The sequence below is a fragment of the Paraburkholderia sp. BGA-UO-ETr-F12 genome (assembly GCF_059567945.1).
Genome location: NZ_JCAQOZ010000031.1, coordinates 1 through 57,671, shown reverse-complemented (window position 1 = coordinate 57,671; position 57,671 = coordinate 1). Strand labels below are relative to the sequence as shown.

The 57,671-nt window shown below is 59.8% G+C and carries 48 protein-coding genes, 2 tRNA genes, 1 rRNA gene and 3 pseudogenes; 29 read left to right on the top strand and 25 right to left on the bottom strand.

The features are described from left to right. Nucleotides 1–213 precede the first annotated feature (213 nt). The 3 genes from AC57B6_RS14875 to AC57B6_RS14865 all read left to right on the top strand — a co-directional run bounded on the left by AC57B6_RS14875 (nucleotide 214) and on the right by AC57B6_RS14865 (nucleotide 3,917). Nucleotides 214–1,152: a GGDEF domain-containing protein gene (locus tag AC57B6_RS14875; protein WP_496421617.1), complete on the top strand. Its 939-nt coding sequence runs from the start codon at nucleotides 214–216 to the stop codon at nucleotides 1,150–1,152. Between the two features lie 257 nt (nucleotides 1,153–1,409). Beyond that, nucleotides 1,410–3,203 (top strand): hybrid sensor histidine kinase/response regulator, encoded by a 1,794-nt coding sequence (locus tag AC57B6_RS14870; RefSeq protein ID WP_496421616.1) that lies wholly within the window; start codon nucleotides 1,410–1,412, stop codon nucleotides 3,201–3,203. Nucleotides 3,204–3,479: 276 nt separating this feature from the next. Next, nucleotides 3,480–3,917 (top strand): response regulator, encoded by a 438-nt coding sequence (locus AC57B6_RS14865; RefSeq protein ID WP_454805383.1) that lies wholly within the window; start codon nucleotides 3,480–3,482, stop codon nucleotides 3,915–3,917. Nucleotides 3,918–3,996: 79 nt separating this feature from the next. Here AC57B6_RS14865 and AC57B6_RS14860 read toward each other — a convergent pair whose 3' ends face one another. The 5 genes from AC57B6_RS14860 to imuA all read right to left on the bottom strand — a co-directional run bounded on the left by AC57B6_RS14860 (nucleotide 3,997) and on the right by imuA (nucleotide 12,063). After that, the gene (locus AC57B6_RS14860; RefSeq protein WP_496421615.1) at nucleotides 3,997–4,959 is read right to left on the bottom strand and encodes an SOS response-associated peptidase family protein; all 963 of its coding nucleotides are present in this window, start codon (nucleotides 4,957–4,959) and stop codon (nucleotides 3,997–3,999) included. Nucleotides 4,960–5,602: 643 nt separating this feature from the next. Further along, nucleotides 5,603–5,809, bottom strand: coding sequence for an H-NS histone family protein (locus AC57B6_RS14855; RefSeq protein ID WP_496421640.1), 207 nt, complete (start codon nucleotides 5,807–5,809; stop codon nucleotides 5,603–5,605). A 991-nt stretch (nucleotides 5,810–6,800) separates the two neighbouring features. Then, complete coding sequence (locus tag AC57B6_RS14850) at nucleotides 6,801–9,950, bottom strand: error-prone DNA polymerase (RefSeq protein WP_496421614.1); 3,150 nt, start codon at nucleotides 9,948–9,950, stop codon at nucleotides 6,801–6,803. 6 nt (nucleotides 9,951–9,956) lie between these two features. Continuing rightward, entirely contained in the window at nucleotides 9,957–11,426 is a 1,470-nt protein-coding gene (locus AC57B6_RS14845) for a Y-family DNA polymerase (RefSeq protein WP_496421613.1), read from the bottom strand. Next, on the bottom strand, nucleotides 11,356–12,063 hold the full coding sequence (imuA, locus tag AC57B6_RS14840; protein WP_496421612.1) for a translesion DNA synthesis-associated protein ImuA: 708 nt from the start codon (nucleotides 12,061–12,063) through the stop codon (nucleotides 11,356–11,358). Before imuA ends, AC57B6_RS14845 begins: the two co-directional genes overlap by 71 nt. A gap of 148 nt (nucleotides 12,064–12,211) precedes the next feature. Here imuA and AC57B6_RS14835 point away from each other — a divergent pair, with 148 nt between their 5' ends. The 4 genes from AC57B6_RS14835 to AC57B6_RS14820 all read left to right on the top strand — a co-directional run bounded on the left by AC57B6_RS14835 (nucleotide 12,212) and on the right by AC57B6_RS14820 (nucleotide 14,507). Further along, nucleotides 12,212–12,421, top strand: a complete 210-nt coding sequence (locus AC57B6_RS14835; RefSeq protein ID WP_252889593.1) for a hypothetical protein — start codon at nucleotides 12,212–12,214, stop codon at nucleotides 12,419–12,421. Between the two features lie 233 nt (nucleotides 12,422–12,654). Further along, on the top strand, nucleotides 12,655–12,870 hold the full coding sequence (locus tag AC57B6_RS14830) for a hypothetical protein (RefSeq protein ID WP_496421611.1): 216 nt from the start codon (nucleotides 12,655–12,657) through the stop codon (nucleotides 12,868–12,870). Nucleotides 12,871–13,148: 278 nt separating this feature from the next. Further along, entirely contained in the window at nucleotides 13,149–13,349 is a 201-nt protein-coding gene (locus tag AC57B6_RS14825; RefSeq protein WP_496421610.1) for a ParB-like protein, read from the top strand. Between the two features lie 1,002 nt (nucleotides 13,350–14,351). Further along, nucleotides 14,352–14,507 (top strand): hypothetical protein, encoded by a 156-nt coding sequence (locus tag AC57B6_RS14820; RefSeq protein ID WP_496421609.1) that lies wholly within the window; start codon nucleotides 14,352–14,354, stop codon nucleotides 14,505–14,507. A 38-nt stretch (nucleotides 14,508–14,545) separates the two neighbouring features. On the opposite strand, the gene AC57B6_RS14815 is transcribed toward AC57B6_RS14820, so the two are convergent. The 4 genes from AC57B6_RS14815 to AC57B6_RS14800 form a co-directional block, all read right to left on the bottom strand. Next, entirely contained in the window at nucleotides 14,546–15,049 is a 504-nt protein-coding gene (locus AC57B6_RS14815) for a cupin domain-containing protein (protein ID WP_496421608.1), read from the bottom strand. Nucleotides 15,050–15,066: 17 nt separating this feature from the next. After that, a complete protein-coding gene (locus AC57B6_RS14810) occupies nucleotides 15,067–16,248 on the bottom strand; it encodes a M20 aminoacylase family protein (protein WP_496421607.1) in 1,182 nt (393 codons plus the stop codon). Next, nucleotides 16,239–17,330: an aminotransferase class I/II-fold pyridoxal phosphate-dependent enzyme gene (locus AC57B6_RS14805; RefSeq protein ID WP_496421639.1), complete on the bottom strand. Its 1,092-nt coding sequence runs from the start codon at nucleotides 17,328–17,330 to the stop codon at nucleotides 16,239–16,241. The genes AC57B6_RS14810 and AC57B6_RS14805 overlap by 10 nt, the downstream gene beginning before the upstream one ends. 82 nt (nucleotides 17,331–17,412) lie before the next feature. Beyond that, nucleotides 17,413–18,597 (bottom strand): M20 aminoacylase family protein, encoded by a 1,185-nt coding sequence (locus tag AC57B6_RS14800; RefSeq protein ID WP_496421606.1) that lies wholly within the window; start codon nucleotides 18,595–18,597, stop codon nucleotides 17,413–17,415. Nucleotides 18,598–18,657: 60 nt separating this feature from the next. Here AC57B6_RS14800 and AC57B6_RS14795 point away from each other — a divergent pair, with 60 nt between their 5' ends. The 6 genes and pseudogenes from AC57B6_RS14795 to AC57B6_RS14770 all read left to right on the top strand — a co-directional run bounded on the left by AC57B6_RS14795 (nucleotide 18,658) and on the right by AC57B6_RS14770 (nucleotide 24,938). Further along, a complete protein-coding gene (locus tag AC57B6_RS14795; RefSeq protein ID WP_496421605.1) occupies nucleotides 18,658–19,545 on the top strand; it encodes an AraC family transcriptional regulator in 888 nt (295 codons plus the stop codon). A gap of 418 nt (nucleotides 19,546–19,963) precedes the next feature. Continuing rightward, complete coding sequence (locus AC57B6_RS14790) at nucleotides 19,964–21,274, top strand: MFS transporter (RefSeq protein WP_496421604.1); 1,311 nt, start codon at nucleotides 19,964–19,966, stop codon at nucleotides 21,272–21,274. A gap of 145 nt (nucleotides 21,275–21,419) precedes the next feature. After that, the gene (locus AC57B6_RS14785) at nucleotides 21,420–22,589 is read left to right on the top strand and encodes a porin (protein ID WP_496421603.1); all 1,170 of its coding nucleotides are present in this window, start codon (nucleotides 21,420–21,422) and stop codon (nucleotides 22,587–22,589) included. Nucleotides 22,590–22,923: 334 nt separating this feature from the next. After that, nucleotides 22,924–23,469, top strand: coding sequence for a GNAT family N-acetyltransferase (locus tag AC57B6_RS14780; RefSeq protein ID WP_496421602.1), 546 nt, complete (start codon nucleotides 22,924–22,926; stop codon nucleotides 23,467–23,469). Nucleotides 23,470–23,727: 258 nt separating this feature from the next. Continuing rightward, nucleotides 23,728–24,403 (top strand): annotated as a pseudogene (locus tag AC57B6_RS14775) (IS6 family transposase). Nucleotides 24,404–24,461: 58 nt separating this feature from the next. After that, complete coding sequence (locus AC57B6_RS14770) at nucleotides 24,462–24,938, top strand: aminotransferase class I/II-fold pyridoxal phosphate-dependent enzyme (protein WP_496421601.1); 477 nt, start codon at nucleotides 24,462–24,464, stop codon at nucleotides 24,936–24,938. 289 nt (nucleotides 24,939–25,227) lie between these two features. Here the strand turns inward: AC57B6_RS14770 and AC57B6_RS14765 are convergent, their stop codons facing one another. The 8 genes from AC57B6_RS14765 to fdnG all read right to left on the bottom strand — a co-directional run bounded on the left by AC57B6_RS14765 (nucleotide 25,228) and on the right by fdnG (nucleotide 35,936). Beyond that, complete coding sequence (locus AC57B6_RS14765; RefSeq protein WP_496421600.1) at nucleotides 25,228–26,481, bottom strand: tyrosine-type recombinase/integrase; 1,254 nt, start codon at nucleotides 26,479–26,481, stop codon at nucleotides 25,228–25,230. 173 nt (nucleotides 26,482–26,654) lie between these two features. Further along, nucleotides 26,655–26,747: transfer RNA gene (locus AC57B6_RS14760), tRNA-Sec, on the bottom strand. Between the two features lie 48 nt (nucleotides 26,748–26,795). After that, on the bottom strand, nucleotides 26,796–28,709 hold the full coding sequence (selB, locus tag AC57B6_RS14755) for a selenocysteine-specific translation elongation factor (protein ID WP_496421599.1): 1,914 nt from the start codon (nucleotides 28,707–28,709) through the stop codon (nucleotides 26,796–26,798). Next, nucleotides 28,706–30,136, bottom strand: a complete 1,431-nt coding sequence (gene selA, locus AC57B6_RS14750; RefSeq protein ID WP_144195720.1) for an L-seryl-tRNA(Sec) selenium transferase — start codon at nucleotides 30,134–30,136, stop codon at nucleotides 28,706–28,708. The genes selB and selA overlap by 4 nt, the downstream gene beginning before the upstream one ends. A 39-nt stretch (nucleotides 30,137–30,175) precedes the next feature. After that, nucleotides 30,176–31,171 (bottom strand): formate dehydrogenase accessory protein FdhE, encoded by a 996-nt coding sequence (gene fdhE / locus AC57B6_RS14745; protein ID WP_496421598.1) that lies wholly within the window; start codon nucleotides 31,169–31,171, stop codon nucleotides 30,176–30,178. A gap of 102 nt (nucleotides 31,172–31,273) precedes the next feature. Beyond that, the gene (locus tag AC57B6_RS14740; RefSeq protein WP_025647526.1) at nucleotides 31,274–31,939 is read right to left on the bottom strand and encodes a formate dehydrogenase subunit gamma; all 666 of its coding nucleotides are present in this window, start codon (nucleotides 31,937–31,939) and stop codon (nucleotides 31,274–31,276) included. Next, entirely contained in the window at nucleotides 31,926–32,858 is a 933-nt protein-coding gene (gene fdxH, locus AC57B6_RS14735; RefSeq protein WP_046571929.1) for a formate dehydrogenase subunit beta, read from the bottom strand. The genes AC57B6_RS14740 and fdxH overlap by 14 nt, the downstream gene beginning before the upstream one ends. A gap of 9 nt (nucleotides 32,859–32,867) precedes the next feature. Continuing rightward, entirely contained in the window at nucleotides 32,868–35,936 is a 3,069-nt protein-coding gene (gene fdnG / locus AC57B6_RS14730) for a formate dehydrogenase-N subunit alpha (RefSeq protein ID WP_281664484.1), read from the bottom strand. Between the two features lie 223 nt (nucleotides 35,937–36,159). On the opposite strand from fdnG, the gene AC57B6_RS14725 reads away from it, so the two are divergent. The 5 genes from AC57B6_RS14725 to AC57B6_RS14705 all read left to right on the top strand — a co-directional run bounded on the left by AC57B6_RS14725 (nucleotide 36,160) and on the right by AC57B6_RS14705 (nucleotide 40,171). Then, nucleotides 36,160–36,564: a beta-xylosidase gene (locus tag AC57B6_RS14725; protein ID WP_496421597.1), complete on the top strand. Its 405-nt coding sequence runs from the start codon at nucleotides 36,160–36,162 to the stop codon at nucleotides 36,562–36,564. Nucleotides 36,565–36,690: 126 nt separating this feature from the next. Continuing rightward, the gene (gene selD / locus AC57B6_RS14720; protein ID WP_025496711.1) at nucleotides 36,691–37,755 is read left to right on the top strand and encodes a selenide, water dikinase SelD; all 1,065 of its coding nucleotides are present in this window, start codon (nucleotides 36,691–36,693) and stop codon (nucleotides 37,753–37,755) included. Nucleotides 37,756–37,884: 129 nt separating this feature from the next. Next, complete coding sequence (mnmH, locus tag AC57B6_RS14715) at nucleotides 37,885–38,952, top strand: tRNA 2-selenouridine(34) synthase MnmH (protein ID WP_496421596.1); 1,068 nt, start codon at nucleotides 37,885–37,887, stop codon at nucleotides 38,950–38,952. A gap of 25 nt (nucleotides 38,953–38,977) precedes the next feature. Next, on the top strand, nucleotides 38,978–40,033 hold the full coding sequence (locus AC57B6_RS14710; RefSeq protein WP_496421595.1) for a permease: 1,056 nt from the start codon (nucleotides 38,978–38,980) through the stop codon (nucleotides 40,031–40,033). A gap of 3 nt (nucleotides 40,034–40,036) precedes the next feature. Beyond that, complete coding sequence (locus AC57B6_RS14705; RefSeq protein WP_025496059.1) at nucleotides 40,037–40,171, top strand: hypothetical protein; 135 nt, start codon at nucleotides 40,037–40,039, stop codon at nucleotides 40,169–40,171. 55 nt (nucleotides 40,172–40,226) lie between these two features. Here the strand turns inward: AC57B6_RS14705 and AC57B6_RS14700 are convergent, their stop codons facing one another. Continuing rightward, the gene (locus tag AC57B6_RS14700) at nucleotides 40,227–41,537 is read right to left on the bottom strand and encodes an MFS transporter (RefSeq protein WP_496421594.1); all 1,311 of its coding nucleotides are present in this window, start codon (nucleotides 41,535–41,537) and stop codon (nucleotides 40,227–40,229) included. Between the two features lie 219 nt (nucleotides 41,538–41,756). After that, nucleotides 41,757–42,500, bottom strand: a complete 744-nt coding sequence (locus AC57B6_RS14695; protein ID WP_496421638.1) for a GntR family transcriptional regulator — start codon at nucleotides 42,498–42,500, stop codon at nucleotides 41,757–41,759. 155 nt (nucleotides 42,501–42,655) lie between these two features. Between AC57B6_RS14695 and AC57B6_RS14690 the strand changes: the two genes are divergently transcribed. Continuing rightward, nucleotides 42,656–43,954 (top strand): MFS transporter, encoded by a 1,299-nt coding sequence (locus AC57B6_RS14690; RefSeq protein ID WP_028194368.1) that lies wholly within the window; start codon nucleotides 42,656–42,658, stop codon nucleotides 43,952–43,954. A 2-nt stretch (nucleotides 43,955–43,956) separates the two neighbouring features. Then, nucleotides 43,957–44,844 carry an amidohydrolase family protein gene (locus AC57B6_RS14685; protein WP_496421593.1) on the top strand — a complete coding sequence of 296 codons (888 nt, stop codon included), beginning with the start codon at nucleotides 43,957–43,959 and terminating at the stop codon, nucleotides 44,842–44,844. Nucleotides 44,845–44,948: 104 nt separating this feature from the next. Here the strand turns inward: AC57B6_RS14685 and AC57B6_RS14680 are convergent, their stop codons facing one another. Next, complete coding sequence (locus tag AC57B6_RS14680; RefSeq protein WP_496421592.1) at nucleotides 44,949–46,271, bottom strand: MFS transporter; 1,323 nt, start codon at nucleotides 46,269–46,271, stop codon at nucleotides 44,949–44,951. A 241-nt stretch (nucleotides 46,272–46,512) separates the two neighbouring features. On the opposite strand from AC57B6_RS14680, the gene AC57B6_RS14675 reads away from it, so the two are divergent. The 7 genes from AC57B6_RS14675 (at nucleotide 46,513) to AC57B6_RS14645 (ending at nucleotide 52,121) form a co-directional block, all read left to right on the top strand. Then, complete coding sequence (locus tag AC57B6_RS14675; protein ID WP_025496065.1) at nucleotides 46,513–47,256, top strand: IclR family transcriptional regulator; 744 nt, start codon at nucleotides 46,513–46,515, stop codon at nucleotides 47,254–47,256. 74 nt (nucleotides 47,257–47,330) lie between these two features. After that, nucleotides 47,331–48,383 (top strand): cyclase family protein, encoded by a 1,053-nt coding sequence (locus AC57B6_RS14670; RefSeq protein WP_183796936.1) that lies wholly within the window; start codon nucleotides 47,331–47,333, stop codon nucleotides 48,381–48,383. Nucleotides 48,384–48,416: 33 nt separating this feature from the next. Further along, nucleotides 48,417–49,118, top strand: coding sequence for an SDR family oxidoreductase (locus tag AC57B6_RS14665; RefSeq protein ID WP_030099342.1), 702 nt, complete (start codon nucleotides 48,417–48,419; stop codon nucleotides 49,116–49,118). A 2-nt stretch (nucleotides 49,119–49,120) separates the two neighbouring features. Then, nucleotides 49,121–50,080 carry a 3-hydroxyacyl-CoA dehydrogenase gene (locus tag AC57B6_RS14660; RefSeq protein ID WP_028194373.1) on the top strand — a complete coding sequence of 320 codons (960 nt, stop codon included), beginning with the start codon at nucleotides 49,121–49,123 and terminating at the stop codon, nucleotides 50,078–50,080. Between the two features lie 68 nt (nucleotides 50,081–50,148). After that, a complete protein-coding gene (locus AC57B6_RS14655; RefSeq protein ID WP_025496069.1) occupies nucleotides 50,149–51,477 on the top strand; it encodes a short-chain fatty acid transporter in 1,329 nt (442 codons plus the stop codon). A gap of 52 nt (nucleotides 51,478–51,529) precedes the next feature. Next, complete coding sequence (catC, locus tag AC57B6_RS14650; RefSeq protein ID WP_025496070.1) at nucleotides 51,530–51,814, top strand: muconolactone Delta-isomerase; 285 nt, start codon at nucleotides 51,530–51,532, stop codon at nucleotides 51,812–51,814. 10 nt (nucleotides 51,815–51,824) lie between these two features. Then, nucleotides 51,825–52,121, top strand: coding sequence for a YciI family protein (locus AC57B6_RS14645; protein ID WP_025496071.1), 297 nt, complete (start codon nucleotides 51,825–51,827; stop codon nucleotides 52,119–52,121). A gap of 102 nt (nucleotides 52,122–52,223) precedes the next feature. Here the strand turns inward: AC57B6_RS14645 and dhaK are convergent, their stop codons facing one another. The 4 genes and pseudogenes from dhaK to AC57B6_RS14625 all read right to left on the bottom strand — a co-directional run. After that, nucleotides 52,224–53,933 carry a dihydroxyacetone kinase subunit DhaK gene (gene dhaK, locus AC57B6_RS14640; protein WP_496421591.1) on the bottom strand — a complete coding sequence of 570 codons (1,710 nt, stop codon included), beginning with the start codon at nucleotides 53,931–53,933 and terminating at the stop codon, nucleotides 52,224–52,226. Nucleotides 53,934–54,209: 276 nt separating this feature from the next. Next, nucleotides 54,210–54,286: transfer RNA gene (locus AC57B6_RS14635), tRNA-Val, on the bottom strand. 111 nt (nucleotides 54,287–54,397) lie between these two features. After that, nucleotides 54,398–55,888, bottom strand: coding sequence for a M81 family metallopeptidase (locus AC57B6_RS14630; RefSeq protein WP_496421590.1), 1,491 nt, complete (start codon nucleotides 55,886–55,888; stop codon nucleotides 54,398–54,400). Continuing rightward, a pseudogene (locus AC57B6_RS14625) lies at nucleotides 55,885–56,151 on the bottom strand (M20/M25/M40 family metallo-hydrolase); the annotation flags it as partial. The gene AC57B6_RS14630 and the pseudogene AC57B6_RS14625, both read right to left, overlap by 4 nt. A 210-nt stretch (nucleotides 56,152–56,361) precedes the next feature. Here AC57B6_RS14625 and AC57B6_RS14620 point away from each other — a divergent pair. Both AC57B6_RS14620 and AC57B6_RS14615 read left to right on the top strand, forming a co-directional pair. Further along, a pseudogene (locus tag AC57B6_RS14620) lies at nucleotides 56,362–56,641 on the top strand (GntR family transcriptional regulator); the annotation flags it as partial. A 251-nt stretch (nucleotides 56,642–56,892) separates the two neighbouring features. Beyond that, nucleotides 56,893–57,357, top strand: a complete 465-nt coding sequence (locus AC57B6_RS14615; protein ID WP_025496076.1) for a hypothetical protein — start codon at nucleotides 56,893–56,895, stop codon at nucleotides 57,355–57,357. 221 nt (nucleotides 57,358–57,578) lie between these two features. Here AC57B6_RS14615 and rrf read toward each other — a convergent pair. After that, a 5S ribosomal RNA gene (gene rrf, locus AC57B6_RS14610) occupies nucleotides 57,579–57,671 on the bottom strand; the annotation flags it as partial.

Genomic DNA, 57,671 nt, shown 5'->3' with positions numbered 1-57,671 from the left:
GTCTTCACCAAAGCATCGGACATCTACGGTCCTCGGCTTCGAGCATCGCGTTCCGCGAACGCTAAGACCTGCCGCGATGGCGTGACAGCACCGTCCTTCCGGTGGGTGGCACAGAACTCGGACAGACGTACTACGACTCAACATCTCGCAGTAGAATGCAATCAGAAAAAACAAGGCCCGTTCCGAGGGAACCTACTGAGAGACAACGTCATAATGAACCCGACAGGCGCTGTGCCGTTTGGTTCCGGGCCGGCCGACGCGCTCCATCGCGCGTTTGCAGACGGGTCGTTAATTGTGGCGACGTACGACCCGGAAGATGTTCTGCGCTATGCGAGTGCTGCCTTCAAAAGGGCGTTTAAACTCGACGCGGTCGAGGGAACGATGACGTTTCCCGACCTGATGGTGCGAGCTGTGGGAAACGGTGTCGGCCCGAAAATAAATTGTGAGGATGCCCGGATATTTATTGCTGAAACGCAACGGCGACGGCGCGGTCAGCCGGGGGAGCGTTTTTTCGCGACAGACATGGTTGATGGCAGCTGGTACTGGATGACCGAGACGCTGCTGGATGACGGGTGGCTTGTCCTCGTGGGCAGTGAGATTTCCCCTCTTAAAGAGAATGAGCGCTCGTTAGTCCGTGCTCATGAGCGAGCCCTGCACGAAGCAAGAACAGACGCGTTGACAGGGCTACCAAACCGCAGACAGGTCCTCGACTATCTCGACACAGCGATTGTGACGATGTCGGCTCGGGAAACGCCGATTGCAATCGCACTCTTTGACCTGGACCGCTTCAAGAACATCAACGACGAGCACGGACACCTTGCGGGAGATGCTGTCCTCTGCGATTTTGCCTCCCTCGCCCGAAGCCTGGTCCGACGCTCCGACGTTATCGGGCGAATCGGAGGTGAGGAATTCCTGCTAGTGATGCCTGGGACGACAGCAGCACAGGCACTGCGGGTGGTCGAACGGGTGCGCCATGCGGCGTTAGGCCGGATTGTCCTATGCCTTGCCGGAAAAGAGGTGCGATATTCGGTATCGGCTGGCATTACGCAGGTGTCTCGCGGGGACAGGCTGGACGAGACGTTCTATCGCGCCGACTGCGCGCTCTACAAAGCTAAACGCCTCGGCCGAAATCGGGTTTTGATACAGCTATAGTCCGAGCCTAACCGCTGTCTTGGAACCTGCGCTCCTCGACGAGGTATTCACAAGGCGCGTTCGCCCAGCCCTGTCCGGGGGCACGCAACACCAGGTCGGTTGCCGCATTGCCGCATTTACGCTGAGCAGAGTCGATGAGCGAACCGGTAGAACATTCATCCGGGGTGGCCTAAAAAATCAATATACGGGGCGCAAGCGGCTATGATTGTTGGTGGGCCCATCGAATCCGGACCGGCGGCTCACCGAGGTGGAACACATTGCTGAAAACCCTTTCACAGCTTATGACCATCCAGAAGCCGGACAGCATCCGCGAGACCCATCGCCAGTCGCTCATAACTTCTGAACTGTATTCGAGGCCAAGTCGGCATCCGGATTATGAGGCAGAGGCAAAGGTGTTGGGCGAACTCGCCCATGCATTGGCCACGTCGGACACAGAGATGTTTGATACGCTTGCACGCGAAGCTGCGCGGCTGTGCCGTGCAGACAGCGCAGGCATCAGCGTACTCGAGTCGCCGCCCGACCGGCCTGCCAGCTTCCGGTGGGCTGCTCTCGCCGGGCAGGCTGTGCCTTTTCTCAACACTCACCGGCCCTTCGACGACAGCCTGTGCGGCGTTACGCTGGCCATGGGTAAACCGGAGCTTTTCGGAACGCCACAGCGCTTCTTTCCATCCATCGAGATGCTGTCCCCGCCCGTGGTCGAGGCGTTGCTCGTGCCAATTCCTGTCAGGGACGACGCGTGGGGCGCCATCTGGGTGATGTCGCAACGTCCTGAAGTTCGCTTCGACGCCGAGGACCTGCGATTGCTCACTAGCCTCGCAGATTTCACCGGCGCGACGATGCATGTGGCGCGCATGAAGGCGCTAGCCGAAAGTCGGGCCATTCAGGCCGAAACGGCCCAGTCCGCCCTGCGCGAAGCGGAGGCGCGTAAGGACGAATTCATAGCGACACTAAGCCACGAGTTGCGTAGCCCAATTGCCCCAATCGACAGCGCCATCAAAAGTCTGGGACCTCTGAAGCTCCAATCACAAGAGGCGCAGCAGGCGCTTGATATTGCCGAACGTCAGCTCCACAGGTTGCAGCGCCTTGTCGACGACCTGTTCGACGCGTCCAGAATCCGGCAGGGCAAGGTCACGGTCAGGCCAGAGAACAGCCTCCTGGCCGACATTCTGAATGACGCAATTGCCGCTGTCCGGCCGCAAATGGAGGCGCGTAAGCACATGCTTAAAGTCACGGCGCCGTCTGATGCGGTGCTGGTTTACGTCGATGCCGGCCGCATGACCCAAGTGCTCGTCAACCTGTTGAGCAATGCCGCGAAGTATTCACCAGATGGCAGCCAAATAGCTTTGACTGCGGCTGTAGACGTTCCGGCGCCCCCCTCCGGAACGTCGGTTGAGCCTGCCTTGGTGATGACCGTCGCCGACGAAGGCTATGGCATATCCGCGCCAGCGTTGCCTCACATCTTTGACCTCTTCAACCAGCGCGGTAGCCGCTCTCCTTCGACGGAAGCCGGCCTCGGAATCGGGCTTGCCCTGGTAAAATATCTGGTAGAGGCGCACGGTGGCACCGTAGCTGTCCAAAGCGGGGAGTCGTCTTCGGGAACCACAGTGACCATTCGTCTGCCGCTGTCGCGCAGCCCCGACTTGTCCGGTACGCAGCCTCATGGGATGGCACCTTGCGCGGCGCCCTGCCGCGTTCTCGTGGTAGATGACGACAGGGATACGGTGGAGTCGCTGGCGCTTCTCCTCGGGCTTGACGCACATGTTGTCCGCACCGCGACGAGCGCGGGTGAGGCACTTGCCGCCCTTGAAGAATTTACCCCCGACGTAGCATTCATCGACGTCAATATGCCCCGTGTGGATGGATTTGCTTTGGCGGCAGAGCTACGAACTCGACCAGCGCTTATACATCTGAAGCTCGTCGCACTGACGGGAGACGTATCGGAGCAGGGCCGCGTGGCAGCGCTTGCAGCCGGCTTTGACCGTCACCTGGCGAAACCCGTCGATATGCACGCACTTACTTCTATCCTCGCGACCGTGGGGAAACCCCCGTGAAGAAACACGACTTCGAGTCGTAGTGTCGGACAGCTCGGGCGGAAAACCATGGTGCCCAAACGGGTAAGAAAAGAGGAGGCGGGCTGCTGCCGACCCGACCGCGTGCCGGCGTCTATGCGGTTGCGATTCGTCAGGTCTTTGCATAGGCATCCTGCCGTCGCTGCCGTGTAGGCAAGTGCGCACTCTCAGCCAGGTAATGCTAGGTCGCGTAGTGGGCTCCCTTCAGGTACAGCGTTTGCGCCAGATATGGATAATGCTGCGACGCGTGGCGTGCAAATGTCTACCATACTCCTTGTAGACGATGACCTTGAGAACCGATGGGCTTTACAACTTGCCCTGGAAAGCGGCGGCCATCACGTGGAGCTTGCCGAGAATGGATACGACGCATTGCAGAAGGCGGCCCGTCGTATTCCACAACTCGTCATCACTGACTGGCAAATGCCTGAAATGGACGGCGCAGAGCTATGCCGCCGTCTCAAATGTCAGCCGTCCTTCGCCGGGATACCGGTCGTCATGGTGTCCGCAACGCCGGAGCCATCGGATGAGCCACGCTGCTGGGCTGCGTTCCTCCGCAAGCCGGCTCCTTTAGACCTGTTGATGCAAACAGTCGATTTGTTCATTGCACAACGGCTGACGGCGAAGCGCAGCGAAGCTGCCGGTGAAGAGCGCAGCCCGTCTCGTTGGCGCCCCGTCGATTCCCGTTGTTGGCCCTGACTCCCGCGAGCCGCCCGGCACGAGCTTGCCTGCCATGCACACACTCGCGCGCTCCTCGAAAGCAAACTGCGATTAGTGCTCATGCAGCAAGTCGATGCTCGTAGTATGGGCGGTCCCTGTCATCAAGAATTGCGCACAACGACGCGAGGTTAGACGCATCCGGATTGAGCCAGGCATCTATGTTTCGCGGCTTAATAGGAATAATGCAGCGGTCGTGCCCCGCCGCTGCGACTTCCGGTGGAGGCTCATCTGTGATGGCAGCAAAGGACAACAGGTCCGGCTCGCCCGGCGCGGTCCAACGAGACCATAGACACGCCACATGCATCAGTTCGCCGTTTCTAGGTCGGAATTCGAGAACGACGTTTTCGTCCCGGGCGTGCGTCTCAGAAAGCGTGCCTTCAAATTTGGCCTTGCTCACATTTTCATAGAAAACATCAACCAGCATTATTCCGTGGGTGTAGCCAAAGCAGGGTTTCCAGAAACCCTCGAGATTGTCGCGCCGCGCATTGTAGGTGCCTGGATATTTGACGTCATATGACGCTGGCTTACCAGCAACACGGCACTGATATCGCATGGGCTTCACGACGCGCTGGCCATTCTCCATGACCATCACAGGCGCATAGCTGCCAGGAAAGATACGAGAGTCACGCGGCTTGAGGTCGATGCGCTCAAGGCCTGCAAGTCGTCGCATGGTCGCGTCAATCTTGTCGCTCGCGATTCGCCTGTCTTCAGTGGCTGCCTTGGTCGTCTTTGTAAGCAGTGTTCGCTCAGCGTCCGCCAGCCGCTTTTTCTGCTTGAAAAGCTCCTGTTCGAGCTTCGTGCTCTGCTCGGCGTTAAACCGGTCGATAAGGGTCTTGATTTCCCTTTCGGCGTCATTCTGCGGCGACGCGAATGCAGCTTCCATTGCTTTTGGAATTTTCGCTTTGCTGACACCCTCGGCACGCTCAAAGAAAAGGCGGGCGAACTCGTGGATATCCATCGTCGCGCCAAACATCCGTACAAACTTGCGATAGTCAGCTTGAATCTGGGCCGAGTAGCACATCACTGCCTCCGTTTGGTCTTCCAATGATACCCACTGTGCGAGACGACTCGACTGGCGTGCGGGTTCGACGAGGTTTCGTGTGAACTTTGGGCAGCATCAGATTGCCAAGCAATCATGTGGCGGCTTGGACAACTGGGTATAACAAGCGTATTGCTGGTAGACGATGATGAGGAAGCTTTGGCCGGATGGAGTGCCAGCTGTGCCGCGGATGGGTTTGGGCCTGGGAGCGCGAACAACGGCAAGTCAGTATTGCAATGTTCGTCGAATCCCCCGTAGGTATCGTGTCGCCGACTGGCGCACATTCAGGTGATGTCGAGGAGCGAAATCTGTCACCAATTGCGGGCTCTCCTCGGCCTAGCTGACGTAGTTTTCGTACTGGTTGCGGGGAGCCCAGCCCACCGGCTTTCGTCAGCTACGACGGCTTCCTTCGCAAGCCCGTAGATGGGCAAATTTTACTGCCCACAATGCGACGACTTTTGGCAGAACAGGCAACCCATCGAGAGCAAAGGCGCGGCGGAACTACGTAGTCATACGACCGTTTGCTTCTATGAATGAAAAATACCCAGCCGCCGCATTCTCGGACGAGCAAGCCGTCGCCATATGCGCGCAGCGTTGATGCCGGTACGAACCAGTTAGGATTAGCCTATTCGTTTTCTTCAGCAGCGGAGTGTTGCTGCTCCGGCCGCACGACAAGGAACTTTTTCGAGTTCTTCCCTTTGAGCCACTGGGGGCGAGGTCCTCGGCCGGTCCATGTCTGACCCGTCTCTGGATTCAGGTATCGCGTCGGAGCAGGAGGGCGCCCACGCTTACGTCCAACGAGCTCGCTTGGCGTGATGCCGTACTCTCGCATCTGCGAGCGAATCTCTTCTATCACTCCCCTTCGTTCGCCGCGACGGACGCGTTCTATTTCGCTATCGAGTACGGCCAGTTGCTTTACAAGCTTCGCGTAGGTGTTCTTTTCCATCGGTTACTGAACAGCGCTAGTTCCATGTTGTATTCTCCGGGACGATTTTTCGAATGCGGTAGCCGCAGTCGTATGAAGTCTCTGCAATGCGTTGCGCATTGCGTAAAGCTTGTCCCTTACGGCACCGGGAGCGTCAATCATGTCAACGCATCCGGCCACAGCCCGCGAACAATCCACAGCGATTACACGGGCAGCATCGAACCGTTCAGCGGCCGAGTTTTGTTCATCGTTGCCCATGTGCTGACCTCCGGCCTTTGAGCGTTGCAGTCGGGGATATGCCATTTTGCCTATCCACTAAAGCCTGCACAAGATTGACCGCTTTCCTGGAACCGCTTTAAAGCATCCTTACAGAAACTGGATGCTTCTCACGCGACCGTTCAAGATGCTTTCTCAGAATACATGACCAATAGGGAGGAGAAAACCAGGGAGTTGACGGGTCCGGCGACTGCTATTGTCTTCGGTGCTCCCATGCGTTGCTCCCATGGCAGTTTTTTTGAAAAGCTGCCCACGCAAAGTTGACGCTATCTGTTCCCGGACGTCAGGCAGCAAAGCTTGCGCATTGAGTAGTCCTACGACGTAGTATCCTGAGCGCCCTTCGCCACCGATGACAACGACCGCAGCGAACCGGGCACCGGTCGTCTGCCGAACGTCGTTACATGCCCCATCGAACTTGTCTGTTTCGCCGCCGCCTTTTACAGCTCTCGCGCCCGGCTTGTCCGTCATGTCGGTCCCTCGGAGTGTTGAATGGCTCAGAGCATTCGCCGGCAGCCTTGTGTGCCAAATTCAATGAAATGAAGGCTCGAGGATTCTTGCAGGCGAATGGGCAGCGCTTAGCGCAAATGCCGATGTTGCTAGAAAAAGTGCCCGGTGTCGGCGGTCAGCAGAAGTTCCGGCTCGCAGTAATCAAGCCACCAAGCAGATGCGACATGTCAACGAGCCGCTGGGCGACCAGATGTCGAACCTCTCCTTGACACTGCCAGGTTCCGTACACCGCAAGTAGAGATGCGCCCAGCGCCTCTTTGCGCTGTTTCTCAAAGAGGCTCGGCCAGATGATTACATTCACATTGCCTGTCTCGTCTTCCAGCGTCACGAAAAGCACGCCCTTTGCTGTGCCCGGACGCTGACGCACGGTAACAAGCCCGCAGCCTCGGGCGAGCCGCCCGTCGCGATATGTGCGCAGCGTTGATGCTGGCATGAGGCGGTTTGCAAGCAACTGCGGCCGTAGTAATTCAAGCGGATGTCGACCGAGCGTCAGACCAATCGACCGATAGTCGGACACGATGTCGTGCGCTTCTGTCGGTGCCCCAAGCTCGGGCGTCTCGTCCTCAACCGCCGCAACGGCGAGCATGTCCCTGTCGGGCACAGCGGCAACAGACTGCCATAGCGCCTCTCGACGATTGCCGGCAAGCGAAGCCAGTGCGTTGGCGTCCGCGAGGACGTGAAGGTCTTTGCGGTCAAGCTGCGCTCGGCGAGCGAGGTCCTTCACGCTTACGAACGGTCGAACCGCCCGCGCATTCTCAATGCGTTCTGCGGCACCGTCCTTCATGCCGCGCACTAACGATAGTCCGAGACGCACGGCCGGCCGCTCGGAGTTTGGGATTTGCATGAACACTGAGTCCCAACCGCTCACGGTCACATCAACTGGCAGGACCTTAACTCCGTGTCGCTGTGCATCCTGCACGAGCTGTGATGGTGAATAGAAGCCCATGGGCTGACTGTTGAGCATCGCGGCAAGAAACGCCTCGGGCTCGTGGCACTTCAGCCAGCTGCTTGCATACACCAGCAGCGCGAAACTGGCAGCATGGCTTTCCGGGAAGCCGTACTCACCAAACCCTTTGATTTGCTCAAATATGCCTTCAGCGAATGCCTGGTCGTAACCGCGTTCGAGCATTCCGTTGACGATACGGTCATAATATTTCTCAAGTCCACCTTTACGTTTCCACGCGGCCATCGCGCGCCTCAACTGGTCGGCCTCGCCGGCGGTGAATCCCGCAGCCAGGATGGCCACTTGCATCACTTGTTCCTGAAAAATCGGCACGCCAAGTGTGCGGCCTAATGCGGTTTTGAGTGCATCACTCGGGTATGTGACTGGCTCGAAACCCTGCCGGCGCTGCAGATAGGGATGCACAGCGCCACCCTGAATCGGACCGGGCCGGACAATGGCGACTTCGATGACGAGGTCGTAAAACGTACGAGGTTGCATCCGCGGCAACATCGACATCTGGGCACGCGATTCAATCTGAAAAACGCCGACAGTATCCGCAGCTGAAATCATCTCGTATGTCTGCGAGTCTTCTGCGGGGATGTCCTGCATTTCGAATCGCTCGCCGCGCTGCTCCGACACGATGTCCAGCACTCGACGGATAGCCGAAAGCATGCCGAGAGCTAGCACGTCGATTTTGAGCAGGCCGAGCGCCTCGAGGTCGTCCTTGTCCCATTCGATAACGGACCGGTCTTGCATCGCAGCGTTTTCGACTGGTACGAGTCGCGTGAGCTTGCCGCGACTGATAACAAAGCCGCCGGAGTGCTGCGACAAATGACGCGGGAAGCCAAGGAGCTGGGATGCGAGTCGCGCCCACGCCTGGATAAGCGGCTTCTCCGGGTCGAGCCCAGACTCGGCGAAGCGTTTGAGCAAATCCTGGCTGTTATCGAACCAATGATGCGATTTGGCGACCAGGTCGACTATCTGCGGGTCGACTCCGAGCGCTTTGCCGGTTTCCCGGAGCGCTCCGCGGGGCCGGTATGTTGAGACTGCTGCGGCAATTGCTGCGCGGTCGCGACCGTACTTGCGGTAGATATATTGAATCACCTCTTCGCGCCGCTGATGTTCGAAGTCGACGTCAATGTCCGGCGGCTCACCGCGCTCCTTGCTGATGAACCGCTCGAACAGCATGTTGCCGCGCGCGGGGTCGACCTCGGTAACACCCAGGCAATAACAGACTGCCGAATTGGCGGCCGAACCACGACCCTGACAAAGGATATGCTGACTGCGTGCGAAGCGAACGATGTCGTACACAGTGAGAAAGTACGGCTCGTACTGTAGGTCGGCTATGAGCTCAAGCTCGTGCTCAATCTGCCCCTGTACGTTGTGCGGAATGCCAGACGGAAAGCGTCGCTGCGCGCCGATGTACGTTTCCTGCCGAAGATAGGCTTTTGGGGTGATGCCCGCGGGTACCAGTTCGTCCGGATATTCATAGCGCAGCTCGTCGAGCGAGAACGTGCAGCGGCTCGCAATATCGACGGTCGCTGCGAGTGCTTCGGCGGGATACAGGTTTGCAAGCCGGAGCCGCGAACGCAGATGCTGCTCGGCGTTTGGCGCGAGGTCGTAGCCACATTCGTGTACCGGCCTGCCGACCCGGATGGCGGTCATCGTATCCTGAAGGGGCTTGCGCGAGCGAACGTGCATGACGACATGCCCCAGCGCCACCACGGGGACGTCCTGACTACGCGCGATGAATTCGACCGAGCCACGGTGAATGTCATCCATGGCGCGCTGGTGAAGTACCAACCCTACCCAGGCGCGGCCAGTAAATGTGTCGTCGAGCCACTCGACCTGTGCAGCGAGGACATCCTCGTTGGCCGGTAAATCCGGCACAAGAATGGCGAGGCAGTCCGGCATCCCGCGAAGGTGCCGGTATTCCTTCTCGGGGCGCGAGAGGTCCTGTGGCGTCAGGCGATATTCGCCCTTGGCGGCCCGGGTACGGGCAAGCGTAATCAGCTCGGACAGGTTGCCGTACCCCTCGCGGTTTTTGGCAAGCAGGATAATTCCGAATGCAGGCGAGCCATCGGCATTGACCAGTCGGAAAAACGAACCGACGATAAACGGCAGCTTTGCTTCCTTCGCCGCGACATGCGCGCGCACAACACCAGCCAGCGAACATTCGTCCGTGACCGCGAGTGCTGAATAGCCCAGCTGTGCCGCGCGCTCAGACAGTTCCTCGGCATGGGAAGCGCCATGCAGGAAGCTGAAATTCGAGAGGCAGAAAAGCTCGGCGTATGCCGGCAGCACGTTGAACGTTGTGTCCATGGTGCATCAGCCGAACAATCCGTGAAGGAACCACCGCTGCTCTTCCTCCGCGTCGCGGCTGCTGACACGCTCGCGGTATATCCAGTAGCAGCTCTGGTCGTCCGCCTGCGCCACGAAATAGTCGCGCGTTGCGAGTTCGCCATCGAACCAGCCAGCTTCGATACGTTCACCGGGCGACACCATCCGCAGCGGAGACCCATAGAAGGGACGATGCTGACGCATAAGCAGCCGCACCGGACTGTCCAGCATCCAGGTGGGTCTTGGCAGACCGAGCGGAAGTGGTTCCTGCTTCGACCTGAGCGTCACCGGCACCCAGCGGTTGGCGACCTCCGGGCGATGGTCAGCGCTCGGCGCGGGACGCAGAACGTTGTCTTCGCCGAGCCGCGCAACGAGCAGCTCAAGAAGACGTGCGTGGTCTTCCTTTGAACCTCCCGGTTCCGGGAACAGCGTGTCGGAAGCCGGCGCCGCAGACTCCACTTTTGACGCATCGAGCCGCAGCGCGATTACCGGAGCAGACAGCTCAATCCGGTGCAACCGCTCCTTCAGTAGCCTGACGAGATGCTCCTCCTTCCATGTCGGCTCGCCCAATGCGATGTCGATGGCCGTCGGCTCCACAGCGTCGCGCCCACGTTCATGTTCGAGCAGCAGCCTTATAGCCGTGACCGCCAACTGCTTGGCGCAAAGCCAGCCGCACAGTTGCACAATGAGTCGATGGGCACCGAAGGCTGCGCCGTCCGCATCCTCAAGGCGGTCAGGCATTTCGATACGTGCGGAAAAAGTCGGTGGCAATTCTAGCCAATCAAAGATTTCGGGCGCGGTGCCAAATGCACGGTCGAGCGAGTCGAGCAGATGTTCACCACATCGACGCTGCAAGCCGGCGCGTGGCAAACGCCTGATGTCAGCGATGGTCTCGCAGCCAAGTCCGGAGAACCAGTCTCCGAACGGACGAACTTCTGGAACGGCCATCATCGGTAGTGCGGCCAGTCGTTGCTCGAGCGATGAGAGCTTGAGCGCGCGGCGGTTCCCGAACTTTGCAAGTAGCCATGCACCCTGGCCGGTCGGCGCAGCGCTGATGCGCGCGGTAAGCCCAAGTGTTCCGAGAACAGTCTTCGCTTCCCGGCACAACGCGAGCAACCCGCCAAAGAGACGCAGACTCGCGCCGACCTCCACCACGACCGTCGCTTCGTCAAGCAATGCGACCTCAGGTGAAAAGCGCATCAGGGCGATACCCACCTCGCGCTGTGCCGCCGCCTCCCTGGCGGCGTCGCGTTCATGCATCTCCGTTTCCGGCGACAGTGTCAGCACGCCACCGCGCTTCATTCCGAGGCGCACGCCTGCTGCACGTGCCGTGCTGTCGGTAATGACCACTTTGTCTTTCTCCAGGACTGCACTTCCGTGGGCAGGCTCAGACGACCACTTCGGTCGAAACACCTCGAGCGGCAACTTCGGCAAGTGGACGGCGAGAAAGACGCGCATGTCGGGAAAGCAATACAGGTGTGGGTTGAAGGGGAATCGACAGAGGCTCTGCGCGTGCTGGCCCTCGTCGTTTCACGATGTCGACGGTCAAACCGTCGGCCGATGGTCTTAAAGCGAGCCGCAACACGGCGGGCGATGAATCCTGTGCCGCTGCCAGAGGCCTGACCATCACGAAGAGTGTTTCGGATGACTGCGCCGCCAAATGCAGGCGGCGCAGCGATGAGGCCTGCGCATATTGCGCCCAGAAGATGAGCGCACCGCAACTGCCTGCCCGCAGAATCTGCTCCGCCGACCAGAGCGCATCGGCGGTCTTCTGCGCTTTCACCCGCAATACCTGGTCAATGGGAAGCCCGATGTAGCTGAGTCCGAGTCCGTCCGGGGTATGCGGCGGCTGAACGAAGGCGACAGGCCGATTGCCCGCGGCACTCAGCGCCGGCCGCAGCAGCCGCAATTCGCCCACGCCGGCTTGCTGCAGCATCAGGTCGACAAGGGCACCGACCGGCCACCCCCCACCGGGAAGCTCGGCGGACAGCACGGGATAGCCGGTCTCAACGACCCGCCCACGGCCACGCGCGAGCTGGGACGCACGCCACAAGGACGGGTGTATCTCTTCGGCCGTGACGGTAGCGCTGGACATGGGGCGTCAAAAAACCTGTATATTTATACAGTATCGTACACGCAAATTCGTAGGCGTGAACTGTCACTTTTATTTGAGAAACGACGGCCGTGCGTCATCTATCGCTCGGCCTCATGTCCTGCTTCCATTGCTCAGAGGAGGTTCCACCATGAGAGCAGATGAATGGGTTCGGGAGGCCGAACGCGAATCGAAGCTTGTTGATGCCCTGTATAAGGCGCGTCATCTTATTTCGATGCACAACGGCATGACCGTCCGATGCGACGGCGAAGAATGGGCACTTGATTTTGGCCAGGAGTTGATGACGATTGATGCTGCGTTGAAGGCCGCTGGAATTAACATTCCGCGTCTACGGCAGTAGGCTAGTTTTCGGGCGCACTCTGTCGCTTGCCAGCGCGGGTAAGTTCAGAGTTTTCTCGGCCCTTTAAACAATCTCGCTCAACTCACTAGCGCAGGTGTCGCGGTCGAGCTGTCAAAGGCTCGACTCGTGTGACTCAAGGATATCAACCCCAGTATCCGTCACCACCTGTCGAAACCGTCACAGTCTCAATGAAGAGCGGCATTTGGCTCTTACCGCATTACTGGAGACTCGACATGGCTGAGAATTCGCATAAACCCGGTGAAATCGTGAAGACTTCTGGCATCTATGCGGTCGTTCACGAGGACGGCAAGGACACCTTCGAAGTTACCTGCGTCGAGAGCGAGCATTTTCCGCCCACTCGCCGGGGGAAAGGGGTGCATTATGAATTAAAGTACGCGGCAACTCATTCTCACAAGCATAGCGAACTGCAAGGGACAGAGGCGCGCTAGTTATCGATGCCGTGGGAGCGCGTGCCCGCCGCAAGGCGCCGCAGGCTCCCCTCGCCGGGAGAAGGCTCCTGTCTGCGATAACTCATCCCGGGTACCTTAGCGACGGCGCGTGGGGCAGACGAAGCAAGCAGCGCGGAGGGATGCATGAAAACTTCTGCAATCGACTGTCTTAGACCCACCCAGCTGACCCACGGTATGCGCGAGATACCCGCCAAGACAAAAATCTACAGGTCGCTCTCAACCTGTCGGCGCTGTCTGAGACCGACTGCTGGCTCACCATGGAAAACAATCGCTGGGCCTATCCCTGTGACACCCGTGGTCAGCGGGTGCCGTCCGACGAAATGTGCCAGCATATCTGGGAATTGGACGCTGACGAGTTTCGCAGTCTATCTACGGCAGTACGGGATGCGGGCGGCTATAACAAGACGTCGGTTCCGCTGGAAGAATTTCTTGGGCCGACTTCTCCCGACACCCGATAGCGACGCTGCTTTCGACAAGCTGGTAAAGGAAGGCCCAAGCTATAGCCAAGAGTAAGCGCGGACCGCCCGGCTTTAAGGGGTTCAGGTCGAGATGGCGATAGTCGAAGCCAACTACACGCGCTGTTGGGTTAAATGTGATGTGCACCCGACAATTGGATTAGTTGGGTTTTGTCTTTCGGTCCAAGCTGCGTCGGGTTGTCTGCTCGCTTGCGTTCAGACCGCCTTCGGATGTAACGCGGACATCCTATTCCGCCGAATTGCGGCTGTCGTTTCGGCGCCCAGCAGAAATACGAACGTGCTGGGTATGGGGCGCGCAACGGTCTATCAACACATCAGGGATTTACGGGGCACCGCCGCGTAGACATTGACCGCGCCAGCTATCGCGGCTGACCGACGCAAATAAGATGCGAATGCACTTCTTGGAAAAGCCGATGGGATTCTAGGACACAGCAACCGTCAGGCTGACGTGTACCGCTGCAGTTTGTTGTGCTGCCGCCCCGGGATCAGGTCTGTTCTGCGCGATTATCGGTCGAGATGTCAGCGCAGTCACTCAGCGACAATCAGACGAGCCGATCGTGGCAACGAATGCAATTGCGGCAAAGTTAAATGAAACCACGGCGACTGCTGGCTTGAAACTTGAGCTACTCCGTGCATAAGTCGCTCCCCAAGCTGAGGATTCACCCCAAGCATCGCCCGTGTTTGAGACCATCGACGAGAGAACGACATTCTAGGAAATCCAATCATCTTGACGCTCGGCAGTCGAATCGCACTTCGACCGGCAATGTTCAAGGTCGAGCTGAAGAACTCGGGCGCAGAGCGTAGTTTGAAGCTCTCCCGCAGACGCCTCGCTCGATGACTATCTTCTTCAGCTCTGGCTACACGAATGCACCAGTTTAAGCGCGTTATGTCTTACACTGGGGATTGGGACATAACTGTCGATATCCTAAATTCGCCGAAGGCGAGCAAGATTTCGGCGTGTTACTGGAGCGCCTCAGGCAACCGTTGACAGAAAATATCAACGCAGCGTCGGCGGATTCCTCCAGCATCTTTATCCGCTACGAGGCTGCACCGAGCGAAAATATTCAAGGCAACCGCCGCCCGCCGAAAATGCTGATGCTGTACAACCGTGGCAAACGTCTCGAGTTGTTGACGGTTTAGCAAGACTTCCTCTTCTTCAACGGCGGGCAAATGGCACATTACTCGGATGTATGAGGCCGATCCAGATAGGTGATGCCGTAACTCTTTGCTCCATCAATCATGCGGGTAATGTCTTCGGAAGTAGGCACCTGAACGTCTTGTGCGCTGGCTTCCGGCGAGCCCACCTCGGCGAGAAACCGTTCGAGACCCGATGGAACGAGCACCACCAGCATTCGGACGGCTTCCTCCCCCTCGTTGACGAAACTATAGGCCAATCCGGGCGGGAAGTGGATGAAGTCACCCTGCTCAAGATAATGGGACTGTTCGCCGACCTGAACGCGAAGCTTGCCCGACTGCATGATAAAAGACTCACACTCCCGCGAATGCACGTGCGTGGCGGCGCCGTGCGTCGGCGGGATAATGTTCTCGTAGACGGCAAACTTGCCGTCGGTCTCTTCCGTTGAGGCGACAAACGTGTAACGGTCTCCGCCTACCCAATACACAGGGCGCCCCGAAGCTCGTGTGATGGATACCTGCTTGCCCTTCTCGCTCTTTTGCGACATACACGTTCTCCTGAGAATCATATCCGTTCAAAACTTTGCAGAGGACAAGCCTGCTCTGCGAGCGTCGCGAAGAAGCTCGCACCGATGGTCAAAATATCGTCTTCAAAGTCATAGTGCGGACTATGTAGAGCGGCGTGGTCGACGCCACAACCTATCCAGGCATAGGCTCCCGGTTTCGAATTGAGCATGTAGGCGAAGTCCTCCGCCGCCATGCTTGGTGCGATATTCGTGTGAACATGACCCTCACCCACAACCTTTGCCGCCGAGGCCGCGGCGAAGTGCGCAGCCTCGGCCGAATTGACGGTGGGCGGAACTCGGCGTTCGTAGTGAACGCTGATGGTCACATCGAAGGCCGCACCGACGCCCGCGGCAATATCTCGCATGGCCTGCTCGACGCGATCCTGGACATCCACACTCATTGCCCTGACTGTACCGCGTACACGGGCGTTATCCGGCAGGACGTTCCACGTGGTCCCTGCCTCCACCTGCGTTATGCTCAGCACTGCGGGGTCCACCGGATCGATACGGCGCGAAACGACAGTCTGCAGCGCGTCGACCAATCGGGCAGCTGCGATGACTACGTCGCGAGCGCGATGCGGCATGCCTGCATGGCCGCCCCTTCCGTGAATATCGATCGAGAAGACGTCAAAGGACGCCATCATAGGGCCCGGTTGCACCGCGATCTCTCCGGAAGGAAGCCCCGGCCAATTGTGCATGCCGTAGACCGCGTCGGCCGGAAACTTCCGGAATAATCCTTCCTCGACCATCACTCTTCCGCCCCCCTCGTTCTCTTCGGCGGGCTGGAACACGAAATAAACCGTTCCGCTGAAATTGCGTGTTGCCGCAAGGTGTTGAGCAGCGCCAAGCAGCATGACTGTATGGCCATCGTGGCCGCACGCATGCATGACCCCGGGATGACAGGAAGCATGAGCGAAATTGTTTTGTTCGTGAATCGGAAGCGCGTCCATGTCGGCGCGCAGTGCTACTGAGCGCGCGGCGCCCGCTCCCGCCTTTAGCGTGCCGACTACGCCGGTTCCGGCCAATCCACGATCTACCTCGATGCCGAATTCGGTCAGCTTGCCTGAGACAAAATCTGCGGTTCTCGCTTCCTTGAATGCCAACTCAGGATGCGCGTGGATGTCGCGTCGCCACTCGATCATGTCATCTTTAAACGTTGCGATCCGTTCAATTACCGGCATTTGGATACCCCTAGGAAAGCTCCAATCTCTTCAAGTGTGCCAAGTGCGTCATCCATGTCCTGGGACGTCAGAGCGGCGCTTGGCTGGGCCCGAAGGCGCGCATCCCCATGAGCGACAATCGGGTAGGTCATCGACGGTATAAAGACTCCATCAGCCCGTAGATCCTCGGAGAATCGAACTGCCAGTTCTTCGTCTCCAATCAGAATCGGCGTGATTGGACTATCACCGAACGCGACTTGCAGGCCAATCTTTTCAAGTCCGTTTCGCAGACGTCCGGTGTTTTCCCATAGTCTCTGATGATGCTCGGGCTCCCTGAGATGAATCTCAATTGCGGTCTTTGCTGCTGCTGCAACGGCTGGACTCATTCCAGTCGTGAAAATGAACGCCCGGCCCCGTCGCGCCAGTTCATCGATCACCGCACGTGGACCCGCCACGTAGCCGCCGCCGGCGCCACCGAACGCCTTGGACAAAGTGCCGGTATAGATGAGCGACTCGCGCTCCGAAGGCGTTAGGCCGAGTGCCGATGCCGTCCCCGCTCCCTTTGACCCGACGACTCCTGCGGCATGACTTTCGTCGACTGCAACGATAGCGCCATGGCGTCGCGCGAGGGCAATGATGTCCCGAAGGGGCGCCAGCGTTCCTTCCATGCTGAACACGCCATCGGTAACGATGAGGCGTTGCCCATTGCTATCCGACGCTGCAAGCTCAGATCCAAGACTGTCGAGATCACATGTCTTGTAGACCCTTGTCCGGGCCCGGCTCAGGCGGCATCCGTCAATGATGCTGGCGTGATTCATTGCGTCACTGAAAATGGTGTCGCCCGCGCCCACGAGCGTGGCCAGCAATCCGTGATTCGCTGCTGAGCAGGAAGCAAAGAGCAACGCAGCCTCAACACCCATGAACTCGGTCAGCAAATCTCCGAGTTCCCGGTGCACCGACGTGGTCAGAAATGACGGGTTCACCGCTACGCCGGCGCCATAGGTATCAAGAGCGGTTTTTGCACTTTCAACGACCTTGGGATGCGACGCAAGACCAAGGTAGTTGTTGGAACCGAGCATGATGGTGGATATGCCATCGACCATCACACGGCCGCACCGTGACGATGTCAGGCAAGCCGGTCCGCGAGCGGCAGGGGAATTTCTTTCATCCATCTGGCGATAGTCCTTAAGCGGCACGAATGCGACTCGGGGCAAGACGGGTTTCGACGAGTTTGCTCCAATAGCTGGCGCCGATCGGAAGTATTTCGTCGTTAAAATCGTAATGAGAATTGTGGAGCGTACAGCCTCCTGTCCCGGGACCATTTCCGATCCAGACATAGGCGCCCGTTTTAGCCTGAAGCATGAATGCGAAGTCCTCACAGCCCATGCTTGGCGCAAGATTGCGATGTACCTTGTCTGCTCCTACCACAGAAGCTGCCGCAACGGCCGCATGCTCCACTGGTTCAGAAGCGTTGACTGTGGGCGGGCAGCGATGGTCATATTCCACCTTGACATTCACCCCATGAGCCACCGCAATTCCTTCGGCGATCCGTAGCAGTGTCTTTTCCACAAGCGGTTTCACTTCAGGCTTGAAGTAGCGGACCGTCCCACGCAACGTCACGGTTTCGGGAACAATGTTCCAAGTCGTCCCTGCGTCAAGCTTGGTAAAGCTGAAGACTACGGCGTCGACCGGATCAGCAGTCCTGCTTACGATCGTCTGGGCGGCGGTAATCAGAGCGCCCGCTGCAACGATCGGATCGTCCCCGAGATGTGGCATTGCCGCGTGTGCGCCACGACCGGTCACGGCGATTTCGAACAGGTCCACGGCTGCCATCATGGGTCCTGATCGGACCGCGAATTCGCCCACGGGCAGGCCGGGCCAGTTGTGCATTCCGTATACGGCTTCAACCGGGAACTTTTCAAACAGGCCCTCTTCAACCATGACACGACCACCGCCCTCATTTTCCTCAGCAGGCTGAAAGACGAAATGTACGGTACCGTCGAAGTTACGTGTTCCAGCGAGATATCGGGCCGCCCCAAGCAGCATCGCGGCGTGCCCGTCGTGTCCGCACGCATGCATCACTCCGGGGTTGCGCGAAGCATGTGAGAATGTGTTTTTTTCCTGAATGGGCAGCGCGTCCATGTCAGACCGCAGCGCAATGGCACGGTGCGAGGAGCCCGCCCGCAGGGTTCCCACGACGCCGGTGCCGGCGAGTCCACGGTGCACTTCGAGCCCGAATTCAGCGAGCTTCTTCGCAACGATGTCCGATGTACGTTGCTCTTTGAAAGCCATTTCAGGATGCGAGTGAATATCGTGTCTCCAGGCGATCAGGTCATCGTGATGGGATTTGATTTCAGGTAGGATGTTCATGCTCGGATATATATTTGAGTGGTAGGCGAGACAAGAGTAGGTCGCCAATAGGAGACGGTCTTGGAAGAAATTGACGTGCAGCCACATGGCCAAAGCCGTAATGTGGTGAACTATTGGCGATCGAACATTCTCGGCGGCCTGGAGATGCTGGCGGCGGACTTCTCGGGACAACGTTTCGCACGTCACTGGCATCCGGGCTATGCACTGGGTGTGGTGACTCGCGGTGCAGAACGTTTCTATTGCCAAGGCGGAAGTCACGTTGTGGGCCCGGGAGGCATAATTTCCATCAATCCCGGAGAAATTCACGATGGCGAGCCCGTCGAAGAGGGCTGGAGCTATCGCATGATTTACCCGTCCGAAGAACTCATACGCCGGATTCACGCGGAATTAATGGGGAACGATTCTGCGCAAAGCACGCCAGCGTTCCGTGAGCCCGTCCTGCTTGACGAGAACCTGGCGATCCGCCTCGTAGACGCGCACAGGAAGGCCTACCTGGTAGATACCGGCGAGGTTTCCCGGCTCGAGGCGGAGACTCAACTGTATTTGATCATTACCGACCTGCTCCGTCGGCACATTGATGGCCGTGATGGGAAGAAAACCGGGTCGGGCCTGACCGACACCCAACGTCTGCGCCCCGCAATCGAGTTGATTAACGAGGATTTGGCCCGAGATCTCTCGCTGGACTCGCTAGCCGAAGTCGTCGGCGTCGGACGGTTTCATTTGCTTCGCCTTTTCAAATCACATTTCGGCTGTCCACCGCACGCATACGTGCTGCAGCGTCGCGTCGCGAAGGGCAAGGCGCTGCTCGACCAAGGAGTTTCAGCTGGTAATGCTGCGCTCGAGACAGGCTTTTTTGATCAGAGTCACTTCGCGAATGCATTTCGTCACACCTATGGTATGACCCCACGCACCTACCAGAAAGGTGGAAGTCACATTGCATCCAGGTGACCCAGTCGGGAAAGCCGGCCGATCAGAATGCTAGATTGGACGCACGTCGGCTCGGATTCCTCCCCGCATCGACCACGTCTGAGCGCTCGCAGCCAATCCCACCGAATCGCGTAGGGACCAGCACCATTCCCAGATGGGTTATGTAGGTCTATTCTCGACTCCTCTCCGCCCATCCGCACGGCAACCTCCCCCGCCCAGTTGCCCTACTTCAGGCAGCAGTCTTTCCGACGATATGGCCGTGCCGGCCTGGCAAGCGAAACAGCGACGTCAATATTTTCCAAGACCAGTTTTTTTTTGATCCTTAGCCTTCAGGCATAAACATTGGGCACGGCGGCCGGGGTTCGATATCCACTCTTTCCAATGTGCCTCGATCCAATTTCGATCCTTTAACTTATCATTTTAATACGGAGTACATATCATGCGAAATTGGACCGTCAGTAGAGAACCGACCGGCGAGTTACCTGTCCGTAAGGATATACATCGTGCGGCTTTTGGTGCAACCGTCGGAAACATTCTCGAATGGTATGACTTTGCTGTCTACGGTTTTTTCTCTCTAACCATCTCCCATCTGTTCTTCCCGACGGGCAACGATCTCACATCGATATTGCTAACCGTCGGAACGTTTGGCGTTGGGTTTGTCATGCGCCCCATCGGTGCGCTTGTACTCGGAAGCTATTCGGACAGACGAGGACGCAAGGCAGGTCTGGTAATTACCATCATGCTAATGGCGGCCGGCACCGCAATGGTCGGCTTTGCACCAACCTATGCTACCGCTGGGATCGCGGCACCGCTGATCATAGTGCTCGCGCGGCTAATTCAAGGGTTCTCTGCCGGAGGCGAGGTTGGAGGGTCAACCGCGCTTCTGGTCGAGTACGCGCCGAGGGATCAGCGCGGGTTCTACGGTGCGTGGCAACAGGCGAGTCAGGCTGCGGCCTTGTTACTCGGTTCCCTCATCGGTGCGATTCTGACTGGCCTCCTCTCGACGGATCAACTTAACGCGTGGGGATGGAGAATCCCCTTCATTCTAGGGTTGATTATCGGGCCGACGGGTTTCTGGATCCGTCGAAGCATGCAAGAGTCGCCGTCTTTCCTTGAGCGGAATTTGCGTCCCGACAATCCTGTATTCGAGACAATCCATCGGCATCGCAAGGGGGTGTTCGTCGGATTGACGATCACGATCGCCTGGACCGTCTTTACCTATTGCTTCCTCGTGTACATGCCAACATATGCAGTCAGGCAGCTTCATCTTTCACAATTCCAGGCGTTACTCGCAAATAGCGTTGGACTCGTCGCGGTGTTGGTATTAGCGCCATTCTTTGGGAGCCTGTCCGACCACGTCGGCCGCCAGTTACCCATGCTGATCGCCGTCTCGGCCATGATCCTCTTCACCTATCCGCTATTTCTCTGGATCACATCCAGACCTACTTTGCCGTCACTGATTGCCGTGCAACTAATATTCGGGACGCTAACCGCAATGTACACAGGACCAGCTCCGACGCTGCTTAGCGAATTGTTTCCTACGGAAGTAAGGTCCACTGGACTGTCTCTCGCTTATAACCTTGCGGTATGCATTTTTGGGGGATTCGCGCCATTCATCGCCACCGCGCTCATCGCGTGGAGCGGCAACAGCCTTGCTCCCACGTTCTACGTTATCGCGGCAAGCCTACTTAGCTTTTGCGCGATACTTTTTTTCTTTGGAAGTGGCCACAACGCAAGACAGGCAATCTGACAAGACTAGCGGTGTCATGCGGTCAGTAACATCCAGACGACAAAGCCGTATATTCTTCCATCGAACTTCACTCCGTATCTGTGGCGAACCAGATAGTTATCCTTAATTAGTTATACGTTTTAATCTACAAGACTTGGAGAATGCGATGACAAGGAATGCTAGACGAGCAATCCCAGTTCTACTCGCGGGAGTGGTTGGATCCACCCACGCTCAAAGTTCGGTTGTTCTCTACGGAATTATTGACGAATCGATTCAATACGTTCACAACGTTGCGAATTCGTCAGGATCCAACGACAACAAGCTCGGCATGTACGCGGGCAACATCCAAGGGGATCGATTTGGACTCCGTGGCAGCGAAGACCTCGGTAACTCACTCAAGGCCGTATTCCAGTTAGAGAATGGCTTCAACGTCAACAGTGGCCAACTAGGACAAGGAGGGCGAATGTTCGGTCGACAGGCATACGTAGGAATGAGTTCCGACACGTTTGGCAAACTGACGGCGGGACGGCAGTACGATCCGCTGGTCGACCTCATTCAGCCGTTGACGGGTACGGGTACATGGGGAAGTACGTTCGCCGCGCCAGGCGATGTCGACAACAACGATAACGGATCCCGCATCAACAACTCCCTCAAATACGTATCGCCCAACCTTGGTGGCGCACGACTTGAAGCAATGTACGCCTTTGGCGGAGTGGCGGGGCAATCCGGATCGGGGCAAACGTGGGCGCTGGCCGGGCAATATTCCGGTGGAGGACTGAGTGCCGCTGCCGGTTATTTCTATGCAGACAATGCAAGTTCGAATATACCGCGTGCGACCTCATCAAGCCCGTGGGACGGCACTACAGACGGAAACTTCAATACGATTGTGACAGGCGGCGCGAAGACAGCAAAGGCTTACGGCATCGCGTCGGCTGCTCTAACCTACACGCTGGGTCCCGCCATCATGGGAGCACGCTATAGCAATGCCAGATATATTCCGGACGCAGCCTCGGCATTCCATGAAACAGAGACTTTCAACACAGCAGTCGGGTATCTTGGGTACCAGTTCTCCCCTGTATTGCTCGTCGCCGCGCAATACAACTACACGCACGCAACCGGACAGGCTGCAGCCACCTATCACCAGTTTTCGCTCGGCGCAGACTATAACCTTTCCAAGCGCACTGATTTTTATCTTCTAGGCATTTATCAACACATGAACGGCGATCAGATCGGAAACGATCCAGGCTCCGCGTCAGCAGCAGACTACGCATACACAGCAGCACCGGGCACACATTCCCAGGAAATTGTAAGCGCGGGAATACGACATAAATTTTGAATATCCGGATGGACTACGAAATCCGAAAGTCGAATTAGCCAATACGATCGGATGCCAATTTTCCATTCGGGAATAAAAATCTTGCCCGGATCGCAAAACTTTTTTCACGCTGCCGCGTATGAAACCATGCATGACGGATTTACACTCAACGTGTCGAAAATCAAAATACCAGAGGTGTTCGCTAAGCGAAGATTTTGGAGGGTTCCACGATCAGATACTGCATGTACCACGGCGCGGCGACCGATAGTCTCTTAAGGCAGGCAACCTTTCTTACCCGCGAAGATTCTCTGGTTCACGTAGGACATCTCCGGATGAGGAGCGGGAACCAGAGCAGGTGGAACGCGGCATCGAGGCAGAGATCATGTTTTTTGGTGAATTGAGAATGAGCACTGATAGCATCACAATTCGGGAAGTCGAAGCAGCTGATATTCCGTCGGTTAGACGAATATTTCAACAGTATGCCAAGTCTCTACCTTTCGATTTGGGTTACCAGGATTTCGACGCAGAGCTCCGTAAGTTACCTTATCCTTATGCAGTTCCGAACGGCATCTTGGTTGTAGCAGAAGACTCAACTCGCAAGATACTCGTCGGCACAGCCGCCCTGAAACGATTATCCGATGATATTGCGGAAGTAAAACGTGTATTCGTCGTTGACGAAGCACGTGGACGCGGCGTAGGACACGCGCTTCTGGCGCAATTGATCAGAGGCGCCGAGAAATTAGGTTTTAGCAAACTTCGCCTAGATACTCATCGCGCCACAATGAGTAGTGCGATTTCGCTCTACAAGGCGCTCGGGTTTTATGAGATTCCGCCATATGGACCCGATCTTGACGGAGCCCTCATCTTCTTTGAACGTAATTTAGGCTCCGATCAGGCGTAAAGTCGCCGAAGAAATCACTGCGCATTGAATTTCCCCCGCGTTGCCGAAGGAAGTCATATCAGTATCTCCTATCCGATAAATAGCAATTCTCATTGGAAATATATATCACGCTTATTGACATTCATAGTTAGGCTCTGCCGCAAATAGGGTCGGCGAATCGGTTAGAGTTGTCGGAGCGAAACGAACCGATGACCCGCGATGAGCAAGCTGAAGAGTCTGGAAGAGTAGTTCGGTGGACGTCATTTTGATCGGGAGGTCATCATTTTGTGCGTTCGCTGGTATCTGCGCTACGAGCTCAGCCTTCGCGATCTGGTCGAGATGATGGCCAAACGGGATGATCGCTGGCTCACATGACGATCCCTCACTGGGTGACGCGTTATACGCCCGAGTTCGTCAAACGATGGAACCGCTTTGCTACACCGGCCGATCGCTCGAGGCGCGTCGACGAGACCTAGATAAAGATTCGCGGCAAATGGGTCTACCTGTATCGGGCGGTGGATCGGGCTGGCCAGACAGTGGACTTCATGCGCCGGGCGAAGCGCGTCATGGCCGCGGCCAAAGCTTTTTTCAGCAAGGCTATCAGGCGTCGTGACCAGTCGCCAGAGACCATCACGGTCGATGGCTTCGCGCCGCGCGGTGCGCGAGATGAAGGCCGATGGTCTGCTGCCACAAGACACGAGGTCCGGTCCTCAAAATATCTGAACAAAACAATCGAACAGGACCATCGCCACATCAAAGCCACATCAAATCCAGAATGAACGTGATGCTTGGATTCAAGCGGTTCAGAAGCGCTGCGATCACGGTTTCAAGTATCGTATTGACGCATCGCATTCGCAAGGGCCAGTTCGATCTCACAGAGCTCGGCCTCACGGAACTCGACCTCACGGAGATCACTTCGTCCGCCGTTTGGAATGCGGTCTTTTCCATTCGATAAGTTATCCTTTATATTTGAAACTTCTCATCCTGCTTTCCTATTTGTACCAGAACCCGCCATGAGAGGTTTCCGCATCGACTATGCGTCAGGCCCGGTCGAGTTGGTCAAAGCGATGGAAAAGTTTCAATCGCAGAGCACCAGTATTCCAGCAGCTGTCAGTCAGGCAGCCGCAGTCGCTGCGCTAAATGGCCCACATTCTTTCTTCGCCGACTGGCGCAACGTGTACAGGATGCGGTGCGATCGGGTCGTCGAGCTGCTGCATGGGAACGCAGGGCTCGATTGCCCAACGCCCCGCGGTGCTTTCTATGCCTACGTCTCGTGTGCGAACCAGATTGGAAAAACCACGCCTCGTGGCAAGCTGATCACGAACGACAGCGACTTTGTCGTGTACCTGCTGGACGACTTCAAGGTGGCAACCGTTCAGGGTGCGGCTTACGGTATCTCGCCCGCTTTCCGCATTTCCTTCGCCACATCAATGGATGTCATTGAAAAGGCTCGAAACCGGATCACCCGGGCATGCAATGCACAGCATTAAGCTCTTGGTCCCACACTACTCTTCAAGTACTCTGGTCCCGGCACTACAAGCTCAGCATTCCCGATCAGGTACAAATGATGGTCGATCGGGCAAGCGCCGAGCGACCATCTGCGTACAACCTTGCGCGTCAATTGCCTGACTGCTCAGAACGAATGCCTCATCCCGACCCGTAGCTCCTATTGCGTATTCGAAGTCGACGGCGTAAAGCCATAACCAAACACCGCATTGACACCATTCGACGCCCGCAGGTCGTGTTTCACGCCGTTGCCGACACAGCTGTGGTATCAGCTTACGCGGCAAACGGCTGTGGCACCGCAGAAGTCACTGACGCCGTATGCATATGCTGACTGGCACAGTACGCACCCCAGTCCTCCATCATCACGCGCCGTCGCTCCAGCTGGTCCCGACGCCGGTAGGCCGCTATCGTCTGCGAAGTGATGATGTGAGCCAGCGCTTCTTCCGCTAGCGAATCCGGATATTCCGTGCATTCGGCTATCCAGTCTCGGAAGGTTGACCGGAAACCATGCACGGTGATCCCATGCCGTGACATCCGTCTCAGCAGAATCAGCATCGCCATGTTCGACAAAGGACTCCCTTCCTTGCAGCCCGGAAAGAGATATCCGTATTTCGCCTTCGGTAACGCGCTGCGCACAATCTCACAAGCCCGCTCACAAAGCGGCACGCGAAGTGGTCGTCCACTTTTTGTGCGGTCGCCGGGAATTGACCACACACGGTTGTCCAAGTCGAATTCCTCTGGTCGCGCAAAGCGCACCTCGTTCGTGCGGGTTGCCGTGAGGATAAGCAGGTGGAGGATCCGTGCCGCGCGCCGGGGACGTTGCTCCAGTTCGCGTACGAAACCCGGGACATCTTCCCAAGGCAACGCCGGATGGTGTCTCACATGTGACCGCTTCCTCGACCGCGGTAAGACGAGTTGCAAATGGTCAACGTACCGTGCCGGGTTGCTGCCGGTGCGATGGCCCAGCACAGTCTCGGCGTCGAGGATGGCCTTGATTCGGCCGCGCACGCGGCGCGCGGTCTCCGCCTTTTTCGTCCAGATCGGCTGGAGAATCCGCACGATCATCGCAGTATCGATGTCGCGCACCCGGACTTCGCCGATCACCGGATATGCGTACTTCCTGAGCGTGTTGCGCCACTGCTGGACATGCTTGAGATTGCGCCACTGAGGTTCCTGTACGCGAATAAACGCTTCGGCTGCCTCACGGAAAGTTACGTTGGTATCCGAAGAGATATCGAGCAACTGTCTACGCTGCTGCTCACGCCGCGCGAGGATGGGATCAATCAAGTCTCTGACCATGTCACGGTACCCAGTGGCCAGTTTCCGCGCCTCGCCAAGCGAGACTCGCGAAAGCGGACCGAGGCCCATCTCCCGCACGCGCCCGTCAAGCTTGAAACGAAATACCCATGAGCGAGCGCCACTGTCGGCGATCTGCATGTAGAGGCCACCGCCGTCGGCGTAATGACCTGGCACTACCTCTTTGGCGACCCGCAGCGCGCTGAGCCGGTGCAACTGTCGTCCTGCCATCTTGCCCTCCATTCCTACCCACAAAACCCATACCGCTACCCATACTTCGTGAGGAAATTGTGCGGGACCTTGATGGAAGCAGCAAGCAGGTCGTTACCCATAAAACGCTTTGAAATCAGCGACCTGGAGGACATCTGCGGACGATGTTGGAATAGCCGGGAAGCCTTGCCGGGCGGAAGGCAGCCGGAGTCGAACCGACCTGAGAGCGTCTGACGCCCTCAACTGGATTTGAAATCCAGCCGCACCACCGGATGCGAATGCCTTCCTACGGTGATTGAACTACTCAAACGATGCCTTGCAACTCGAACGCTCGATCAAAGCAGATCGAGCCACCGTGTATCCGTACGCATCAGATGCAGGCCACGGTGGAAGCGAGTATACCCAACACGATCGAAGAATTCCAAAAGCTGAATCGCGCGTTTTCGACCAAGACCGGTGACATCACGAAACGGCGCCGCCGCTACCGTACCCGCGTTCTTTTGCGCTTCGGAACTTGCAATCGAGGCCAATTCGCGAATCACCTCATGGTGATAAAAGAGGTCACGCACGACTTGAAAAAGCTCACCTTGCCGCGCGAGTTTGCGCAGCAACTGACGTACGCGATCTTCGGATACGCCATGTGCGTTCGCCAGATCACGCACCCAGGGTGGATCGAAACGCCCTTCTTTCAGCGCCCGCAGCAACGTCGCCGCGAGCGCGCGATCGGCTTCATCAAGCGTCACAGCGTGGTCCGGCAGATGCAACCAAGGCCCGCGTTTGACAATCTCGCCGCGCGCCGCCGCTTCATCGATTAGCGCGCGCCATAACGCATCGTCGACGAGAGGCGCCGCCATCCGCCGTAAGCGCGATCCATCCGGGCCAAGTTCGTCCGGTGAACGCTCGTGGTATTGCTTCAGCGTCGTCGTCAGCCGCGCATTCAACGCTCGCCACGATGCATCGGCGATCAACAACGCATCATGGCCCGCAAGCTCCACCACCCGCGTATCAGACGGCAATGCGAGCATGGCCGCGGGCATGCCGGTCAACCGCTCCAGCAGCGAACGGGACAAGCCGAACGGAGCCTTTGCCAGAAGCGAATCCAGTTCGCCGGAATCGAGCATGGTCCGGATCGCGTCGAGCCACGCCAGACGCTCAGCCGAGCGACGCTTGCGCGAAGGCGCAAACGGATCAAGCACATGACCGCCGCCAACCGTTCGATCGGCCTGAGCATTGCGCACCACAAAGCGGTCACCTGGCAGCGCGCACACCGGCCGCTCGAATACGAGTTGCACGCGCGCCGACTGACCGGCGCCAAGTTGCTCGCCGTCGAGCAACGCGACGTGCGCCACCTGATGCTGCGTACCCAGATGAACGTGCAACGGCGCCCAATGCTCCAGCGTCGACGGACCATCGGCAAGCAACGTGAGCATGACGTCAGTGCGTTCCGAAGCTTGCGACAGGCGCGGATCGACAATCCAGTCGCCGCGGTCGATTGCGCTCTTCTCGATACCCGCAAGGTTCAACGCGCAGCGTTCGCCTGCCCGGCCGCTTCCGGCCGGACGATTCTGCGCGTGAATGCTGCGCACGCGCACTGGCTGATTTTTTGGCGCGAGCAGCATCGTGTCGCCCACCGTCACACGTCCCGACACCACCGTCCCCGTCACGATCGTGCCCTGGCCCGTGAGCGTAAAGACGCGGTCGACCGCGAGACGGAACAGGCCGTCGTCGCGCTTCATGCGCCACTCTGCTGCCGCTGCGTGAAGATGCGCCTTCAATGCGGCTACGCCGGCGTCATCGTCATGCAGCGCGTTAGTCTCGAACACCGACGCATCCTGTAGCACGCTGCCGCTCAGGAACGCTGTGACCTCGTCATGGACTTCCTTCAGCCGCACAGCGTCAACGCGATCTATCTTGGTCAGCGCTACCGCGCCACACCTGATGCCGAGCAGTCCCACAATCGCCAGATGTTCCCGCGTTTGCGGCATCACACCGTCGTCGGCAGCGATCACGAGCAAGGCGAAATCGATACCGCTTGCGCCCGCGGTCATCGTATGGACGAGCTTTTCGTGACCCGGCACGTCGATCAGACCGAGCACGTCGCCATTGTCGAGCGGCACGTACGCGTAGCCCAGTTCGATTGAAATGCCGCGCGCCTTCTCTTCCTTGAGACGATCCGTGTCGACGCCCGACAGCGCTCTCACGAGACTCGTTTTTCCATGATCGATATGACCGGCCGTACCTACGATCATGCGTGCACGCCCTTCAGTTGCTCGATCAGTTGCGCTTCATCGGCGGCTTCGAGACAGCGCAGATCGAGACGCAATGCGTCGTCCGCGATACGGCCGATGACCGGCCGTGCCATCTCGCGCAAACGCTTCTCGAACGCAAGCAATTGACGGCCGCCGCGCTTGCCATCGGCTGTCCTGACGACGAGGCCGTAGCTCGGCAGCACGTCGACCGGCAACGCACCGCTGCCGATCTGGCTGAACATCGGCTCGACCACCACCGCGTAGCGTTCGCCGGCCACGCGTTGCAATTCGGGTTGTACCCGCTGCGCGGCGAGCCGAATGTCGTCGCTCGGCCGCGTGAGCAAACGCAATGTGGTCAGCCGCTCCGCGAGCTTCTCCGGCGCGCGGTACATCTGCAGCACGGGTTCCAGTGCTGCGAGCGTCAGCTTGCCGACTCGCAGCGCGCGCTTGAGGGGATGCTTCTTGATCCTGGCAATCAGATCGCGCCGGCCGACGATCAATCCGGCCTGCGGGCCGCCCAGCAACTTGTCGCCGCTGAACGTAACAAGATCGGCACCGGCTTCGATGGTTTCGCGCACCGTCGTCTCGCGTGGCAAGCCCCATTGCGTCAGATCGGCCAGCGTGCCGCTGCCGAGATCGACGGCAACGGCTATACCGCGCGCGTGGGCGAGCGGCGCGATGGCATCGACGCCGACCTCCTTGGTGAAGCCGCTGATCGCATAGTTGCTCGCGTGGACTTTCATCAGAAGCGCGGTTTGCGGGCCGATGGCTTCGTCGTAGTCTTTAAGATGCGTGCGATTGGTGGTGCCGACTTCGCGCAGCTTCGCGCCCGCGCGGCTCATGATGTCGGGAATACGAAACGCGCCGCCGATCTCAACCAGCTCGCCACGCGATACGATCACTTCCTTCTTCGACGCCAATGCGGACAACGTTAGCAACACAGCGGCGGCGTTGTTGTTGACCACGGTCGCGGCTTCGGCGCCGGTCAGTTCGCAAATGAGTTCGTCGATCAGATCGTCGCGATCGCCGCGCTTGCCCGTGTCAAGATCGAACTCGAGATTGGCCGGCTGTGTGAGCGCCTTCATGACGGCTTGTACCGCCTCGTCCGGCAGCAACGCGCGGCCAAGGTTGGTATGCAGCACCGTGCCGGTCAGATTGAAGACACTGCGCAAGCGAGCCGCGTTACGCCGGCGCAGCGCAGCCTCGACCGAACCCCGCAGTTGCGCGACATCGAGCGCGCTCACCGGCGCATCGCCAGACTGCGCACTGGCGCGCCATGTGTCGAGCGCGTGACGCAAGGCATTCAACACCTGCGTGCGGCCGAACTCAGTCAGCAAAGCCGCAAACTCGGCCGACGCCATCACCTTTTCCACCGAAGGCACACGCGCCATCAGCGCGCGCAATTCAGAGCCGGTTACATCGCTCACAAGGCAATCCTCGTTCTTCGGTCGGGTTTCAGTGGCATTTCAGTCCGATGCGCCGGAAGACTCAGCCGCGGCGCTACCCTGCTCCGGCCACAGCCACGGATGCGGCGACGCGCGCCGATAGCCTTCCGCGCCCATCAGCAGATCCAGCGTGAGACTGGCGAGATCGTCCGCGAACGGCTCGAAATCGTAATCCTTCGACTGAATGCCGATCTTCCGGTAAGTATGGCATTCGTCACACGACTCCGCCTTCAAGGCCGCATTCCTGGAATCGGCCTCCCGGGCGGCTTCGTCCGCGCCCTGTGAGCCGACAGCGTGATAGGCGATGCCTTTGGTCGAATCGCAGTTCGAACATTTCGCACGGACCATATGCCACTCCGTGGCACACAAACCGCATTGCAGGTAACGGTAATTGTCATACGCGCCGCCCACGCGCACCAGACTCGCTACCGGATGCGATCCGCATACCGGACACAGGCCGGGCGTCTCGAGGTACGGCACGTCGCGCCTGTCGACATCGGCGGCAAGATCGGTCCACACCACTTGCAGCGCGGCCATGATGAAGGGCGCGCAGGCCGGATCGACTTCGTCGAAACGCTGCGCGAAGATCGCATCGGCCTGCGCTTCGAGCGCGGCTCGATCGAGTGTCCGCAGTCTGGCGAAGAGCGCTTCGAGCGGCGGCGTGAGCGGGCCGGCGGCTTGCACCTTGTCGACCAGTTGCAGCAAAACATCGTGCCACGCCGGATCGCGCACACCGGAGAGCGCCGGAATCAGCGGCATGGAATGCTGTTGCGCGCTCGCGATCAACTCTGCGGACGGCGGCTGAGCCTTGAAGCCGGTAATCACGGCTTGCTGGGCGTCCGCCAGCACGGCCATCAGGCGCAAATAGCCGGCGATCGGATTGCTGAGCGCCGCCAGTTGACGCAGCCGCGCGGCACGTGCCGAGAAGACCGCCAGCCGCTCTGGCGTGCGGATGCGGGGAATCGCCGTGTGATCGAGCGACTCGATATCGCCGGCTTCAAGAATACGTTGAACCACAGTATCGACCTCTGAAAACTGAAGAGCCGCCGCAGTTCGTCGAACAAAGGCGGCGGCTCGGGGTACGGTGCGCGGCAAGCCGCGCCGCGCGTCTTGCCGATCCTACTTGTCGATTATTTCCTTGAACCAGTTCGGATGATGCTTTCTTGCCCACCCGTAGGTCACGGTACCCCGCGTCATCGCACCGATCGAACCCTTGACCCACAAGGCCGCGTAAATATGCACGACGATACCGACGATCAGCACGAACGCCGCCGCGGCATGAACCAGCGCCGCGAGGCGGATGATCTCGATCGGGAAATAGAACGAGAAATAGCGCCGCCAGATCACAATGCCGCTCGCCAGCAACAGAAGCAGGCAAATTACCATAGTGAAAAATAGCAGCTTTTGACCGGCGTTGTACTTTCCGATCGCGGGGAGCTTGTCCTCGCGATTGTTCAGCACGTCGTCGATCTGCTTCATCCACTGAATGTCGGCGCGGTCGAGAAGGTTGTGATGCCAGAAGCGCAACGCAAGAATCAGAAACGACAGGAACATCACGCAGCCGACAAACGGATGCAAAATCCGCGTCCACTGCCCCCCGCCGAAGATTGCGTACAGCCACGACATCGCCGGATGGAACATGGCGAGTCCGGACAGCGCCAGCAGCACGAACGTGATCGCCGTGATCCAGTGATTCGTCCGCTCATTCGGCGTGTAACGCTCGATCAGGCTGTTGCCCCTCACATCTTTCAGCACAACGTGCCGATGGTTGTCAGCGTGCTTCATCGGATGCCTCCCGCGAACGGCGTGCTTCGTCGGCTTCATGCTGTGCTTCGGCTTCGTCCGCCTCCGTCACCTCGTTCGGACCAACCCGCGTGTAGTGGAAGAAACCCGCTATGGCCGCGAACGCAATACCGGCCAGCGCCAGCGGCTTCGCGAGGCCCTTCCACAGATAAACCATCGCGCTGATCTTCGGGTTCTGCGGCAAGCCGTGGTACAGCGTGGGCTTGTCGGCATGATGCAGCACGTACATCACATGCGTGCCGCCCACGCCGGCAGGATCATACAAACCGGCGTTCTCAAAGCCGCGATCCTTCAGATCCTCGATCCGGTCCGCCGCCTGCTGCTTCATGTCTTCCTTGGTGCCGAACATGATCGCGCCGGTCGGGCAGGTCTTCACGCAAGCCGGTTCCTGGCCGACAGCCACGCGATCCGAACACAACGTGCACTTATAGGCACGGTTGTCCTTCTTCGAAATGCGCGGCACGTTGAACGGGCAGCCGGTCACGCAGTAACCGCAGCCAATGCAGTTTTCCTCGTGGAAATCCACAATGCCATTGGTGTACTGCACGATCGCACCCGGCGACGGACAGGCCTTCAGACAGCCCGGGTCCTCGCAGTGCATGCAGCCGTCCTTGCGGATCAGCCACTCGAGATCGCCCTCAGTGTTCTCATACTCCGAAAACCGCATGACGGTCCACGAATGCTCGCTCAGATCGCGCGGGTTGTCGTAGATGCCGGTTGTCGTGCCGATCTCGTCGCGCAGATCGTTCCACTCCATACAGGCGGTCTGACACGCCTTGCAGCCGATGCATTTCGACACGTCGATAAGCTTGGCGACCGTGCCCGTCACCGGCTCGCGCACTTGCGGTTCAGGCAAGGTCGTGGCCGAGAGGCGTTTGATATCCAGTGATTGCAGTGCCATCTCTTTTCCTTATGCCTTTTCGACCTTGACGAGGAACGACTTGAATTCCGGTGTCTGCGAATTCCCGTCGCCCACGGAGGGCGTCAGCGTATTGACGAGATAGCCCGGTTTCGCGAGCCCCTTGAAACCCCAATGCAACGGCAAACCAACGGTCTGAACTTTCTTCCCCTCGACCATTAGCGGCTTGATGCGTTTGGTGACGAGCGCGACCGCGATGATGTGGCCGCGGTTCGACGACACCTTCACCCGGTCACCCGCCACCACGCCCACCTCCTTCGCCAGATCCTCGCCGATCTCCACGAACTGCTGCGGCTGCACGATCGCATTCAAGCGCGCGTGCTTGGTCCAGTAGTGGAAATGCTCGGTCAGACGATAAGTGGTCGCCGTATGCGGGAAATTCTCGTGCGTGCCGAACGCCGCCCGGTCGTCCGGGAACACGCGCGCCGCCGGATTGTTGACGGCCGCCTTGTTCTCAGGATGCAGCGGGTTGTAGCCGAGCGGTGTTTCGAACGGTTCGTAATGCTCGGGGAACGGTCCTTCCACCAGACCATCGCGCGAGAAGAAACGCGCCACACCCTCCGCATTCATGATGAACGGATTCATGCCGTTTTCCGGCGGTTCGTCCACCTTGAAGTCGGGAATGTCCGGTCCGCTCCACGTCTTGCCGTTCCACGCGATCAGCTTGCGGGTCGGGTCGAACGGCTTGCCGCTGACGTCGCACGACGCGCGGTTGTACAGGATCCGCCGGTTCGCGGGCCATGCCCACGCCCAGTTCAACGTATTGCCGATGCCTGTCGGGTCCGAGTTGTCGCGCCGGCCCATCTGGTTGCCCGCCTGGGTCCACGCGCCGCAGAAAATCCAGCAGCCGCTCGCCGTGCTGCCGTCGTCGCGCAACTGGGCGAAACTTGCCAGCTGTTCGCCCTTCTTTGCGAGAACCTTGGTCTTGTCGGTGGGATCCGTGACGTCGGCGAGCGCACGACCGTTGAACTCCATCGCCAGTTCTTCCGGCGTGGGGCTTTCCGGGTCGGCGTAAGGCCAGGTCATGTTGAGAATCGGATCGGGATACTTGCCGCCCTGCTCCTTGTAGGCGCGGCGCATGCGCAGCCACAATCCCGACATGATCTCCAGATCGCTTCTTGCTTCGCCCGGCGGCGTGGCGCCCTGCCAGTGCCACTGCAGCACGCGGCTCGAGCTCACCAGCGAACCGCGTTCTTCCGCGAAGCACGAGGTAGGCAAACGGAAAACTTCCGTTTGAATCTTCGACGGATCGACGTCGTTGAACTCCCCGTAGTTCTTCCAGAACTCCGACGTTTCCGTGGCGAGCGGATCCATGACGACGAGCCACTTCAGCCTGGCCAGACTCGAACCGATCTTGGCCTTGTTCGGCGCCGCCGCGAGCGGGTTGAAGCCCTGCGCGATGTAGCCGTTCATCTTCCCCTGATTCATCAGTTCGAAGACTTGCAGCATGTCGTAGGACTTGTCGAGCTTGGGCAGATAGTCGTAGCCGAAGTTGTTCTCGGCGGTGGCGTTATCGCCCCACCATGACTTCATGAAACTGACATGGAACGCGCGGTAATTGCGCCAGTAGCTCAACTGGTTCGGCCGCAGCGGCTGGCTCGCCCGCTTCGCGATGAACGCGTCGAAATCCTGTTCCGCTTCCATCGGCAACGTCATGTAACCGGGCAACAAGTTCGACATCAGGCCGAGGTCGGTCAGGCCTTGAATGTTCGAGTGCCCGCGCAGTGCGTTCATGCCGCCGCCCGCGATGCCGATGTTGCCCAGCAGCAATTGCACCATCGCGCCGGTGCGGATGATCTGCGCGCCGATCGAGTGATGCGTCCAGCCAAGCGCGTACAGGATCGTGCCGGCACGTCCGGGCACGGCCGTCGACGCCAGCATCTCGCACACCTTGAGGAATTTCTCCTTTGGCGTGCCGCAGCTCTTTTCGACCTGCTCGGGCGTATAGCGCGAGTAGTGCTGCTTCATCAGCTGATAGACGCAACGCGGATCCTGCAGTGTCGGGTCGACCTTGGCAAAGCCGTCGGCGCCGCGCTCGTAATCCCACGTGGTTTTGTCGTATGAGTGCTTGTCCGCGTTGTAGCCGGAATACAGGCCGTCCGTGAACGAGAAATCCTCGCGCACGATAAACGACATGTCCGTGTAATTCTTTACGTACTCGTGCTGGATCTTGTCATGCGTGAGCAGATAGTTGATCACCCCGCCCAGGAACACGATGTCCGAGCCGGTGCGAATCTGCGCGTAATAGTCCGCAACCGATGCCGTGCGCGTGAAGCGCGGATCGACCACGATCAACCTTGCCTTGCGATGCGCCTTCGCTTCGGTCACCCACTTGAAACCGCACGGGTGCGCCTCGGCTGCATTGCCGCCCATCACAAGAATCACGTCCGCGTTCTTGATGTCGACCCAATGGTTCGTCATCGCTCCACGGCCAAACGTCGGGGCAAGACCTGCCACCGTCGGGCCGTGTCAGACACGTGCTTGATTGTCGAATGCGAGCATGCCAAGACTGCGGACAGTCTTGTGCGTCAAATAACCCACTTCATTGCTGCCGGCGGATGCTGCGAGCATGCCGGTGGTCAGCCAGCGGTTGACCTTCTTGCCGTCTTCCGTCGTCTCGACGAAGTTCGCGTCGCGATCTTCCTTCATGAGTTTCGCGATGCGGTCGAGCGCGTCTTCCCACGAAATCCGTTTCCATTCATTCGACCCGGCCGCGCGGTACTCGGGATACTTCAGCCGGCTCGGGCTATGAATGAAGTCGATCAGGCTCGCGCCCTTCGGGCACAGCGTGCCGCGATTGACCGGATGATCGGGATCGCCTTCGATGTGGATGATGCTGGACTTTGCATTCTTGGCGTTGTCGCCCAGTCCGTACATCAGGATGCCGCAGCCAACCGAACAGTACGGACAGGTGTTGCGGGTCTCAGTGGTTCGCGACAATTTGTACTGACGGACCTCCGCCAACGCGGGTGCCGGCGAGAAGCCCATCAGGGCCAGACTCGATCCAGCTAGCGTGCTTGCGGATACCTTCAGGAACTGTCGCCGGGTCATGTGGGGCATGAAAAGGCCTCGGCGTTTATTAGGGTACTGATAAGGATTATAGAGGCCGATATGTGTTCACGCAGCCACGTTCGCAGGCCGCCAGCCACGGGGAGATCCCTCTGTGTACGCGCTCTTTCCCGTGCCGACGTGGTCCCGCGCGAGAACGCCTTGCAGTCGGGCATTGTTCATGCTGGATCGATCACTGACTGTTCTCCTTCAACTTCTGGAATTCTGTGCTCCTATGTCTGATCGACTCGTTGCGCCTTCATCAAACCGCACCTTTTACTTCGCGAATGAAGGCCTGAATATTTTGCGTACCGGCCTGATCGCGAGCCGGCTGGCCCTTTCCGCTTCCCTCCTGAGCGGCGTGGCGCTGCTCGCGTTCAGTCCGGCTGGTTATGCGCAGATCACCCAGGGCAGTGGCTCGGAGCAGCAGGAAAATCGAACATCGCCGATGGGCTCGACGCCCGACCCCGCCGCCTCGGCGGTTCACGAATCAAACAAGCCGCAAGCGAAAGAAAACAGCGGCTCGCCAAAGGTGCGCGGTAAGACGGCGGGAAACGCTAAGGGCAACGGACACAAGCCCTCGGGCGCCGGCGGCTTTGAAAACGGCCTTTACGGCACCGGTGCGGGAAGCAATAAATAAGCAGACGAAGCGTCGGGCGAGGCGCGCACTGTTGCCGTTCGATAGCGCGCGTCAAGATCGCGCGTCAAACACGGCGCGGCGACAACCCTCATAATTGCGGTCATTCGAAGCCAAAGATTCGCGCCCATGACCGATACGCCCACGCCCACCAGCAGCTCGCCCCGCCTCACCAGCCTGTCGCACGGGGGCGGCTGCGGCTGCAAAATCGCCCCTGGCCTGCTCGCCGACCTGCTCAAGCGCAGCGCGCCGCTGCCGTTCTTTCCCGATCTGCTGGTCGGCAACGATACCGCCGACGACGCCGCCGTTTATAAGCTGAACGACGAGCAGGCGATCGTCGCCACCACCGACTTCTTCATGCCGATCGTCGACGACCCGTTCGACTTCGGCCGGATCGCCGCCACCAATGCGCTGTCGGACGTCTACGCGATGGGCGGCAAGCCGATCATGGCGCTGGCGATCGTCGGCATGCCGATCAATGTGCTGCCGCACGACGTGATCGCCGCCGTGCTGAAGGGCGGCGAGTCCGTCTGCGCGGAAGCCGGTATTCCCCTCGCCGGCGGCCATTCGATCGACTCGGTGGAACCGATTTATGGCCTGGTGGCGATCGGCGTGGTCGATCCGCGGCGTGTCAAACGCAATGCCGGTGCCCGAGCGGGCGACGTGCTGATCCTCGGCAAGCCGCTGGGCGTGGGCGTGCTGTCGGCGGCGTTGAAAAAAGACCGGCTCGATTCAAACGGTTATGCCGCGATGATCGCGGCCACGACCAAACTCAACCGGCCGGGCGCGGCACTATCCGCGCTCGATGGCGTGCATGCACTCACGGACATCACCGGTTTTGGCTTGCTGGGCCATACGCTGGAATTGGCCCGCGGTTCGCATCTGACTGCCCGTGTGCGATATGCGGACTTGCCTTGGTTGCCGGACGTGGTCGACTTCGCTGAAGCCGGCATTTTTACCGGCGCTTCCGGACGCAACTGGGACGCCTACGGTAAAGACATCGTGCTGCCGGCCTCACTGCCGTCGGCGGGCCGCACCCTGCTCACCGATCCGCAAACCTCCGGCGGCCTGCTGGTTTCGTGCGCACCGGACGCGGTCGACGAGGTGCTCGCCCTGTTCCGCGCCGACGGTTTCGCCGACGCGCGGGTGATCGGCGACATGGTCAGCGGAGAAGGGCGAGTCGAAGTGCTCTAAGGAGCCGGCCGGCTGACGGACGAGCCGAACCTGAGCGCCCGAAGGCCCGGCTGGGCGGCCCGCCAGCCCGCATTCACGGCGCATGCGATAATTTCGCTTCTCCAGCCGGTCTGTTTCGCCCGTAACCCCTTGAAAAACCTACTCGTCAGCCTCGATCAAGCCGGTGATTTCGATGAAATCATTGACGTGCGCACGCCTCTCGAATTCGCCGAAGATCACATTCCCGGCGCGCTGAATGCGCCTGTGCTGAGCAACGAAGAGCGTGTGCTGGTCGGCACGACCTACAAGCAGGTTTCGCCGTTCGAAGGCACACGGATCGGTGCGGCGCTGGTGGCGCGCAATATCGCGCACCATCTGGAAACGACGTTTGCCGACCGGCCGCGCAACTGGCGGCCGCTGATCTACTGCTGGCGCGGCGGAAAGCGCTCGGGTTCGGTCACGACGCTCTTCAATATGATCGGCTGGCCGGCTCGCCAACTGGACGGCGGTTATAAGGCCTACCGGCGCGCGACACTGGACACGCTCGACGCATTGCCGAAACAGTTCAGGTATATCGCACTGGTCGGCCCGACGGGCAGCGGCAAGACGCGTCTGCTCGAAGCGCTGCATCAGGCGGGCGCGCAGACGCTGGACCTCGAAGCATTGGCGGCGCATCGCGGCTCGCTGCTGGGCGCGTGGGCGGGTGTCGCCCAGCCGTCGCAGAAGCGCTTCGACACGTTGCTAGTGTGCGCCCTGCGCGGCTTCGATCCCAAGCGGCCGGTTTTCGTCGAAGCGGAGAGCCGGCGGATCGGTGCAATCACGCTGCCGCTCGCGCTTCTCGATACGTTTCACCAGGCCGCCTGCGTCGACGTGCTGTCGAGCCACGAAGACCGCGCGGCGTTCCTGCTGCACGACTATGCGCATCTGTTCGACGACCCCGAATCATTGAAAGCGCAACTGCAGAAGATGATCGGCTTGCATAGCCGCGAACGTGTCATGGGCTGGCAAAAACTCGTCGATGAAAATAGCCGTGCTGAACTCGCGCGGGAACTGATCGAACGGCACTACGATCCGGCCTACACGCGCAGCAGCCATCAGCATTTCGTCCGCCTGCCGGATGCACTGCCAATTCATTTCCGGCCCAATGACGCCGATGTCGTTGAACAGGCCAAAGCACTGCTTGCGCAACTCGATCACAGCGCGCTCGCTGTGATCTGATCAAAAAACTAACGCTAAGACCATCATGCAATCAACCCTTCGACAGCCCCGCGTCGCCCTTGGCTGGATCGTCTTTCTGCTGATCGCCGTCGTCGGCCTCTTCTACGTGAAGTGGTTCCCGTACTACAACCGCGCCTTCGTTGCCGCGAGCCAGCACTCCATCGGCAAGTCGATCCTGATGGGCACGTCATCGAGCGCGCCGGCGGCATCGTGGCAGGCGGCCATCGATTACGCGCTGGCCTACGGTAAGGCGATCTGGCAAGCCATGGTGCTTGGCCTTCTGCTGGGCTCGGCGGTGCAGGCGCTGATTCCGCCGCAGTGGGTCGCCCGTGCGCTCGGCCGGACCGACTTCAGCAGCGTGGTGAAGGGTGGCCTGATGTCGTTGCCGGGCATGATGTGCACGTGCTGCGCGGCACCGGTCGTGGCCGGCTTGCGCGCCCGTCAGGCGGCGCCGGGCGCGGCGATCGCGTTCTGGCTCGGTAACACTGCCCTCAATCCGGCCACGTTGATCTTCATGGGTTTCGTGCTCGGCTGGCAGTGGATGGGCTTGCGGCTCGTCCTCGGCCTCGTGACGGTGTTCGGGCTCGGCTATCTGGTGAACCGGATGGTGACGCCGCAAGAAGCCGAAGCCTCGCGCGAAGCGATGGCGCAACTCGTCACCACCGACAACCCGGGCACCGCGTTCACACGCTGGGTGAAAATCCTCGGCACCATGACGCTGCGGCTGATTCCTGAATACATCGTGCTGGTGCTGATTCTCGGCGCGGCGCGGGCATGGCTGTTTCCGCACATTGGACCCGGCATCGACAACAGCCTGCTGTGGATCGTCGCTTTGTCGATTGCCGGCACCTTGTTCGTGATCCCGACCGCGGGCGAAGTGCCGATCATCCAGGCCATGCTGTCGTTCGGCATGGCCGCCGGCCCGGCCGGGGCGTTGCTGATGACGTTGCCGCTGATCAGCGTGCCGTCCATGGCGATGCTCGGCCGACCATTTCCGAAGCGCGTGCTGACGGTGGTCGCACTCGCGGTTGTGGTTTGCGGAGTGGTCAGCGGCTTGCTGGCTGTCGCATTGGGGTTTTAAGGCATGAAACGCATTGCAGCATTCGCCGCGACGAGCTGGTCGGCCGCGGCCCTTCTCTACTTCGGACAGCATTCGGTAGCGCTGATCGTGATCAGCGGGGTAGTCGCGCTGGCCGGCTTCGATCTGTTCCGGCCGTAAGGCGCGATACGTTCGCGCGGCCAGCCGGATTCTCCGGTGCCGCGCCATGCGCGACCTACGTTGAACGAATCGTCGCCGACTCGAGCACCATCCTGCGCCGCGCACCGATCAGCGCGGCGAGCGCCGTGCCGATTCCCAACGTGAACAGGCATGCCGTAGGGACCAGCATCGGCGCGATCTGACTGTGCGCCACCTTGCCGACGTAAGGCATCAGATTCTGTCCGGCAAAGCCGCCCAGATTGCCGATCGCGTTGATCGCCGCCACGCTCGCCGCGGCTCGTGCGCCCGAGAAGAAGCGCGGAGGCAACGACCAGAAACACGGATAGAGCAACGGAATGCACGCTCCGCCCAGACATAGCGCGGCAAAGCGCAACGACGCGGTCGGCAAGATCAGGCTCGACGCGAAGCACACGACGCCAATGCCGGCCACCCCGCTCATCGCCTTCAGCACGACGCGCTCACGTTTGAGCTTACCGGGCAGCCACAGCAGAAGCAGCGTCGCGAGCGCCCACGGAATCATGTTCAACACACCGTTGAGCGACGACGATACGCCATCGCTTTTCAGCAGCGTCGGCATCCAGTAAGTCACGCCGTACAACGACGTCGACATCAACATGTATGTCAGCGCGAACATGAGAACCTTCGGATCGAGCAGCGCACCCCATGGCCGGCTCGATTTGGCGTCTTCCGACGCTTCCCGCTTCAGCGCGGCAACGACGACATCCTTCTCCTGCTGCGAGAGAAACGGCGCGTCCTGCACTGAATTCGGCAAGAACCTGAGCGCGACAAACGCAATCAGAATGGCGGGAATACCGGTGGCGATAAACACCCACTGCCAGCCCGCGAAGCCCCATGTACCGCCCAACGTCAGCAGAAGACCGCCCACCAGCGAGCCCAGCATGTTGGCGAGCGAACTGCCCAGTGTGAAGAAGCCGAGCACTTTGGTGCGATAGCTTTGTGGGAACCACTGCGTCAGGTAGTAGATGACGCCGGGATAAAAACCGGCTTCGGCCACACCCAGTGCGAAGCGAAACGAATAGAAGACGGGCAGCGAGCGCGCGAATGCCATCAGCACCGTGACCACGCCCCAGGTCATCATGATGCGGGCGAGCCAGGTCCGGGCGCCGAAACGATGCAGCGCCAGCGTGCTGGGCACCTCGAAAATAAGGTAGCCGATGAAGAAGAGCGAAGCCCCCAGCCCGTATGAAGCTTCCGTCATGCCAAGGGCATGCACCATCTCCAGCTTGGCGAAACCGACGTTCTGGCGGTCGATAAACGAAATCAGAAACATGACGATCAGCAGCGGCATCAGCCGCCACGCCATCTTCCTCATTACCTGCTGCTCAAATCCTGCCTGCGTAGACATGTCCGCTCCGGTTTTCTCGCCGGCCGCCGTCGACGCTCGTCAGGCGGCAGGTCAGCCGCTACGTCGACAGAATTTGAGGGAACGGCCAGATTGATGTAGTCATATATATGTTTATATGAACTGGCGTCGAGCGCCATGAGGTGATACCCCAATAGGCGCGTACGGTCTGCGGGATGCCAGCGGAGCGCTGGGTCAGCGGGATTCCAGCGGAGCGCTGGCTTAGCGGATTTCCACCTGGTACTGAAACGTCGTGGCGGCGCCGCGAGTGCTGCGCCATTCGAACGGCGTGCCGGCGAAGTCCAACGCGACACGCTGAACCTGAATAACGGGGCTGCCGGCCGCTATATCGAGAAGCGAAGCATCTTCGGACGTGGCCTGTTCTACATTTAGAATTTCCGTGGCGGACGCCACGATCTGCCGGCACAGACGTTCGTACAACGGATACAGCAGGTCTTCGAAATCGCCAAGCGGGAGCGTGGCCAAGGGTTCGAAACGCGCACGCGGCAACCAGATTTCTTCCGACAGAACCGCCTGACCTTCAATCAGGCGCACACGCGACAAATGGATCGCTTTCTCGGCGGTTTTCATTCCCAAAGCAGCGCGAATTTCTTCGCGGGGCTTGACGATTTCGCGCTTGAGCACGCGCGCTGTCGGCCGCACCGGTTTGCCGTCACGCGACTTGAAGCGGAAGAAGCGAAACAGCGACGAATCGAAACGCGGCCGCCGGATGAAGGTGCCCTTGCCCTGGCTGCGCGTGAGCACGCCGTCGGCAACGAGCAGGTCAATCGCCTTGCGAACCGTTCCGGTGGAGACGTTGTAGAACTGCCCCAACTCCGCCTCTGTGGCAATGGCTTCCTCGAGCGCCCATTCGCCTGCAGCAATGCGGCCAACCAGATCGTCACGCAATTGCTGATAACGGGGCAGCCGATCGTCCGGCTTGGTCACAAAAGAGGCCGCTTGCATGGTGCTCATATAGTTGTTCAGAGGAGTAACTACTGTACAACATCGCGCGACAACGGCGTGAGCAAGGGTTAATACTCAATGACTTTCCACGGCGTTAAGGCGATCATTCATGTAGTCATATATATGACTACATGAATGGCATAACGGAGACGGCTATGTTCACGTGGTACAAGCAGGGCACGCCCCTGGAACGCAACACATTTTGGGGATGCTTTGCGGGTTGGGGGCTCGACGCGCTCGACGTGCAGATGTTCACCCTGGCCATTCCTGCGATCATTGCCGCGTACGGCATCGACCATACGCAGGCCGGCGCGATCAGCAGCGTGACGCTGATATCTTCGGCGCTGGGCGGTTGGATCGCGGGGGCCTTGTCGGACCGCATCGGCCGCGTCCGGACCTTGCAATTGACGATCCTGTGGTTTGCCGGCTTCACGTTCCTCTGCGCGTTCGCGCAAAACTTCCCGCAACTGCTGGTTCTCAAGGCGCTGCAAGGATTCGGGTTCGGCGGCGAGTGGGCAGCAGGCGCGGTATTGATGGCGGAAACCATTCGTACCGAACATCGCGGCAAGGCCATGGGCGCCGTGCAAAGCGCCTGGGCGGTTGGCTGGGGCGCGGCCGTGCTGGTGTATGCCGTGGCGTTCTCCTGGTTGCCGTCGGACACCGCATGGCGCGTGATGTTCGCCGTCGGCCTGGTGCCGGCCGGCCTGGTTCTATTCGTACGGCGCAATCTGAAGGAGCCGGCACGCGTCGCGCCGGTAAGCAGCGCACCCAGCCCCTCCGTGCTCGGGCAGATCACCCAGGTTTTCCAGCCGCGTGTGCTCAAAACCACCGTGATCGGCGCCGTGCTCGGCACCGGCGCGCATGGCGGGTACTACGCGATCATGAGCTGGCTGCCCACCTTCCTTGCGAAAGAGCGGCACCTGTCGGTTCTGAACACCGGCGGTTATCTGGCGGTTGTCATCGTAGCGTTCTGGTGCGGTTGCATGGCGAGCGCCTATCTGCTCGATCGCATTGGGCGGCGGCGCAATATCGCCCTCTTCGCGTTCTGCTGCATCGTCACGGTTCTCGCTTATGTCATGCTGCCGTTGACCAACACACAAATGCTCGTGCTCGGCTTCCCGCTCGGCTTGTTCGCCGCCGGCATTCCTGCCAGCCTCGGTCCGCTTTTCAACGAACTGTATCCGGCCGACATGCGCGGCACGGGGGTCGGATTCTGCTACAACTTCGGACGGATCGCCTCGGCGGGCTTCCCTGTCCTCGTCGGCTACATGAGTCATTCGATGTCTCTCGGCATGGCAATCGGCATCGATGCTGCCATTGCTTACGGCCTCGCGATGGTCGCGGTGTTGCTGCTTCCCGAGACCCGCGGTAAGCGTCTGCGTGGCGTGGTCGCTGAATCGGCACCCGATGCCGTCGACTCTGCGCGCCTGAACCTGGACACGCCGCGGAACTGATCATGAGCGACCCTGCATTGCTCGCGCAGTCCCGCGGTTGCCGCGTCGACACTCACGCGCACGTCTTCGAAAGAGGCTTACCGCTCACGGATGGCCGGCGCTACGCGCCGGACTACGACGCGACGCTCGACACCTATTTGCAGCTCCTGAACGCGCACGGCATCGAGCGTGCGGTTCTGGTGCAGCCGAGCTTTCTCGGGACGGACAATCGCTACCTGCTGCAAGCACTATCGCGAGACAGGCGTCGCTTGAGGGGCGTGGCGGTGGTCACGCCCGACGTTTCCGAAAAAGAGCTGGCCGCGCTGCACGCGCAAGGCGTAACCGGCATACGGCTCAATCTGATCGGGCAGGCGTTACCCGATCTGGCAGCGAATTCGTGGACGCCGTTGCTCGAACGATTGTCGGAACTGGGCTGGCACGTCGAATTACACCGCAATGCGCAAGACCTGGCACCAATGCTCGACCGGCTGCTGGAGGCCGGAGTACCTGTGGTCGTCGATCATTTTGGACGCCCCGACCCTCAGAAAGGTATTCGCGACCCCGGCTTCAGAAGCTTGCTCGGGTATGGCAAAACGGGGCGCGTGTGGATCAAGGTTTCGGCCGCCTACCGATGCGCGGCGCCGGGTTCTGATTTTGTGCGTGAGGCTACCGGTCAGCTCGTCGAACACTTCGGCGCCGGGCGGCTGATGTGGGGCAGCGACTGGCCTCACACCCAGCACGAACAGGTGATGAACTACGGCAAGTCGTTATCGACGCTGCTGGAAACCGGCCTGGATGCAACGGCGATCGACGCGATTCTATGTACAACCCCCGCGTCGTTCTACGGCTTCGAACAGGAGGCCGGGAAAGGTGACGCGTCGACAACGACGCTACTTCAACGCACTTCCTGAGCGAAGCCGCCACGCCAAAGACACAAAAGTCCGCCGAGCCTCATCGGCAACGGCGGACGGTTTCTTCAGGCGCTAGTGGCAACGCCAGTTCTGCTCAATAGCGATCAGCTCTGCGCCATCGCGGCCGAACGGGCAGCGTCGCGCGCGCCCTCCTGATGCATGCGCGTGATCAATCCCAGCGCGCAGAACAGCGTAATCAGCACGTGCAGGATCCCCAGTGCGACGACGGAAAGAATCGAACCGGTTGCGCCCAGCAGATACTGTCCGAGAATCGGCGTGGTGCCGGCGAACACCATGCCGCAAATCTGATAGGAAAGCGAAATACCGGTGTAGCGCACCTGAACCGGAAACGACTTCGCCAGAATGCCGGCCATCGCCGCGTAATACAGCGAGTGCGGAATCGAGGCGAGCGCCATGCCCAGCATCGCGAGCTTGGTCGAGCCGGTGGCGATCAGTGAGAACATCAGCGGCAACGCGACGATTTCCGGCACCAGCATGTAAATGACCGCTTTTTTCAGGTCCATTTTTGTGGCGAGCACCGCGCCGAACGGCTGCACAATGAGTTGCACGATGATCGCACCGGTAATCACCGTGAGAAACTGCGTGCGATCGAAACCGATGCTCGTAACCGCCCACGACAATGCAAACGTCGTCTTGAAGTAAGTCGCCGACAGGCCGATCACACAAGCGCCCACGCCCATTGCCACTAGACCTTTATGGTTGCGCAAGACTTCGCCGATCGGCAGTTTCGCGATCTTGTTCTTGTCCTTCAACTCCTGCATGGCCGGCGACTCTTCGACACTCATGCGGATAAACATGCCGACCACCACCAGCAACGCCGAGAACAGAAACGGAATGCGCCAACCCCACGTCATGAACTGATGGTCCGGCAGCATCGAGGTCAGCAGGAAGGCCACTGTTGCCAGTAGATTGCCGGCGGGCGAGCCTTGTTGCGCGAAAGCGGAATAGAGAATTTCCTTGCCCTTCGGCGCATGTTCCGACGACAGCACCACAGCGCCGCCCCATTCGCCACCCATCGCTACACCCTGCATCAGACGAAACAGAATCAGCAGCGCGGGAGCCAGCAGCCCGACCTGATTGTAGGTGGGCAACAAACCCATGCCGGTCGTGCAGCACCCCATCAGCATTAGCGTGATGATCAGCGTCTTCTTGCGGCCGACCTTGTCGCCCAGGTGCCCAAAGATGATCCCGCCGATCGGCCGCGCCAGAAAGCCGACCCAGAAAGACGCGAACGCCGCGAGCGTACCGGCCAGCGCGGAGGTGGTCGGGAAGAAGATCTTGCCGAGCACCAGCGCCGCCGCCGTACTGTACGCATAGAAGTCATACCATTCGATCGTTGTCCCAACGAATGATGCGATACCCGCTTTGCGGGCATTCCGGTGTTGCGTTTCTAGCGTGAGCGCCATCGTGGTACGTCTCCATTTGTGTCGCGAATGCACGGGGCGGATTCAATCTCCACCCATCGCATTTGTTCGCTTATTGAACTTACTTTCCGTTAGCGAACAAGAAGCGCGACTATAGGGACCGCTCGCAACGGGCGTCAATTAAGGGATTACCCGCAGCCACCTAAGAAGTAAGACTCCGGCCAGCTAGGTGTATACCCCTCCCCTATTGCCATCCAGTTATCGAAATGCCGATAATATTCTCATGGATGTGAAAACTGCAGTACGCGTCTTCGACGTGATAAACCTCTTTGCCGAAGTGCGGCAACCCATGATCTACAGCGAAATCGCGCGTCGAACCGAGATCCCGCTGTCGAGTTGCCACGCGCTTTTGCAAACCATGGTCGCCAAGGGCTACCTCTACGCGCCGGGCGTGAAGGCCGGCTATTACCCCACGCAACGGCTATTGCACGTGGCGCGCGACATTTGCAGCGAAGACCCGCTGACGCTGTTGTTCCAGCCGCTACTCACGTCCCTGCGCGACGCCACCGGTGAGACCGCGGCGCTCGCCACCCTGGCCGGCAATCGCGTCGTCTACCTCGATGTAATGGAGTCGCGCCAGAAGATTCGCTATAGCGACGAGCCCGGCGGCTTCATGTACGTGCATGCCAGCGCGGCGGGCAAGGCCTTGCTCGGTGCCCTCTCGACGGATGCGCGCCGCAAGCTGCTCGACAGTTGCGAGCCGTGGAGCGCGTCGACCGATGGCACGGTGATCGATCGCAAAACACTGGAGATTGAAGTCGAGCAAGGCGTGAAAAACGGCTGGCATCGCTCGACGGGTGAAAACGTCGAAGACGTGGCCGGGTTGGCGCGTGGCTTCCTGATTCACGGCGAGGCGTTCGCGCTCGTGATCGGCGGCCCGAAAGCCCGGCTCCTGAAGAACGAACCGCGCGCGATCGAAGCGCTGCTTGAAATTTACGGCCAGATCCCGCCCGCGCTGCTGGCGTGAGGATGTGCTGCACGGCTCGGCGCCGCGTGTGCGGGCAGTGCAGCGCTTAGGCCAGATCGGTAGAGGAAGCTGAAATGCGCTGGAAGAATAAACCCGAAGGATCCAACTGGGGCGACTTCGGCCCCGACGACCAACTCGGCCGGCCGAATCTGATCGGCACGGAACAGGTGCTCAAAGGCGCACGTGAAATCCGCGCGGGGTTGAGCTTTTGCCTTTCGCTGCCACTCGACTTTCCCGGCGACAGCAAGCTGAACGTGCGCCGTCATCCGCCCGTGCTGCGCCCGACCTTCAGGGACGATCTGCCCTACGTCAACTTCCCGCTTGCTCGCAACGAAGCGGGCGCCACCGACGTACTTAGCGACGATCAAGTGCTGCTGAGCCTGCAGTACTCGACGCAATGGGATTCGCTCGCGCACGTGGGCGCACGCTTCGACGCAAACGGCGACGGTGTACCCGAGAGCGTCTACTACAACGGCTACCGTGCCGATGCGGATATCGTCGGTCCGATCGAGTATCGGGCGGATGAAGGCTTCGCGCCGCACGCCTGCGGCGGCGAACACAGCCACGCTGACGTGCTCGGCATCGAGAATCTCGCCGTGAAGGGCATGCAGGGCCGCGGCGTACTGGTCGATCTGGTGGCGCACTATGCACGCGAGTATCGAACGGTCGGCTACGACGATCTGATGTTCGCGATCGAAGCCGACCGTGTCGAGATCGAGCCTGGCGACATGCTGGTGCTGCGTACCGGTTTCGCCGAGATGGTGCTGGAAATGAACCGCCAGCCCGACGAGTCAGTGCTCAACGCTCATTGCTGCGCACTCGATGGCCGCGACGAACGTCTGCTGCAATGGATCACCGATTCCGGCATCGCCGCGCTCGCTGCCGACAACTACGCGGTGGAACGCTTTCCGGCGCGCGCGCCAACCACGCCGGGCGAGCATCCGTTGTTGCCGCTGCATCACCATTGCCTGTTCAAGCTCGGCTTACCGCTAGGCGAACTCTGGTACCTGCACGACCTCGCCGCGTGGTTGCGTGCGAACGGCCGCTCGCATTTCATGCTCACGGCGCCGCCGCTCCGGTTGCCCGGCGCGATGGGTTCGCCGGTCACACCGATCGCCACTGTCTAAGTCTTCCTCTTTTTACTACACCGAATCCGAAGCATGACTAAAGAACGAGTTTTGATTACCGGCGGCGCTGCCGGCATCGGCGCCGCGTGTGCTGAGCGTTGCAAGGCGGACGGTTACGACGTGGTCGTGATCGATCGCGTCGGCAATGGCCTGCTCGCCGATCTGTCGGACCCGCAGGCAACCGCGGCGGCGCTCGAACGTGCACTCGAAGACGGTCCGATCACACGTCTCGTCAACAACGTCGGCGTGGTTGTGCCGGCGAGCGCGGAAGCGCAATCGCTCGAAGAACTCGAACGCGCGTGGGCGCTCAACGTGCGCTGTTCGCTTCAATGCATGCAGGCGTTGCTGCCCGGTATGAAGGCGGCCGGCTTCGGCCGGATCGTGAACATGTCGTCGCGCGCGGCGCTCGGCAAGGAATTGCGCACTGCCTATTCGGCAACCAAGGCCGCGCTGATCGGCATGACACGCGTGTGGGCGCTCGAACTCGGCGCGTTCGGTGTGACCGCCAATGCGATCGGTCCGGGCCCGATCCGCACCGAGTTGTTCGATCGCGCAAATCCGCCGGATGCGCCGCGTACGCGCGCAATCATTGAGAGCGTGCCGGTCAAGCGTGTGGGCACGCCGGATGACGTCGCACACGCCGCGTCGTATCTGCTCGACGCGCGCAGCGGTTTCGTGACCGGCCAGGTGTTGTACGTGTGCGGCGGCATGACCGTCGGCGTCGCGGGAGTGTGACCATGAACGCACAGGCGATACGGCGTGCGGGGATTGTCGGCGGCGGAAGCATCGGCATTGCCTTCGCCGTGGTGTTCGCGCGAGCCGGTTGGCGCGTGCGCCTGTTCGATCCGGCTGCCGAACGGCGCGCGCTTGCGTCAACGGAAATCATGCAGCGTCTCGAAGAATTGACCCGCTTCGGCCTGCTCGACGAATCCCCTCACGACGTGGCCGCACGCGTCGAAATCGTCGCGACGCTGGAGACGGCGGCGGCCGACGCCGATCTCGTGCAGGAATGTGCGCCGGAGCGTGAAGAGATCAAACGCGAACTGTTCATCGCACTCGATCGCGCGGCGCCACCGCACGCAATTCTGGCAAGCGCGTCGTCGTTTCTCGCAGCGTCGCGCTTTGTCGACGAAACGCTGCCGGGACGCGGCCGGTGCCTTGTCGCGCATCCGGGCAATCCGCCGTATCTGATCCCGGTCGTCGAAATCGTGCCCGCCCCCTTTACCGCGGACGACGCCGTGGCACGTGCAATCACACTCTTCACCGAGGCTGGTCTGAAACCGGTGCGCGTCGCAAAAGAAGTAGAAGGCTTCATCTTCAACCGGCTGCAAGGCGCGCTATTGCGCGAAGCGTATTGCCTCGTGCGCGACGGTGTGGCCTCCGTGGACGATGTCGATACCGTCGTACGCGAAGGGCTCGGATTGCGCTGGTCGGTAATCGGACCGTTCGAGACCGTCGATCTGAATACGCGTGGCGGCATCGCTTCGCATGCGCAGAAGATGGGACCGTCGTATGCGCGCATGGGCGCGGAACGCGGTCAGAACGATCCATGGACACCCGAACTCGTCGCCGATGTTGAAGCGGCGCGCCGCAGCACTTTGCCGCTCGAACAGTGGGAAGAGCGCGTGGCGTGGCGCGACCGTGCATTGATGCGACTGATCCGCTATCGCAAGGATTCCGCGCAAAACGATTCGTAAGCAGCACACGCCGTACTCGCCTAGCATGACCCGATAAATATTATTCGACCACCGTCAGAGACAGTCACATGCAGAAAATCACCGCTTTCTTTACGGAGCTGATGCGCAAGTATCTGCCCGATCCCTTCGTCTTCGCCATCGGCCTCACCCTGCTCACGATGATTCTCGCCGTGCTGGTTCAAGGCCAGGCGGTGAGCGCGCTCACCCTGAGTTGGGGGAAAGGCTTCTGGGCGCTGCTCGCGTTCACGACTCAAATGGCGGTGATTCTCGCTGCGGGTTATGTACTCGCGACCGCCCCCCTCACCGAGCGCTTTCTCGATCGGCTCGTCGCGCGAGTGCACGATCCGCGCATGGCGGTGATCGTCGCGACGCTGGTCGGCGGGATCGGCAGCTATCTGAACTGGGGCTTCGGCCTGGTGATCGGCGGGATCGTGGCGCGCAAGCTGGCTTTGAGCATCAAGGGTGTGCATTACCCGTTGATCATCGCGTCGGCCTATAGCGGTTTTACGATGTACGGTCTCGGTCTGTCGGCCAGTATTCCGGTGCTGATCTCCACCAAGGGTCACCCGATGGAAGCGCAGATGGGCGTGATTCCGCTATCGGAAACAATTTTCTCGCCGGCAATGCTGATTACGAGTCTTGTTGTCATCATCACTTTGCCGCTGTTGAATGCCTGGTTGCATCCGAAGCCGGGCCAACCCGTTACGGAGATCGACCGCGCGCTCAACGACGCACCTAAAGCCGCGGCGCCGGTATTGGATATCGACGAAAGCAACACGATTGCCCATCGCCTGAACAATAGCCGCCTGTTGAGTTATCTGATCGGCGCAATCGGCGTGGCTTACGTGGCGCTGTACTTCCACAGCGGCGGTTCGATGGATTTGAACCTGATCAACTTCATCATCCTGTTTCTCGGCATCATTCTGCTCGGCACACCGATTCGCTATGTCGAGAAGCTGAACGAAGGTATTCGCACGATTAGCGGCATCATTCTGCAGTACCCATTCTATGCTGGGATTATGGCGATCATGGCGTCGTCGGGGCTGGTCAACACGTTCTCGCATTTCTTCGTCAAGATCGCGACGCCTGCCACGCTGCCGTTCTGGGGTTTGATCAGTTCGTTCTTCATCAACTTCTTCGCCCCGTCGGGCGGTGGTCACTGGGTGATTCAGGGGCCGTTCATGATCGAGGCGGCCAAGTCGATTGGCGCATCTGTGGGGCATACCGCGACCGCCGTGATGCTCGGCAACGCATGGAACGATCTGGTGCAGCCGTTCTGGATTCTGCCGGCGCTCGCGCTGTCGAAGCTGAAACTGAAAGACATCATGGGCTATACGGTCATCATGATGTTCTGGATCGGCATCGTGTACACCGTGGCGATTCTCGCTTGGGGTTGAGCAAACGTCCGGCCGCCACAAAGCGGCCTGTTTATTCGATGGAGAAGTTCGAATGTTGTATCTGGTTCATATGCAGGTTCAGATTCCTGCCGATGCCGACAAGGCGCTCGTCGATCGCCTGAAGGCCGAGGAGAAGGCGTTTGCGCAGAAGTTGCAGCACGAGGGCAAGTGGCGCCATCTGTGGCGAGTCGCCGGTCAGTACGCGAATTACAGCGTATTCGATGTCGAGTCGAACGACGAGCTGCATACGCTGCTCAGTTCGCTGCCGCTGTTTCCGTACCTGGTTATCGACGTAACGCCGCTCGCGCAGCATCCGTCCGCTATCGCGCCGAACTGAAGGAGTACGCATGCCCTATATCATCGAAACGTTCGACAAGCCCGGTCACGCCGACGTCCGCATCCGCGAGCGCGAGACGCATCTCGCGTTTCTGGAAGAGAACAAGGCGTTGCTGCTTGCCTGCGGCGCGAAGTTGAATGACGACGGCAGCGGTGCCGGCGGCGGCGTGTATGTTGTCGATCTGGAAACACGCGAGGAAGCAGAAAAGTTCATTGCGGCCGATCCGTTTTCTCAGGTCGACTTGTTCGAGCGCGTGACGATCACGCGCTGGCGCAAAGCGTATTTTGATGGCGAGTGCTGTCTTTGAGCTAAATAAGGTATGCGCTCGAGCCCGGACTCGCTGTCAGTCGTACGGGCTCGGGCGATGCTCGTCCCGTGCTGTTCACGGCTCACAAGCTAACCCCCTCCATCAGCCGCTAGCCAGCGCCTCGCGAATCGCGGCGAGCCACAACGCCACGGCATGTGCGCCGGGGTCCGCGTAACCGAGCGCGCGATCGCCGACATAACTCGAGCGCCCGCGCCGCGGATGCATCGACGCAGTCTGCGCCGCGCCTTCGGCTGCTGCGTCGGCCGCGGCTTTCAATGCCGCATCGAGTGCGTCTTCTGACTTGGAAAGCGCGGCATGCAATGCATCAGCGGCAGGTTTCAGCGCGTCGACCATGGTGCGATCGCCCGGATGGGCACCGCCCAACGCCATCAATCCGGCAACACCCTCACTGAACGCCGCGGACCACGCCTTCGCCGACGATCCCCCCGTCTGTTCGAGCGCAACAGCACCACGCAACAACATCACCGCGTAGAGCGGGCCGGAGGTGCCACCCACCACACGCCGAACCGTCGCGGATAGGCTACGCAAAACGGCACCTGGCGCCGTTTCCGCAGGATAGGCATCGAGTTCGGCGAGAATGCCGCGCGCGCCACGCGACAGGCTGATACCAAGGTCGCCATCGCCGACGCGTTGATCCATCTCGGTCAAGATCGGCTCGGCTTCAAGCAGGCACGCACAAACGGCCTCGATCACGCGGCGCAGCGGCGCCTCGCGGGTGAGCGTTGCGCCGGTTGTTCGGTCTGGCGTAGCGGGTGCGGGGCGCACGGAAACCTGCGCAACGCGACCGCTCAACGCGGGCCATGCGCTGGTATGCGCGGCAGCGTCGAGCCAGCCGAGCCGCCCGTCGTCCACGCGCAGCAGTGTCAGCGAGACGCCCGCCATCTCGAGCGCGCTCAGAAACGTGCCGGCCCACGCACGTTCCACATGGATGCTGTTTGCGGCCAGATAACGAAGCGCGGACCCGGCGACGATGCTCAGTTCGCTAGAAGGCGTGCCGCCGAGGTTGTTCACCAGCAAAGCCACCCGCGCGCCCGCTTGCAACGACAGGTCGCCGACAATCTTCGCAAGCAGTCTTTCGACAATCGCGTCAGCCGGCTCTATCGCACCGCGTTCAACCCCGGGTTCGCCGTGAATGCCGAGGCCCCATTCGATTTCGTCATCGGCAAGTTCGAAGCCCGGCTTGCCCGCGGCCGGCACCGTGCATGGCGTGAGCGCGACGCCCATCGTGCCAAGCGATGCGGCAACCTCACGAGCGATCCGTGCAACCTCGGCCAACGGTCGGCCCGCTGCGGCAGCCGCGCCGGCAATCTTGTGCACCAGCACCGTCCCTGCGAGCCCGCGACGGCCCGCATGATCGCCGCTCGCTGACAGCGCGACGTCGTCGGCGACGATGACCATTTCCGTGGGGATACCTTCGGCACGCGCAATCTCGGCGGCGAGGCCGAAGTTGAAGCGGTCGCCCGTATAGTTCTTCACGATCAGCAGGACACCTGCGGTGCCGGCTACAGCGCGGATCGCGTCGAGCACGGCATCCGTGGAGGGTGAAGTGAATACCTCGCCCGCTACCGCCGCGCTCAGCATGCCATGACCGACGTAGCCGCCATGAGCCGGTTCGTGGCCTGAGCCGCCACCCGAGATCAGCGCGACTTCTCCGCGCGCGGCAACAGCCTCGGCGTCGGCGCGCACGACGATCGTGCCGCCCTGCAATAACGAGAGATTAGGATTGAGCGCTGCGAGTCCGTCGAGCATGTCCGGGACGACCGCGGAGACGTCGTTGATGAGCTTCTTCATTTCGTCAGCTTCCTTTCGAGCCGCCGGCCCCGTGTCGCGAGCTCACAGCAGTCTATGTAGTTGCGAGACCTGAAGACTCAACTGTACCGCGCATCAGAAGAATGCGATGTGGAACAGTGAACGCATCGGCGAACGAGCCAGGCTGTGGCGAGATTGAGGCAATGCGGAAGGGAGAGACTGACAGGACCGCCGCACGATGACGATGCGCGTCGATGCGATACTGGAAAATGACAGTAGACGAAAGCGGAGCCGCTTTCGTCTACGTCACCTGTGCGTTGGTAGGCTCGATTGGATTCGAACCAACGACCCCCACCATGTCAAGGTGGTGCTCTAACCAACTGAGCTACGAGCCTTTAGAGGCGCGAATTATAGAGAGTCTGGGCGCGTCGCACAAGTCCGCGCAGCAAGTATCTGCACGAGCATGTGTCCATCGGTTCGTCGTGCGGTTCGTCATTGGCGCCGCCTCAGTTCGTCGGCGCCCACGCAGCGTGCGTATCCAGTGGAAAAACCGGGCGCTTCACGTGCTTGAACCTGAACAACCCGTAGTCCGAACTCGTCACACCGCGGCTATCGCACTCCACCAGCGCCGCGGCGATCGGCACAAAAATCGGGCGGCAGTACATGCGGGATTTGAGCAGTAGAAAACGCGCGCGTCGCGGATCGATACCGACGCTCTCGAATACGCCCAGGTCCCATGGTTCGTGCGTGCGCTCGGTCATAACGAGCTTGACCGTGCCCGTATCGAGCACCGCCGCGCGTCCCATGAACGCACGCTGACCGGTATAGGTTGGACCACTGATTACGTATTCGCCGTCAGTCAGTGCGCGCACTACGCCGGTCACCGAAACCGGTGGCCGTGGCGTCACGGCATCGTTTGCGATCTTGTTGCCGATCGTCACCGTCACCGTGCTGCCGACGCCCGCTGCCATCAGCGCCGCAACGGCTTGCGGATCGCACAACGGCCCGCTTACGATCCCGTCGAGGTTCTGCTTGAGCGCCTCTTCAAGCAGATCCATCGTGTCGCACGTGCCGCCCGACATGCAGTTGTCACCGTGATCGAGCAACAACACCGGTTTGTCCGCGCCCTGCGCGAGCGCTGCAGCCTGCGCCACCGACTCCGTCAGCGGCGCGCTGCGATAAACGAAATCCTCGCGTTCGTTCCAGATCTGCCGCGCGATACGCTCCGCCACCGCTTCCGCCTGGTCGCGCTCGGCATTCGCCACCACCACGACGCTGATACACGGCGCTTCGATATCGGCGAGCGAGAATCCCGACAGGACCGACACCGCAAGCATGCCATCGGCCTCGGCTGCACGCGCGGCATCCACGGCGCGTTTCATCGCGCCTTCGGCCGTCGCGCTGCGCAGCGTATGCGTGAGCAACGGCGGCTGGCGCCATGCAATCACCGGCTTCGCGTTGCCATGGATAAGATCGAACATGAGACGCGCCGCATGCGCACCCGTCTCATACATATCGACGTGCGGATAGGTTTTGAAGCTGACAATCACGTCGGCGTTATCGATCATCTTCTGCGTCACGTTGCCATGCAGATCGAGTGCAACGGCAATCGGCGCGTGGGGCAGTGCGGCGCGCACGCGTGCGAGCAGATCGCCTTCGCCGTCATTCGAATTCTCGGCGACCATCGCGCCGTGCAGGTCGAGCATCACCGCGTCGCAACCTGCTGCTGCCGTAACGATCGCATCGCAGATCGCGTCGTAAGCGGCGGCCTCGACCCGGCCACTCGGATTCGCCGACGCGGAAATAGGTGTCACGATCTGTGCATGCTCGCGCTCGGCTGCGTCGATGAACGCGGCCATGGCCGTCTGCATGCCCTTGTTTTCGTTGAACGCGTCCTGGCCGTAGCTCGGGCCGTTACGGCCGAACGCCGCCAGCGGCGTGGCCACCGGCGAGAACGTGTTGGTCTCGTGATTCATCCTTGCAATCAGGATCTTCATGCTTCGGCGCTCCCCGCCGTTTGCGCGACGTTCAGCATGGCCTGCAACAGGACGTTGCAACCGGCCTCCAGGTTATCTGCGCGTGCGTCCTCGATTTCGTTGTGGCTGATGCCGTCCTTACACGGCAGCGCAAAGATCATGGGCGCTGGCACCACGCGTGCGCGATAGACAGCGTTGTGCCCGGCGCCGCTGATCACGTCCATCGACGAAAAACCAGGCGTGTCCGCACCCTGCTGGACCGCGGCGAGCATGTCAGCGGCAAACCAACACGAGCCGACGCAAGCGCCTTTGTCCGTCGCGCCGATTTGTGCAAGTTGCGTGAAACTGTCCCAGCGCCGCGCACCGTCGATACGCAGATCAGCGAGCGTCCCGCCAGTTGTTGGTTTATGAGCTTGCATCGATGGGTCCTCATAGTGAAGACAGAGTGCGCGTCAGACGAAGACGCCCGTTTCACGAATCAACTCGAGTTGTGAGCGACGAATCCGAATCCGTTTCTGCGGCTTTAGTTGCAAACTGATCAAGCACATGATCCGGCAACTGATCGAGTTTTGTAACGATACATCGCAAGCAGAACAAGAGCGTTTCAGTCAGGCCAACGCGAGAATTCACAAAGCGATCATAAACGCGGTACGCGAACACGACGTGGAGAAAGTGCCTGACCGGATGATCGTTCAAATGACGGAAGCGCCACGTTATGTGAAGCGCATGAAATGCGGACAGCGCGGTCGGCCGATTCTCGATTCAGAGATTCGCTGACGCGTGAGGCCGCTTAGCGTCGCACCGGCTGATAAGCCTGTTAGGAATGATGTCGACGGGAGGAATCGAACGGGCAAATCCATGCAGAATGAAAGCACAGACGTAGCCGCCGATCGGTTGCCATTAGTTTGCGCCTCGCCGTCTCAACTACCTCAAACTGTCAATTAGGTTTCAGTAACCCCGTGAAGGCTCAACCTTTCACGGCTCGCGCCGTTATTGCATCTGCACAGGCATAACACTGGACCGTCATGGCACAACCTATTCCGTTTTCCCGCAACACGGGCGCTGCACGTGCCCGGCACGACAAAGCGATGCTGTTGCCGATCGCCCGGAAGATCGCCGACGACCTTGCCTTGCGCGTACATCTGGCGCTCGACGCCTTGCGCCGCGGTGCCGGCGGCACGAGCGATGCGCAGACGCTTACACAGGTCATGCTGTTGACGGGTTTCCTGGCGGAGTCCGGTTTTGGTTCGATGAACAGCGCGCAACTCGGTGCCGCTGAGCGCGCGGTATCGGCGGTTTTCGATATCGGCCGTGAAACCGGCGAGTGGAAATTGGACAGCACAGGTTTCGCGCTTTTCTCCGAAATCGCAACGAATTACGATCGGCAACTACACAGCGCGCCCCTTTGGGCGATCACCGATGCCAGCGAACGGTTGGACCGTTTTACCGCAGGGGTGTCGTATCAAGCGCCAGTGCGGAAACGGGCTTAGTGCCCCATCGGGATTTGGAGCTGTCTCATGACAGCGTGAATCATTGGATATGGCTGCGGGGAACTAGAAGGGTTGCGCGAGCGCAATCCTAATCGACGCGGTAGAAACAGAAGCGCATTCCCCGGAGGGAGGATGTTGAGGCCGTATTGAGAGGAATTTCCGGGGTGCGTAAACGCAGAAACCCCACCTTTTCGGGGTGGGGTTTCTGATGCTGCAGGGGAGCCTGACGATTACCTACTTTCACACGGGAATCCGCACTATCATCGGCGTGGAGTCGTTTCACGGTCCTGTTCGGGATGGGAAGGGGTGGGACC

Coding starts and splice junctions, on each gene's coding strand:
- AC57B6_RS14645 (WP_025496071.1), top strand. CDS start 51,825: ATGCCCTATATCATCGAAACGTTCGACAAGCCCGGTCACGCCGACGTC.
- AC57B6_RS14835 (WP_252889593.1), top strand. CDS start 12,212: ATGAGAGCAGATGAATGGGTTCGGGAGGCCGAACGCGAATCGAAGCTT.
- AC57B6_RS14690 (WP_028194368.1), top strand. CDS start 42,656: ATGTTCACGTGGTACAAGCAGGGCACGCCCCTGGAACGCAACACATTT.
- AC57B6_RS14865 (WP_454805383.1), top strand. CDS start 3,480: ATGTCTACCATACTCCTTGTAGACGATGACCTTGAGAACCGATGGGCT.
- dhaK (WP_496421591.1), bottom strand. CDS start 53,933: ATGAAGAAGCTCATCAACGACGTCTCCGCGGTCGTCCCGGACATGCTC.
- AC57B6_RS14845 (WP_496421613.1), bottom strand. CDS start 11,426: ATGCGCGTCTTTCTCGCCGTCCACTTGCCGAAGTTGCCGCTCGAGGTG.
- AC57B6_RS14785 (WP_496421603.1), top strand. CDS start 21,420: ATGACAAGGAATGCTAGACGAGCAATCCCAGTTCTACTCGCGGGAGTG.
- AC57B6_RS14670 (WP_183796936.1), top strand. CDS start 47,331: ATGCGCTGGAAGAATAAACCCGAAGGATCCAACTGGGGCGACTTCGGC.
- selD (WP_025496711.1), top strand. CDS start 36,691: ATGACCGATACGCCCACGCCCACCAGCAGCTCGCCCCGCCTCACCAGC.
- AC57B6_RS14710 (WP_496421595.1), top strand. CDS start 38,978: ATGCAATCAACCCTTCGACAGCCCCGCGTCGCCCTTGGCTGGATCGTC.
- AC57B6_RS14725 (WP_496421597.1), top strand. CDS start 36,160: ATGTCTGATCGACTCGTTGCGCCTTCATCAAACCGCACCTTTTACTTC.
- AC57B6_RS14740 (WP_025647526.1), bottom strand. CDS start 31,939: ATGAAGCACGCTGACAACCATCGGCACGTTGTGCTGAAAGATGTGAGG.
- AC57B6_RS14630 (WP_496421590.1), bottom strand. CDS start 55,888: ATGAAGATCCTGATTGCAAGGATGAATCACGAGACCAACACGTTCTCG.
- AC57B6_RS14695 (WP_496421638.1), bottom strand. CDS start 42,500: ATGCAAGCGGCCTCTTTTGTGACCAAGCCGGACGATCGGCTGCCCCGT.
- AC57B6_RS14855 (WP_496421640.1), bottom strand. CDS start 5,809: ATGCGAGAGTACGGCATCACGCCAAGCGAGCTCGTTGGACGTAAGCGT.
- AC57B6_RS14665 (WP_030099342.1), top strand. CDS start 48,417: ATGACTAAAGAACGAGTTTTGATTACCGGCGGCGCTGCCGGCATCGGC.
- AC57B6_RS14805 (WP_496421639.1), bottom strand. CDS start 17,330: ATGGTCGATGGCATATCCACCATCATGCTCGGTTCCAACAACTACCTT.
- catC (WP_025496070.1), top strand. CDS start 51,530: ATGTTGTATCTGGTTCATATGCAGGTTCAGATTCCTGCCGATGCCGAC.
- fdxH (WP_046571929.1), bottom strand. CDS start 32,858: ATGGCACTGCAATCACTGGATATCAAACGCCTCTCGGCCACGACCTTG.
- imuA (WP_496421612.1), bottom strand. CDS start 12,063: ATGTCCAGCGCTACCGTCACGGCCGAAGAGATACACCCGTCCTTGTGG.
- AC57B6_RS14700 (WP_496421594.1), bottom strand. CDS start 41,537: ATGTCTACGCAGGCAGGATTTGAGCAGCAGGTAATGAGGAAGATGGCG.
- AC57B6_RS14800 (WP_496421606.1), bottom strand. CDS start 18,597: ATGAACATCCTACCTGAAATCAAATCCCATCACGATGACCTGATCGCC.
- AC57B6_RS14850 (WP_496421614.1), bottom strand. CDS start 9,950: ATGGACACAACGTTCAACGTGCTGCCGGCATACGCCGAGCTTTTCTGC.
- AC57B6_RS14675 (WP_025496065.1), top strand. CDS start 46,513: ATGGATGTGAAAACTGCAGTACGCGTCTTCGACGTGATAAACCTCTTT.
- AC57B6_RS14790 (WP_496421604.1), top strand. CDS start 19,964: ATGCGAAATTGGACCGTCAGTAGAGAACCGACCGGCGAGTTACCTGTC.
- AC57B6_RS14770 (WP_496421601.1), top strand. CDS start 24,462: ATGAGAGGTTTCCGCATCGACTATGCGTCAGGCCCGGTCGAGTTGGTC.
- AC57B6_RS14875 (WP_496421617.1), top strand. CDS start 214: ATGAACCCGACAGGCGCTGTGCCGTTTGGTTCCGGGCCGGCCGACGCG.
- AC57B6_RS14655 (WP_025496069.1), top strand. CDS start 50,149: ATGCAGAAAATCACCGCTTTCTTTACGGAGCTGATGCGCAAGTATCTG.
- AC57B6_RS14660 (WP_028194373.1), top strand. CDS start 49,121: ATGAACGCACAGGCGATACGGCGTGCGGGGATTGTCGGCGGCGGAAGC.
- AC57B6_RS14810 (WP_496421607.1), bottom strand. CDS start 16,248: ATGCCGGTAATTGAACGGATCGCAACGTTTAAAGATGACATGATCGAG.
- AC57B6_RS14680 (WP_496421592.1), bottom strand. CDS start 46,271: ATGGCGCTCACGCTAGAAACGCAACACCGGAATGCCCGCAAAGCGGGT.
- AC57B6_RS14765 (WP_496421600.1), bottom strand. CDS start 26,481: ATGGCAGGACGACAGTTGCACCGGCTCAGCGCGCTGCGGGTCGCCAAA.
- AC57B6_RS14705 (WP_025496059.1), top strand. CDS start 40,037: ATGAAACGCATTGCAGCATTCGCCGCGACGAGCTGGTCGGCCGCGGCC.
- selB (WP_496421599.1), bottom strand. CDS start 28,709: ATGATCGTAGGTACGGCCGGTCATATCGATCATGGAAAAACGAGTCTC.
- AC57B6_RS14815 (WP_496421608.1), bottom strand. CDS start 15,049: ATGTCGCAAAAGAGCGAGAAGGGCAAGCAGGTATCCATCACACGAGCT.
- AC57B6_RS14830 (WP_496421611.1), top strand. CDS start 12,655: ATGGCTGAGAATTCGCATAAACCCGGTGAAATCGTGAAGACTTCTGGC.
- AC57B6_RS14615 (WP_025496076.1), top strand. CDS start 56,893: ATGGCACAACCTATTCCGTTTTCCCGCAACACGGGCGCTGCACGTGCC.
- AC57B6_RS14685 (WP_496421593.1), top strand. CDS start 43,957: ATGAGCGACCCTGCATTGCTCGCGCAGTCCCGCGGTTGCCGCGTCGAC.
- AC57B6_RS14860 (WP_496421615.1), bottom strand. CDS start 4,959: ATGTGCTACTCGGCCCAGATTCAAGCTGACTATCGCAAGTTTGTACGG.
- AC57B6_RS14825 (WP_496421610.1), top strand. CDS start 13,149: ATGGAAAACAATCGCTGGGCCTATCCCTGTGACACCCGTGGTCAGCGG.